This is a genomic window from Streptococcus sp. SCPM-O-B-15304 (M98), assembly GCF_058200215.1.
This window is the reverse complement of the sequence record NZ_JBYQGQ010000010.1, coordinates 1-57,671: the sequence shown is the minus strand read 5'-3', so window position 1 is coordinate 57,671 and position 57,671 is coordinate 1. Positions and strand designations below refer to the sequence as shown.

Genomic DNA, 57,671 nt, shown 5'->3' with positions numbered 1-57,671 from the left:
GTTTAACAGAAATCACTATCTTAGGAAGTAAGGTTCCAAGTGCTACCAGCTCAGAAATTTCTATCCAAGTAGATGGTAAGAAGCTCGAACATTTCAATCCATCTAAGACAGATTATTATATTCCTCAAGCAAGCAAGGAAATCACTGCAACAGCCAGCAACAACGGTTTGGTAACGGTTGTTCCTGCAACAAGTGAAAAAGGTGCGACACGTCTTATCTTGAAAGCTGAGGATGGAACTGTTCTTAAAGAATATCGTATCTTCCGTGATGACGAAAAAGAGTCAACACAACCAGTAGCTGCGGAAAATAGTGCCCAGACCTTGAATGTTGGCGATCAGCTTCAATTGCCTGCCGAAGTAACAGTCTACTATCCATCACAGACTGGCTGGGTTAAAGCTAACCTTGCTGTCCAATGGGATGCAGTTCCAGAACATGCGACTGCCCAAGAAGGTAACTTTGAAGTGCTTGGTCATGTTCTAGGAACAGACTTAACAACCAAGATGCAAGTAACAGTTGTTACAAAAGGTAATCAAGTTATCTCAGAAAATCCAAGCAATAATGCGACAGATTCTAAAGCTTTTGCATCTACTACAAATGATACACAAGCAGCTTCTCGGGATAAAATTTTCTATATCAACGATGGTCACTTTAACGAGGATGGACGTTGGACTAACTGGTCTCGAACTCCGAAAGACCAAGAAACTTCTGTGGGAATTCTCTTTAAGAAGAATGGTCAGATTACACCTCAGTCTGTTGGAAAAGTAGCTATTCAGTTCTTTAAAGACAGTGGAACAGACGCACCAGCGACAATGGTATTAGAAAGATATGTTGGGCCTGCCTATACAGAACCAAGCACTATTTCTCGTTATGAAGAAAATGCGAATCATCCATTTAATAAGGCAGAAAACTGGCAAGAAATTCCTTATAAAGCAACTGGAGAAATCGTGGCTGGTAAACCAATCGAATTTACCTTTGATCCAATTCAGACAACAGCTATTCGAGCACGCATGACTCGTAAATCTACAACTAATGGTCTAGCAATGGTCGAATTTAGTGCATACTCTCCTGCTAAAGCAAAAGATGTGGAAACTCCTTCAGTGACTATTTCGGTTGCTGGAAAAGCATTGGAAAACTTTGATCCTGCGGTTTCAGATTATACAGTGAACTTAAATGGCACTAAACCACAGGTGACTGCTCAAGCAAGTGGTCACGGTGTGACAACGGTTGTTGAGTCTAGTCAGGATAACCTTCCTAGCCTTGTTCGTCTTCTTGCTAAGGATGGTAGTCTTGTCAAGGAATATCGTATTCACTTCAAGCCTAGTCACCGTATAGTTCCTGAAGAAGGTGACCAAAGTCCTGTTCTCGAACGACCAAGTTTAGAAGTTGTCAAGACCGAAATTCCATTTAAGGAAATTATTCGTGAAAACAATGACTTAGCTCAAGATGAACGTCGTGTAATCTCAGCAGGTAAGAAGGGTGAAAGAGTTGATTGTGTTGAGGTTCTAGGTTCTAACCGTACCACTGTTCATACAGATACGACTGAGGCGCAAGATCGAGTTGTTGAAGTTAAGGTCAAACCAGCCATTACTACAAGTAAGGGTGATGAGCCAGCTCCAGTAGTAGAAGTCCCAGAATTCAAGGGCGGAGTCAATGCTGCAGAAGCAGCTAAGCATGAGTTGCCAGAATACACAGATGCAATCGGGACAGCAGGTGATGAGCCAGCACCAGTAGTAGAAGTGCCAGAATTTGAGGGCGGAGTCAATGCAGTAGAAGCCACTAAAAACGAGTTGCCAGAATACACAGAGGCAATCGGCACAGTAGGCGACGAGCCAGCACCAGTAGTAGAAGTCCCAGAATTTAAGGGTGGTGTCAACGCAGTAGAAGCCGCTAAGAATGAATTGCCAGAATACACAGAGGCACTTGGCACAGTAGGCGACGAGCCAGCTCCAGTAGTAGAAGTGCCAGAATTTGAGGGTGGTGTCAATGCAGTAGAAGCGGCTAAGCATGAGTTACCAGAGTACACAAATGCACTTGGCACAGTAGGCGACGAGCCAGCTCCAGTAGTAGAAGTCCCAGAATTCAAGGGTGGTGTCAATGCAGTAGAGGCAGCTAAGAATGAAGTCCCAGAATTTATAGGTGGCGTCAATGCGCTAGAAGCCGCTAAGAATGAATTACCAGAATACACAGGAACAGTGGCTACAGCTGGAAATGAGCCTGCACCAAGTCTTGTTAAACCAGCCGAAGAGGTTCGAATTTTGACTGATAAGGAAACTGGAGTTCTGGTAGCAGGTCTAACTACAGAGTTATCTAAAGACCTCAAGCTTCAAGTTCAAAAGGTTCTACGTCAAGAATTAGCTGGTAAGCACTACGATGCTTATCAAGTGAAATTGCTGGATAAGGACAACCAAGAAGTTGAACTCAAAGGCGCTGTCCTAGTGAGATTACCAGTCAAGGGACAGGTTCAAGGAGTTTATCACATGAGCTTAGATCAAGGCTTACAGGTTCAAAAGGTGACGCTTGTAGGTGACATGGTTGAATTTGTCACCAAAGATCTAGGACTTTATGCGATTGTTTATAAAGAACAAAACCAAGAACAAGTAAAACCAGTAGAACAAGCTCATGAACCAGCAGTTAAGGGAGAAAACTTTGAAAATGCTTCAGAGAAAGTAGATTCAGCAAGACTTCCAGAAACAGGTGAAAGTCGATCTGACACAGCTGCCTTCCTAGCAAGTCTCAGTCTTGTTTTATCAGTGGCTCTACTAACTGTTAAACGTAAAGAAAAATAGAGTTTGGAACTCTACATTGCTGATTGATTGTAGAAATTCTTGGACTATCCCAGTAGATAGGATCGAAAAATGCTACAACCATATGGAGAGGACCTCTTGGTTCTCTCCATTTTTTAAAATAGGGATGAAACCGCTTAGATGAGTGGTTGGAGGAAAGGAATAGAAGAAAGATGGATCATCATTTTTTTGAGAAACGTTGTCATTATAGCATTCGAAAATTTGCAATAGGAGCAGCTTCAGTAATGGTTGGTGCGAGTATCTTTGGAGCCAGCATGGTACAAGCTGCAGAGACAGAGCCCACACTAGAAGCAGAAACAAGTCTTACACAGCTTCCACCAGAGGATAAGTTATCACCAGAATTGGCAGGCGCTATTAAAAGTGCAGAGGCAGACTTTGTTTCAGAGACTAAAGTGGAAAAGGTAGCTACTAAGTCCCAAGCTCCTGAAGAAACTTCTTCAAAACCAGTAGAAACTAAAAATTCTACAGTAGAGGTGACAAGTACAACCGTAGAAAATGCTTCTACTGAAGTAGCTCCTACTGAGACCAATGCAGTAACAGAACCTACGAAACCAGCTGAAGTAAATGGAACGGTGGAGAAAGCTGATTCATTTACAGCAGATAAACCTGCAAGTAAAGGAGAAATTGATGCCGCAAAATCTCAAGTAGCTAAAAAGGAATATACGGTATTTCCAAGACCTCAAAAGGTAACTTATGGCGATGGCGTCACTGCTCTAGAAGGAAAGGTAAATCTTGTCTTTAGCGATGGCTTAGATATTTATACACGTAACCGTGCCAAAGAAGTTCTCCAAGCTAGTAATGTGTCTTACACTACCAGTACAAAAGCTACAGAAGGGGCGACCAACATTTTCCTTGGAGTGCGTGGGAAAGCTCCTCTGGCAGAAAAAGAAGTTCAAGATATTTCGTCTGAATTATACGATAAAATTGATGCCTATGTCTTGCGCGTGAAGGACAATAAGATTTCGATTGTCGGAAAGGATACGGATGCTGTCTTCTTTGGACTAACAACCTTGAAACAAATGCTGAAGGAGAGTCCTGTCCCAGTTCTTCGAGATGTGACAGTAGAAGACTATGCAGAAGTGAAGAATCGTGGCTTTATCGAAGGCTATTATGGAAATCCTTGGACTAAGGAAAACCGTGAGGAGTTGATGCGCTATGGTGGCGACTTGAAATTAACTCAGTACTTCTTTGCGCCAAAAGACGATCCCTATCACAATGCAAAATGGCGTGAGCTCTATCCAGAAGAAAAAATGTCAGAGATTCGTGATCTAGCTCGTGTGGGGAATGAGACAAAGACTCGTTATGTATGGACCATCCATCCATTTATGCATAAGAAGATGCGTTTTGACACGGATGATTTATACAAACAAGATTTAGATGTCATCAAAGCGAAATTCACCCAATTGCTGGATGCAGGTGTGCGTGAATTTGGGGTTCTAGCTGATGATGCGGCCTGGCCTGTTGGTGGCTACAATAGTTATGTTCGGTTAATGACTGATTTGACAAATTGGCTAACTGAACAAGAAACAAAATACAGTGGGCTTCGTAAAGATATGATTTTCGTGCCAGCCTGGTATATGGGACAAGGGACAGAAGATGAACTTCGTACGCTCAATGAACGCCTTCCAGAAACGGTCCATTTAACTCTAACAGGAGGAAAAGTTTGGGGTGCAGTTGACCAAACCTTCCTAACAAATTTGAAGAAGAATTTGACAGAAGGTGGCAAGAAGTATCGTCCGATTCATTTCTGGATTAACTGGCCTTGTAATGATAATACCAAGCAACACTTGATTCTGGGTGGTGGTGAAAAATTCTTACATCCCAATGTTGATTTGTCCTTGGCTCAGGGCATCATGCTAAATCCGATGCAACAATCCGAAGCTTCAAAGGTAGCCCTTTTTGATGTGGCTCAGTATGGTTGGAAACAATGGAGAAGTGCGGAAGAAGCTGAAAAAATCAATGATATGGCCTTTAACTACGTGGTCAATGGAAACTTTGAAGAAAGCGAAGTATCAAAAGCCTTTCGTGAACTTGGTAAGCATATGCGCAACCAAAATCGTCCTCCACATGTCACAAAATTGGAAGAATCTGTTGAACTTGCACCTAAATTGACAGACTTTTATAATAAATTGAAGACTGGTCAAAACGTAGACGCAGAGAGAAAAGAATTAAAGGGTATCTTTGCAAACTTGAAGGCTGACGCCCTCCTCCTGAAAGAAAAAGGGGACAAGAAGCTTATTGACCAAATCCACTACTGGTTAGACAATACAGTGGATCAGATGGATGCTTTAGAAGCCTTGCTGACAGCAACAGAAGGTCTGGCTGAAAAGAATGATGCTAAAGTATGGGAGTATTACTATGCTGGGGTTAAGTATTACGATCAGTCTATTAGTTACTCTTTCTTCTATGTAGACCATTATGAACGGGCAGAGTTTGGAGTGCAACATATTCGTCCATTTATCAATAACTTAAAGGAATACTTGGCAACACATATCCAGACCATGCTGCATCCTGATAAACTTGTGACCACCTTTATTACCAACCGTGCGGGGATTGAAGGAGGTCTTGCAGAAGTAACAGATGGCGACTTGGATACTCATGCGATTGTCAAGACGACCACCGTTATTGAACGAGATGATTATGTAGGACTTCGTTTCAATAAAGCCATTAAGGTCCATACGCTAGGTTTTGCTACAGGTACAAAGACAGCCGATAATTATACCTTTGGAAATGCCCTTGTCGAGTATCAAAACGAACAGGGCGACTGGGTAGCTCTCACAAGTCCAGCCTACACAGGTAGAGAACGTACGCTTGAATTTACTAATCTTGATATTACGGCACAAGCAGTTCGTATGCGTGCCACTGCTAAAAAAGATAATGCTTGGCTTGCCATGCGTGAGATTGCTGTCAATAGACCGCTCGAACTTGGAAGCAAGAAGGTAAAAGGGACCATTACTTTAAGTCCAAATCTGGTTTACAAGTATGGAACCAGTGTGCTTCAAATGCAAGATGGCAAAGATAACACCGAATCTATGATGGCTCATGCCAATCAAACAAATGTGACTCCAGAAAATGCTTGGGTTCAAATGGACTTGGGTGGAGCTAAGAAAGTGAAACATGTTCATCTAGTTCAAGGGGAAGGTGATAAACTAGCAGCTGGTGTCATCGAATATTCTACAGACGGTACAAACTGGAAGGCACTTCAGACCTTAGCTGGGGATCGAATTTCAGATATTAGCCAAAACTTCACAGCCCAATACGTTCGTGTTCGTAATACACAGCTTCTCAGCAAATGGTGGAGAATTGCGGACTTTAGAGTTGACGTCGATACACCAAATACTGATTTGACCGTCACCAATGTCGACAGCCTGAAGGAAACGCCAGTAGTAGACAGTCGTGGTCGTTATGAAATGGCCTTACCTCAAGGGAATCATCTTCCAGCAAATGGCTATCTTGGCTTGAAATTGGATCGCCTCCATGAAGCTAGTTCAATTGCACTTGAAGGTGCAGGAGAAACAGGATTGACGCTGGAATATTCAGCAAATGAAGTAGAATGGATGAGCGCTGACCAACTTTCAGAACACGCCTTAGTGCGCTATGTACGCATCGTGAACAAGACAGATAAGGACCAAGCGCTTCCTACTGGAAAATTAGTCGTCAAGACAAAAGAAGTGGATCCAACTGAACTCTTATCAACCACTATGGGTATCCACCAATATTATGGTGCTAATGATGTTCGTCGCGTACACAACCTTGGTCAACTTTTTGATGGAGACTTTAATAATTTTGTAGAATTTTCTGATTACCAACGTAAAAACGGGGAAATTGTCATGAAACTAGGCACCACTCGTCAAATCAAGAAGATTCGTGCCTATATTCAGGATGCTCAGCGTAATTATTTGCGTGATGGAAAGATTCAAGTCAGTGAAGATGGTAAGAATTGGACGGATGTTGTAACAGTCGGAGATGGTGTGGAAAATGAAATTCGTGATAATTCCTTGACCGACGGCTGGACACATGATTCTGCAAACCCAGGAAATCGTTATATTGAAGGTATTCTGGATCAACCTGTAACTGCTAAGTTTATGCGTGTTCTCTTTACAGCGGACTATAATGCTCGTTTTGTAGGATTTAGCGAAATCGTGATTAATGATGGTGAATTTATCAATCCTGAAAATAATCCTACAGTGACAGGAACTGGTAGTGAAGAAGCGGATAATCTGAAGAAAAATATGACTGACGGAAATGTCTTGACAAGCTATGCAGCTACTGAAGAAAAAGGAGAGCTTGTTTATCATTTATCTGAAGAAACCAAGGTCAATCATGTTCGCTTGATTGCTGACTTGCCTGAAGGTGCAAAAGTAAATGTCCAAGTTCGTACCTTGAATGATGCTGGTGAATCAGTCTGGAAAAATTTGGGTGAAGTAAGATCAAGTTTCCAAACCTTTGCCCTTTCAGGAAAAAATCCACGGATTCTCGATGTAAAAGTTTCTTGGGAAGGTGGAGAACCAGAGTTCTACGAAATGACTACTTTCTATCAAGAAGTGGTAGACGAGCCAGCACCGACAATAAGTAAAGGCGACGAACCAGCTCCGGTAGTAGAAGTGCCAGAATTTGAGGGTGGTGTCAATGCAGTAGAAGCAGCTAAAAACGAGTTGCCAGAATACACAGATGCAATCGGCACAGTAGGCGACGAGCCAGCACCAGTAGTAGAAGTCCCAGAATTTGAGGGCGGCGTCAATGCAGTAGAAGCAGCTAAAAACGAGTTGCCAGAATACACAGATGTAATCGGCACAGCAGGCGACGAGCCAGCTCCAGTAGTAGAAATCCCAGAATTCAAGGGTGGTGTCAATGCAGTAGAGGCAGCTAAGAATGAATTGCCAGAATACACAGAGGCAGTTGGCACAGTAGGCGACGAACCAGCTCCAGTAGTAAAAATCCCAGAATTTACAGGTGGCGTCAATGCGCTAGAAGCGGCTAAGAATGAATTACCAGAATACACAGGAACAGTAGCTACAGTGGGGAACAAGCCAGCACCAAGTCTTGTTAAACCAGCCGAAGAGGTTCAAATCTTAACTGATAAGGAAACTGGAGTTCTGGTAGCAGGGCTAACTAGAGAGTTATCTAAAGACCTCAAGCTTCAAGTTCAAAAGGTCCTTAAACAAGAATTAGCTGGTAAGCAATACGATGCTTATCAAGTGAAATTGCTGGATAAAGACAACCAGATGGTTGCTCCAAAAGGTGCTGTCCTAGTGAGATTACCAGTTAAGGGTCAGGTTCAAGAGGTTTATCACATGAGCTTAGATCAAGGCTTGCAGGTTCAAAAGGTGACGCTAGTAGGTGACACAGTTGAATTTGTCACCAAAGATCTAGGACTTTATGCGATTGTCTATAAAGAACAAAACCAAGAACCAGTAGAACAAACTCATGGGCCAGCAGTTAATGGAGAAGTTCTTGAAAATGCTTCAGAGAAAGCAAATTCAGCAAGACTTCCAGAAACAGGTGAAAGTCGATCTGATACAGCTGCCTTCCTAGCAAGTCTCAGTCTTGTTTTATCAGTAGCTCTACTAACTGTTAAACGTAAAGAAAAATAAGGACTGATAACTCCCAGCTCTAAAAAACTAATCATTATAAATAAAGGAGAAGATAGCATAGTCTTCTCCTTTATTAATTGGGTAGTGAGGTGTATAATGAAAGTAAGAGAATCTGAGGAGAAGGACCATGATTGTAGAAGTTTGTAATGCAGATTTTAGTCTCCAGTGGGATGGGATGTATCAATTTGCTCTTGAAAACTATCCTCAGATTAAAGAATGGGAATTGGAGAAGCTAGCAAAGTTTATTGCTTACGAACAGGACCATCATCGTCAGACCATTGTGGAATGTGAGGATCTCGAATTAAATATACAAATTCATGATTACTTGCAAGAACATAGCTTTTTTCCTCCCTACAGGCCAAGTCATCGCCTTGTAGCTTCTACCTATGATATCCAGAGGAAGTTGGTTACTTCAAATTATTGTAGTCATACTTGTACAGTTGAGGTGGCTCAGGCTATTTTTCAGACTGGAAAACTCATGTCGGCGGTAAAAGTATTTGGTAAAAGTGGGGCTGAGCTAGTTACAGATAGTCGTAATGCAGCTTCTGATCCAGCAGACTATTTTGACTATATCATGTTTGGATGGTCTAATACGACTTCGGGTTACCGACTCGCTATGGAGCGTTTGTTAGGACGGGCACCGTCTGAGGAGGAATTACAAGAAAAGTTCATTCCTGGCGTTAGTTTTCATTTTCTGTATGAAGAATTAATTCAAGCACCAGGCTATATGTTTGATGGCTATCATGTTGCGAAGGTAAGAGATAGTTTAGATTTGGATACCTTTCTTCATTTGTGTGTTATTCCTTCAAAAGATAAGTCTTGTTTTGAAGGTTTGATTCCTTGTCAATTACAAGATAGAGTGATTTACCTAGACTATGAGGGAGAAGGGTTACAGGCTTGGAATACTAAGGTTAATCAAGTACTGCATGGTAAGGATAAGTTGAAGGGGTAGTGTATGAGAGAGATTGATCAAGCTCTACTAAAAAAAGTAATCATCGAGCGTTCTCGTTCTAGTCATAAGGGAGACTATGGTCGTCTTCTCTTGATTGGGGGGACGTATCCCTATGGGGGAGCCATTATTATGGCTGCCTTAGGGGCTGTTAGAAGTGGCGCAGGATTGGTTACAGTAGCTACGGATAAAGAGAATATTCCAGCTCTACATAGCCATCTGCCGGAGGTTATGGCTTTTGGCCTTGATGATCAGCGATTACTTGAGCAACAGTTGCAGAAGGCTAACATTGTCTTGGTTGGACCTGGGTTAGTGGATAATGGGCGCGGAGAACAGCTACTCCAAACAGTTTTTCATCATTCAAATCAAGACCAGACTCTCATACTGGATGGTGGTGCCATATCCATTTTAGCGAAGACGGGAATGAAATTTCCTAAAGCTCAGCTTGTTTTAACGCCTCACCTAAGGGAATGGCAAGTCTTGTCAGGCTTAGATTTGGATTCCCATGGAACCGAGGAAACAAGAGAGGCTTTGCTGAGTTTTCCTTCAGGAACGATTTTAGTCCAAAAAGGTCCTGCGACTCGAATCTGGCAAGCTGATCAAGCTGATTTTTATCAGCTGGGTGTTGGAGGTCCCTATCAGGCGACTGGAGGAATGGGAGATACCTTAGCTGGGATGATTGCCGGTTTTGCAGGTCAATTCCCACAAGCAAGTCTCTATGAAAGAGTGACGGTAGCGACTTATTTACATTCAGCAATTGCCCAAGAACTGGCTGAGGACAATTTTGTAGTTCTGCCAACCACGATTAGTCAACATATCCCAGCATTCATGAAGAAAATACAAAAAGACACCTGAGGTTTTCAGGTGCCTTTTGACTATTAGAAGAGGCCTTTGACCTTATTTACAAGACCGTTAAGTCCTTCTGAGCTTGAAACCAAAACTTGTGCTTGGTTAAGATACTCACCGAGTTGGTCCTTATTTGCTTCGACAAAGGTTTTTGCGGCAGCCAAATCTTTTTTCTCGATTAGCTCTTTTACTTGATTAAACAAATCTAATGGGTTCATGATGTCACTCCTTTTCTACACTTCTATTCAATCATTTTTTGAAAAAACTTGCAAGAAACTTGACCCTTCCAATAAAGTTCATGGATGTCAAATGCTGTAAATTTTGATATAATTTTTAATGATGAATTTTAGAAATGATCGGTACGTTGTCGTGGATTTAGAGGCGACCAGTACCGGAAGCAAGGCAAAAATTATCCAAGTAGGAATCGTGGTCATTGAAAATGGCGAGATTGTTGACCAATATGCCACGGATATCAATCCCCACGAACCCTTGGATTCTCATATCAAAGACTTAACGGGTTTGACCGATCAGCGACTGGCAGAGGCACCAGAGTTTTCTCAGGTGGCTGGAAAAATTTTTGACTTGGTCAAGGACGGTGTTTTTGTTGCGCACAATGTCCAGTTCGATGCCAATTTGTTGGCAGAATTCCTATTTTTTGAAGGTTATGAATTACGCACTCCTCGTATCGATACGGTTGAGTTGGCTCAAGTATTTTATCCTCAACTTGAGAAGTATAATCTTGGAATTCTCTGTCAAGAGTTGGGTATTTCACTAGAACAAGCCCATACGGCCCTATCAGATGCTCAAGCAACAGCAGAACTCTTTCTCTGTATGCGACAAAAAATGTTTCAACTGCCAAAAGGCTTATTGGAGCGCTTGTTAAGTTTGTCAGATGGTTTATTATATGAGTCTTATCTGGTCATTGAGGAAGTTTATCAGAAGCAGTCGATCCTAGTTGAACATGACTTGGTAGAGGTGCAAGGTTTATTTTTAAGAAAAGAAAAGCCAGCCCTTTCTCCACGAAAACTATCAAAAGATTTCCAGACCAATATTGCTTTGTTGGATTTGGAAGACAGAGCCCCGCAAGCTAGCTTTGCTCAAAAGGTTCAAGATTTTCTACAGAATGAGAAAATTGCCTTTGTGCAAGCTCAGACTGGAATTGGAAAAACCTACGGCTATCTCCTGCCAGCCTTATCACTAGAAAACGAAAAAGGAATCCTCCTCAGTGTTCCTACTAAAGTTCTACAAAATCAAGTGATGCAAGAAGAGGCTCGTAGATTGGAAGAGGTCTTTCACCTTTCAATTCATAGTCTGAAAGGACCACAAAATTACTTAAAATTAGATGCCTTTCATGCAGCGCTAGAGGAAGAAGAGTCCAATCGCTTGTACACACGTTTCAAGATGCAACTTCTAGTTTGGTTGACTGAAACAGAAACTGGAGATTTAGATGAGATTGGTCAGCTTTATCGCTACCAGCAGTTTTTACCAAACTTGGTACATGATGGGAACCTTCCCAAAGCCTCTCTCTTTTGGCTAGAGGATTTTTGGAGACGGGGGCAGAAAAAAGCTCGCTCTTGCCAGCTACTTGTGACCAATCATGCTTATCTCGTTACCCGACTTGAGGACGATCCCAGTCTGTTAGAGGGCCTTCTCTTGATCTTGGATGAAGCCCAGAAGATCCTATTAACTTTGGAAAATCTTTCGCAGAAGAGTTTCGTATTAAACGACATAGTAGACCAACTAGATCAAGCCCTAGTTCGAGAAGAAGGGACGCTTCAGAGACGCTTGATGGAGAGTATTCGCTTTGAGCTTTGTCACTTGATGGATCAGTTCCTATCTGGTAAGCGTAGAATGTGCCCTGCGACAACCATGGCACAACTCCAACAGGATTTCTCAGAGTTAGAAGTTCAAGGTTTTCAGGACTATCAGCGATTTTTCTGCACTGATGGAGAATTTTGGCTATCAGCCTCAGACTTGTCTAGCAAGAAGGTTGTCATTTCTTCCAGTCGCAATCAACGTCTGCTCTTTTCGGAGATCTTTCCAGAAAGCTGTCAACTCTTAGCTGTCTCTGCAACCTTGGAAATTAGTAGCAGAGTATCTTTACCAGAACTAATGGGATTCCCACATGCAGCTTTTGATAAATTGGATGAGAATTTTCAAGAAAATCAAGAAATTTTGGTCGTCAAGGATTTTCCATTGGTGACAGAAACCTCTCAAGAAGACTATGCTCAGGCTCTCGTAGAAGTGCTGGAAGATTTGTCCTATCTTGAGGAAGCCATGCTCGTTTTATTTACTTCAAAAGACCTTTTGTTGCAGGTATCAGACTCTCTATCTCTTTCTCATCTAGCCCAGTATAAGAACGGAGATCCTGCTCAACTCAAGAAACGATTTGAAAGAGGAGACTCTCAACTCTTACTAGGGACAGGTAGTTTTTGGGAAGGAGTTGATTTTGCGACTCATCCTCGAGTGATTGAAGTGGTGACACGCCTGCCCTTCCAAAATCCAGAAGATCCCTTTACGAAAAAAATGAATCAGGAACTGCGTCTTGAAGGGAAAAATCCTTTCTATGACTATCAACTGCCGATGGCTATTATTCGCCTCAAACAAGCGATTGGTAGAACCATGCGTCGTCTTGGACAGCGCTCATCTGTCCTTATCTTGGATAGCCGAATGACAAGCAAACGATATGGAAAGCAGATTAGCAAGGCCTTGTCACAGACTAGTCGAGTGAGAGAAGTTGGCAAAGAGCAAGTATTCTCAAAAGTTCAAGAATTTTTACACACAAAATAAAATAAACATCTGAAAGAATGAAGGAGACCTTTATGAAACGTTCTCTCGACTCTCGGGTCGATTACAGTTTGATTTTACCAGTATTCTGTTTGCTGGTGATTGGAGTGGTGGCTATTTACATAGCTGTCAGTCATGACTATCCTCAAAATATTTGGCCTATTCTCGGTCAGCAACTAGCATGGATCGTCTTGGGAATTGTCATCAGCTTTGTAGTCATGTTTTTTAATACAAAATTTTTATGGCAGGCGACCCCATATCTCTACGCTCTAGGTCTAGCCCTTATGGTTTTACCCTTGATTTTTTACAATCCTAATTTAGTGGCGGCAACAGGGGCTAAAAACTGGGTGTCAATTGGAGGAGTGACACTTTTCCAACCTTCCGAATTCATGAAAATTTCCTATATTTTAATCTTGGCTCGGGTCGTTGTCCAATTCACACAAAAACATAAGGAAAAAGAACGTACGATTGCATTTGACTTTCACTTGATATTGTGGTTGATTGTCTTCACACTGCCAGTCTTAGTTTTACTGGCCTTGCAGAGTGACTTAGGAACGGCCTTGGTTTTTGTCGCCATCTTTGCTGGACTCGTCTTGCTCTCTGGTGTTTCTTGGAAAATTATCATTCCAATTTTTGCGACAGTTGTGTCAGGAATTGCAGGATTTTTGGCAATTTTCATCACTAAAGATGGGCGTGCCTTTATGCATCAGATTGGGATGCCAACCTATCAGATCAACCGTATCCTTGCTTGGCTCAATCCCTTTGATTATGCACAAACGACCACCTATCAACAGGCCCAAGGGCAAATCGCCATCGGAAGTGGAGGTTTATTTGGTCAAGGATTTAATGTATCCAATCTCCTCATTCCCGTTCGTGAGAGTGATATGATTTTTACAGTTATTGCAGAAGATTTTGGTTTTATCGGCTCTGTCCTCGTAATTACGCTTTATCTCCTACTTATCTATCGAATGTTAAAAATCACTCTGAAGTCCAATAATCAATTTTATACCTACATTTCAACTGGCTTCATTATGATGCTCTTGTTCCATATCTTTGAAAACATTGGTGCAGTGACAGGCCTCCTCCCTTTGACTGGGATTCCTCTGCCATTCATTTCCCAAGGGGGATCAGCCATTATCAGTAATCTGATTGGTGTTGGATTGCTTTTATCAATGAGTTATCAAACGCATCTAGCCGAAGAAAAGAGCGGTAAGACAAGATTTAAACGGAAGAAAGTTGTTTTGAAAAAAGTTAAATAAGGAGTAAATCATGGCTAAAGTAGCAGTTATCTTAGCAGATGGCTTTGAAGAAATCGAAGCTCTAACAGTTGTGGACGTATTACGTCGTGCCAATATTGCTTGTCATATGGTTGGTTTTGAAGCCCGAGTGACGGGATCACATGACATCCAAGTACAAGCAGATCGTGTGTTTGATGGTGATTTATCTGAGTACGACATGATTGTCTTACCAGGAGGTATGCCAGGTTCAGCTCACTTGCGTGATAATGAGCAATTGATTGCTGAACTTCAAAAATTTGAGCAAGTTGGTAAAAAAGTAGCAGCCATTTGTGCAGCACCAATTGTACTGAATCGAGCTGGTCTCCTCAAGGATAAAGTGTTTACCTGCTATGATGGTGTCCAAGAGCAAATTGCTGATGGTCACTATCGCAAGGAAACAGTAGTTGTCGATGGTCAGTTGACTACCAGTCGCGGTCCAGCAACTGCCCTTGCCTTTGCTTATAATTTAGTAGAACAACTTGGTGGAGATGCAAATGCTTTGAGAGAAGCCATGCTCTATCGTGATGTGTTTGGAATAGATTAACTAAAACGAGAGGAATCTATCAATTAGGGGATTCTTCTCGTTTTTTACTGTTAAAATAGAAGGAAATCGTCGCTTTTTTGATAAAAAAATGCTATAATGAAGGGTATGAAATATCACGATTACATCTGGGATTTAGGTGGAACTTTACTTGATAATTATGAGACTTCGACCGCGGCTTTTGTGGAAACATTAGCTCAATTTGGAATCGAAGAAGAACATGATAAAGTTTACAATGCCTTGAAAGTGTCAACTGCTTTTGCGATTGACCAATTTGCCCCAACAATAGAGCATTTTTTAGAAAAATACAAGGAAAATGAAGCGCGAGAGCTTGAGCATCCTGCCTTGTTTGAGGGAGTACCTGCTTTATTGGAGGAAATCTCAGACCAGGGAGGACGGAACTTTTTAGTTTCGCATCGCAATGACCAAGTTTTGGATATTCTTGAAAAGACAGGTATTGCTGGCTATTTTACAGAAGTAGTAACAGCTAGCTCTGGTTTTAAGAGAAAACCAAATCCAGAGTCTATGATCTATTTGCGAGATAAGTATAAGATTAGTTCTGGTATCGTTATTGGTGACCGTTCTATCGATATTGAAGCTGGACAAGCAGCAGGCTTAGCGACGCATCTCTTTAAAAATATCGTGACATTGAGACAAGTATTAGAAATTTAAGAAAAAGGGAAAAAATGACAGAAGAAATCAAAAACCAACAGGCACAGGATTATGATGCCAGTCAGATTCAAGTTTTGGAAGGTCTGGAAGCCGTTCGTATGCGTCCTGGAATGTATATCGGATCGACTTCAAAAGAAGGTCTTCACCACCTAGTCTGGGAAATTGTTGATAACTCTATCGATGAGGCCTTGGCGGGATTTGCTAGTCATATTCAGGTCTTTATTGAGCCAGATGACTCTATCACGGTTGTTGATGATGGACGTGGTATCCCTGTTGATATTCAAGAAAAGACAGGCCGTCCTGCCGTTGAAACAGTCTTTACCGTTCTTCACGCTGGAGGTAAATTTGGCGGTGGCGGTTACAAGGTTTCAGGTGGACTCCACGGTGTAGGTTCATCGGTTGTAAATGCCCTTTCAACTCAGTTGGATGTTCGTGTTCACAAAAATGGAAAAATCCATTACCAAGAATACCGTCGTGGACATGTTGTTGCTGACCTTGAGGTGATTGGAGATACAGATAAAACAGGTACAACAGTACACTTCACGCCAGACCCAGAGATTTTTACAGAAACAACAACTTTTGATTTTGATAAATTAAACAAGCGAATCCAAGAACTCGCCTTTCTGAATCGTGGCCTTCAAATTTCCATCACTGACAAACGTGAGGGACTTGAACAAACAAGACACTACCACTACGAAGGTGGGATTGCGAGTTACGTTGAGTATATCAATGAAAACAAGGATGTCATTTTTGATACGCCAATCTACACTGATGGAGAAATGGATGACATCACAGTTGAAGTAGCCATGCAGTACACAACTGGCTACCATGAAAATGTCATGAGTTTCGCCAATAACATTCATACACATGAGGGTGGAACACATGAACAAGGTTTCCGTACAGCCCTAACTCGTGTCATCAATGACTACGCTCGTAAAAACAAACTCCTCAAAGACAATGAAGATAATCTGACAGGTGAGGATGTCCGTGAAGGATTGACTGCCGTTATCTCTGTGAAACATCCAAATCCTCAGTTTGAAGGACAAACGAAAACTAAACTTGGAAATAGTGAAGTTGTCAAGATTACTAATCGTCTCTTTAGTGAAGCATTTTCAGACTTTCTAATGGAAAATCCTCAGATTGCTAAGCGGATTGTTGAAAAAGGGATTCTGGCAGCAAAGGCGCGTGTAGCAGCCAAGCGTGCGCGTGAGGTTACTCGGAAGAAATCTGGTCTAGAGATTTCAAATCTTCCAGGGAAATTAGCAGACTGTTCTTCAAACAATCCAGCTGAGACTGAACTTTTCATCGTCGAAGGAGATTCAGCGGGAGGTTCTGCAAAGTCTGGTCGTGACCGTGAATTCCAAGCGATTTTACCAATTCGCGGTAAAATCCTCAACGTTGAAAAGGCCAGCATGGATAAAATCCTTGCCAATGAAGAAATTCGTAGCCTTTTCACAGCTATGGGAACAGGCTTTGGTGCTGAATTTGATGTTAGCAAGGCCCGTTACCAAAAACTCGTTATCATGACGGATGCCGATGTCGATGGAGCTCACATCCGTACCCTCTTGTTAACCTTGATTTATCGTTATATGAAACCCGTTTTAGAAGCAGGTTATGTTTATATCGCTCAACCACCAATTTACGGTGTTAAGGTCGGCAGTGAAATTAAAGAATACATCCAACCTGGAGCAGATCAAGAAATCCGTCTACAGGAAGCCTTAGCTCGCTATAGTGAAGGACGTTCAAAACCAACTATTCAGCGTTATAAAGGTCTTGGAGAGATGGATGACCATCAACTTTGGGAAACAACCATGAACCCAGAACATCGTCTCATGGCGCGTGTATCAGTTGATGATGCTGCAGAAGCAGATAAAATCTTTGATATGCTCATGGGTGACCGCGTAGAACCACGTCGAGAATTTATCGAAGAAAATGCTGTCTACAGTACGCTTGACGTTTAAAAAAATTGGGAAATAGTTCCCATGGTTTGAAAAATATGATATAATCATTACAATTGTTTCATGTATAAAAAGGAGTTTGATATGTCTGATAATCTGTTGATTATTACTATGATTGCAATCGCGGCTCTTCTGATTATTGCATATGTTGTGGCAGTTTTGTTACGCAAACGCAATGAAAAGAGGCTCGCAGTATTAGAAGAAAGAAAGGAAGAGTTGTATAACCTTCCAGTTAACGATGAAGTAGAAGCTGTTAAGAATATGCATCTGATTGGTCAAAGTCAGATTGCATTTAGAGAGTGGAATCAAAAATGGGTAGACCTATCACTCAACTCATTTGCAGATATTGAGAATAATCTGTTTGAAGCAGAAGGGTACAATAATTCATTCCGTTTCTTGAAAGCTCAACACAAAATTGATCAAATCGAAAGCCAGATTACCCTTATCGAAGAAGATATTGCTTCCATTCGAAATGCTTTGGCAGATCTAGAAAAACAAGAATCCAAAAATAGTGGTCGTGTCTTGCATGCTTTAGATTTATTTGAAAGCCTACAGAAATCGGTCGTGGAAGATTCTGAGAAATATGGTCAAGCACTCCTTGAAATTGAAAAACAAATTGAGAACATCCAATCAGAATTTTCTCAATTTGTGACTCTAAACTCTTCAGGAGATCCAGTTGAAGCAGCAGGAATTTTGGATAATGCGGAAAACCATATTCTCGCTTTGACACATATCGTAGAGAGAATTCCGGCAATTGTTACTAAACTAACTACTGAACTCCCTGATCAACTTGAAGATCTAGAGGCTGGCTATCGTAAGTTGCTTGATGCCAACTATCACTTTGTAGAAACTGACATTGAATCACGTTTGCAGTTGTTGTATGAAGCCTTGAAAAATAACCAAGAAAATATTAAAAAATTGGAATTGGACAATGCTGAATATGAAAATAATCAGATTCAAGAAGAAATCAATGCTCTCTATAATATTTTCACACGAGAGATTGCTTCTCAAAAAGTTGTTGAAAACTTGTTGTCAACACTTCCAACCTACCTTGACCACTTAAAAGACAATAATCAAGTCTTGGTGAAAGATATCGAGCGTTTGAGCAAGACCTACTTGATGGCTGAGAGTGATGTAAATCATGTTCGTCGTCTTCAAGTGGATTTGGATTCCCTAGAACTTACAGTTAGCGATTTGACTTCAGAACAAGAGGAATATTCAGAAGCTTACTCTGTTTTGGAAGAACGTTTAGAAAATGTTCAAGCTACATTAAAAGAAATTGAAGATGATCAAGTTTCAGTGAGCGAACGTTTAGTACAGATTGAAAAAGATGATGTTAATGCTCGTCAAAAGGCAAATGTTTACGTCAACCGCCTCCACACGATTAAGCGCTACATGGAGAAGAGAAATCTTCCAGGAATCCCACAGAACTTCTTGAAATTGTTCTTTGCTGCTAGCCATAGTACTGAGGATTTGATGGCAGAGTTGGAACAGTCACAAGTCAACATTGAGTCTGTTAATCGTATCCTAGAAATCGCATCACATGATATGGAAGTTTTGGAAACAGAAACTTACAGCATTGTGCAATATGCAACCTTGACAGAGCAATTGCTTCAATATTCTAACCGCTACAGATCATTTGATGAAGGGATTCAACAAGCCTTCCATGAATCTTTAGAAATCTTTGAAAATGCCTTTGATTATCAAGCATCTTTCGAAAAGATTTCCCAAGCTTTGGAAGTTGCTGAACCAGGGGTAACAAATCGCTTTGTTTCCTCATATGAAAAAACAAGAGAAATCATTCGATTTTAATTAAGAAAAGGCGGTGGGACAGAAATCGATAGACAAAGTCTTGATTTCGTAGGCCCAGCCCCGCGAAGATGATTAGGAGTTTTTGGAGTCTAAAAGATCAACAAAAAGTCCAATCAGCTACCGCGTCAAAGTTTGATTGCTAATAAAAAATGAGGTAGGGATATTGTCCCAACCTCTTTCTTTTACCTATCTTTTTTGAAAAAATGGACATTTTCCTATTTATCATTGAAATTATAGGCCTGATTTGATATGATAAAACTATGACAAAAAAAAGAACAAACCGAAAAGAAAACGACAAGAAGAGAAGAAATTTGTGGATTATTGTGGGGCTTCTATTCTTCACAATCTTAACATTAGGTGCTGGTATTGCTTATAAAGTCTTGACCAAGCAAGCTTTTGAACAAAAAATTGAAGCACTGAAAAAAGAAAAAGATGATTCCTATTCACAAGGAAGTCAGAAAGATCATTTTCGTAAGGGGCAGGCAGAAATCATCACTTACTATCCTATGACGGGGGACAAGGTGATTACCTCTGTTCAGGATATCATTGTAAAAGATATTACGGATAAGGTAGAAGATAAAGAACATTTGATTTTTTACTACCCTGAAAAAGATTCTTCTTCCATCAAAGGTGTGGAGAGCCATCTTGTAAAAAAACAGGCCTATGACCTGAGTGATTCTACTGTTGTGGAATTAGAAAATATCTCATTAGATCAGCTTTATCTTAAGGAAGATGGGACCCTGTTTACTTTAGATCAGCTCTTTACAGATGCTAGCAAAGCTAAAGAGAAGTTTCTTGAGGATATCAAGTCAACGCTCCAAGATAAAAAGATTGAGCAAACACTTGTAGATCAAGTAATAGCCGATTTTTCAGCTAGCGATTTATCATCTTGGAAGTTTGCTTACAAAGATAGTCAATTGGTTCTTTATCCAATCAAAGCAACCAATAATGTAGAAGAAATAGCTTTGCCTATTTCAGACTTCTTTGATGTTATCCAATCGTCCTATCTAACTGAAAAGGATGCAGAACTTTATAAGAAGGCTCAGGCTGAGAAAAATAAAAAAGTAGTAGCTCTTACCTTTGATGATGGACCGGATGGAAATACAACTCCACAAGCTTTAGATATTCTAGCCAAGTACAAGATCAAAGCAACCTTCTTTGTACAAGGAAAAAATATTGCAGGCAATGAGTCGATTCTTAAACGTATGCAGTCTGAAGGTCATGAAGTTGGAAACCATAGTTGGAATCACCCGGTTTTAACAAAACTGTCATTGGAAGACGCTAAGAAACAGCTTACAGATACCGAAGATGCTATTACAAAAGTTCTTGGCAAAAGCTCTAAATTGATGCGTCCACCATACGGTGCAATCTCAGATGATATTCGCAATAGCCTTGATTTAAGCTTTATCATGTGGGATGTGGATAGTTTGGATTGGAAGAGTAAAAATGAAGCAGCGATTTTGACAGAAATTCAGCGTCAGGTAAGCAATGGATCTATCATTTTGATGCATGATATCCATCAAACATCTGTTAATTCACTACCAAAAGTAATTGAGTATCTACAGGAACAAGGATATAGTTTTGTGACTGTATCAGATCTACTCAACACTCGTTTGAAGCCACATGAGATTTACTATTCTCGTAACCAGTAAGTTCACAGTAGGCAAATATTTAAAAAAATTAAAAAAAGATAGTTTTAATCTTGACAAGTAGGGGAAAACTTGATATCATATAAAAGTTGAGAAAAGCAGAAGTGAGAACTTCTCGCCTTGCGACTAACGTTGTCTGGCCCCTACGGATCAAATTTCAGAAATGAAATACAATCATGTAGTGCGGGTTTGCGTTAGCAAGTCCGCTCTTGTTTTTCTCTAAATTAAAAAAAGAGGTGAAAACCATAGCAAAGCAAGACTTATTCATCAATGATGAAATTCGTGTACGCGAAGTTCGCTTAATCGGTCTTGAAGGTGAGCAATTGGGTATCAAACCACTAAGCGAAGCGCAAGCACTTGCGGACGAAGCTAATGTGGACTTGGTTCTCATTCAACCTCAAGCTAAACCTCCTGTTGCGAAAATTATGGACTACGGTAAGTTCAAATTTGAGTACCAGAAGAAACAAAAAGAGCAACGCAAAAAACAAAGCGTTGTGACCGTGAAAGAAGTTCGTTTGAGCCCAGTTATCGACAAGGGTGATTTCGAAACTAAACTTCGCAATGCTCGCAAGTTCCTTGAAAAAGGAAACAAAGTGAAGGTATCCATTCGCTTTAAGGGGCGTATGATCACCCATAAAGAGATTGGTGCAAAAGTTTTAGCCGAGTTCGCTGAAGCAACTCAAGATATTGCTATCATTGAACAACGTGCTAAAATGGATGGACGCCAAATGTTCATGCAATTGGCGCCAGCAACTGACAAAAAATAATTGTCAGAAAGTTAAATAAAGGAGAAAAAATCATGCCAAAACAAAAAACACACCGCGCATCAGCTAAACGTTTCAAACGTACAGGTTCTGGTGGACTTAAACGTTTCCGTGCTTACACATCTCACCGTTTCCACGGAAAAACTAAAAAACAACGTCGTCATCTTCGTAAAGCATCTATGGTGCATTCAGGAGATTTCAAACGTATCAAAGCAATGCTTACTCGCTTGAAATAATCGCGTATTTGTAAGTAAACAATTCTAGGAAATATTTGGAGGAAATAAAACATGGCACGTGTTAAAGGTGGCGTTGTATCACGCAAACGTCGTAAACGTATTCTTAAATTAGCAAAAGGTTACTATGGAGCTAAACACATCTTGTTCCGTACTGCAAAAGAACAAGTAATGAACTCTTACTACTATGCATACCGTGACCGTCGTCAAAAGAAACGTGACTTCCGTAAATTGTGGATCACACGTATCAATGCGGCAGCTCGTTTGAACGGACTTTCATACTCACAATTGATGCATGGTTTGAAATTGGCTGAGATCGAAGTTAACCGTAAAATGCTTGCTGACTTGGCTGTTAACGATGCAGCAGCTTTCACAGCTCTTGCAGATGCAGCTAAAGCAAAACTTGGTAAATAATTATTCATAAGACTGGTGCAAGTTTGTCCCAGTCTTTTTTAAACAAAGGAGAAAAAAATGGCTTCAAAAATGCTACACACATGCTTGCGAGTAGAAAATCTTGAAAAATCAATCGCTTTTTATCAAGATGCTTTTGGTTTTAAGGAATTGCGTCGTAGAGACTTTCCAGACTACGCTTTTACGATTGTTTATCTTGGACTTGAAGGTGATGATTATGAGTTAGAGTTGACTTACAACTATGATCACGGACCTTATGTTGTCGGTGACGGTTTTGCTCACATCGCCTTAAGCACACCTGATCTTGAGGCTCTTCATAAAGAACATAGCGACAAAGGCTATGAAGTGACAGCACCTAATGGACTTCCAGGGACTCAACCAAACTATTACTTTATCAAAGATCCAGATGGATACAAGGTAGAAGTAATTCGTGAGAATTCATTATAGTTCCTATCGAGTAGCTTGTATGCTACTCGTTTTTTTAATTTGTAGCAGAATGAAAGAAAAAGAATGGCGTCAGGCATTCACAAAATTCAAAACCAAAAAATGTGCTCGTTCTTCTATTCAAGGTTTATTAAAGCGTGTGAGTCAAGGAAGAGCTCAAGGGAATGAATCCTTCTTCCACTAGGGTCTGAAAGTGAGGCTTCTGCATTAGCTGATGAAATGATTTATTTTGATGGCCACGGTGCGGTTTGTCGCTGTTTAAACTGGCGTGAAGCCCAAAGAACCATGTTAACGCAAGAAACCAAAGATGCTATTTTAGTCATTGAAGCTATCAATGAAGAGCAGGCATCACGAGCTCGGGAAGCAATGCTAGAACTACATACTAAAATTGGTAAATATTTCGGTGTCAGTGGTAAGATCAGCCACTTAACAACTACAAATCCTATCTTGGAAATAGATTGATAAGTGGGAATCACGGTTAATTCAACTGTGGTTCTTTTTTCTTCAAGGGAAGAAAGAAATTGTTTTTCTATTTTTTAAAATGGTATAATATAAGGAGAAAAAGGGAGGTGATAGCGAGTGATTGCACAACTTGATACAAAAACGGTTTATAGTTTCATGGAGAGTATGATTTCCATTCGGAAGTATGTTGATCAAGGAAAAGCATACGGCTACTCAGCACTTGGAATCATGGATGTTGACAATCTATATGGAGCTTATTATTTTATCAAAGAGTGCCAAAAGCAGGAGATTCAGCCTGTATTAGGTCTTGAGGTGACCGTTCATCATAAGGAGGAACTCGTCAACCTTCGATTTTTAGCCTTGTCAAATCATGGCTATCGAAATCTCATGAAGCTTTCGACTCTAAAAATGACAGGTAAAAAGGAATGGACTGATTTTTCTCCCTATCTAGAAGATGTTTGTGTTATTGTTCCCTATTATTCTGCAATTGATTCCTTGGACTTAGGGCATGACTATTATATCGGAGTGTATCCAGATACACCTCAGTCGAATTTTTCTCACTCCATTCTCCCACTTTATCGTGTTAATTCCTTCGAATCTGAGAATTTAGAAACGCTTCAAATGCTCAAGGCGATTAAGGAAAATGTGATCTTGCGAGAGGTAGATGTTCAATCGCAACAAGGCTTGTTTTTACCTGCTTATCGCTTAGAGCAAGTATTTCAAGAAAAGTTTCCGCAAGCCTTAGAAAATCTTTCTGAACTGATTGGAGCAACTACTTATGAGATTGATAGTAGTCTCAAGCTTCCACGTTTCAATCCAGAGCGTCCTGCTGTTGAAGAGTTGCGCGAAAGAGCTATTAAGGGCTTGGAACAGAAAGGCTTACTCGATTCAGTTTATCAGGCTCGTTTGGAAGAAGAACTATCTGTGATTCATGACATGGGATTCGATGACTATTTCTTGGTTGTCTGGGATCTCTTACGTTTTGGTCGTTCTCAGGGATATTATATGGGAATGGGACGTGGGTCTGCAGTTGGAAGTCTAGTGGCCTATGCCTTAAATATTACTGGTATTGATCCTGTAGCTAAGAATCTTATCTTTGAGCGCTTTTTAAATCGTGAACGCTATACCATGCCTGATATCGATATCGATATTCCCGATATCTATCGTCCTGAATTTATACGCTATGTTCGTGACCGTTATGGTAGTATTCACGCTGCTCAGATAGTCACCTACTCGACTTTTGGTGCCAAACAGGCTATCCGAGATGTTTTTAAACGGTATGGTGTTCCCGAGTACGAGTTGACATCCATAACCAAGAAAATTGGTTTCAAAGATACCTTGACAAGCGCCTATGAAGGCAATCTAGGATTTAGACAACTGATTCAAAGTAAGATTGAGTACCAAAAGGCTTTTGAAATTGCCAAAAAGATAGAAGGCTATCCTCGACAGACTTCCATCCATGCTGCTGGTGTCGTGATTAGTGATAAAAATCTGACGGACTATATTCCTCTTAAGTATGGTGAGGATATGCTCATTACCCAGTATGATGCTCATGGAGTCGAGGGAAATGGCTTGCTCAAGATGGATTTCTTGGGCTTAAGAAACCTAACTTTCGCTCAAAAAATGCAGGAGCTCTTATTTGAAACTCAAGGAATTCAGCTAAGGATTGAGGATATTGACCTTGAGGATAGGGAAACTTTAGCCCTCTTTGCAGCTGGAAAGACCAAGGGGATTTTTCAATTTGAACAACCTGGAGCTATCCGTTTATTGAAACGAGTGAAGCCACAAAACTTTGAAGAAGTAGTAGCAACAACTTCTTTAAACCGACCAGGTGCGAGCGACTATATTGATAACTTTGTGGCTCGAAAACATGGTAAAGAAAAGGTAACAGTTCTGGACCCAGTTTTGGAAGATATTCTGGCTCCAACATATGGCATTATGCTTTACCAAGAACAGGTGATGCAAGTAGCTCAGCGATATGCTGGTTTTAGCCTTGGGAAGGCCGACATTTTACGTCGTGCCATGGGGAAAAAGAACGCAGCTGAGATGCACCGAATGGAGGAAAGTTTCATCCAAGGAGCACTCGAAAAAGGTCATGGAAAAGAACAGGCTCAGCAGGTTTTTGCTGTCATGGAAAAATTTGCTGGTTATGGTTTCAACCGATCGCATGCTTATGCTTATGCGGCTTTAGCCTTCCAGCTTGCTTACTTTAAAACACATTACCCAGAAATCTTTTATCAAGTTATGCTCAACTATGCCAGTGGAGATTATATTCTCGATGCCCTTGAAATGGACTTTGAACTGACACCACTTTCTATCAATACAATTCCGTATCTGGATAAATTGACAGACAAGACTATCTACTTGGGACTTAAGAGTATCAAGGGGATGCCTCGAGATTTTGCCTATTGGATTTTAGAGAATCGTCCTTTTAGTAGTGTCGAAGATTTTGTCACTCGCTTGCCTAAAAATTATCAGAAGTTGAGTCTTTTAACTCCCCTAGTCGAGATTGGTTTATTCGATAGTTTTGAAAAAAATCGTCAAAAAATCTTATCCAACTTACCTACTTTGTTCATTTTTGTGGAAGAATTGGGTAGTTTGTTTGCAGATAATAGCTACAATTGGCTTGAGAGTGAGGATTTTACGCAAGTCGAGAAGTTTCGTAAGGAACAGGAGTGGCTTGGAGTTGGTATCAGTCCGCATCCCTTACTGGTTTTAGCAAAGAATCCCCTCTATCCAATTGTGAGTTTGTCTGAACTATCTGAAAGACAGACAGCTACAGTACTCGTTGAGGTAGAATCCATTCGTGTCATTCGTACTAAAAAAGGTGAAAACATGGCTTTTCTGAAAGTTAGTGATAGCAAATCAAATTTGGAAGTTACTGTTTTTTCTGACCAGTATCGCCAATTTAACAATCTCTTACATGAAGGAAGATTTTACTACCTTAATGGAAAAGTACAGGCAAGAGATGGTCGCCTTCAATTAGTATTAAATAATTTAAAAGAAGCAGTGAGTGAACGATTTTGGATACAGGCAGCTGATCATGAACATGATTCTGAAATTTATCATATTTTAGAACAATACAAGGGACAAATTCCTGTCATCATTCGCTACGAAAATGAACAAAAAAATGTTCTGTTGCCGGGTTATTTTGTTGCAAAAGATGTTAGTTTGCAGGAATCTTTGAGTCAAATAACTATGAAAACGATTTATCGTTAAAAATCAATGAAAATAAAAGAATTTTAACTTTAATTATGGTATAATCAGTTAGAATGTTAAAAGAAAAAGGAGCAAAACCAAATGAAACGTATTGCTGTTTTGACTAGTGGTGGAGACGCCCCTGGTATGAATGCTGCCATCCGTGCAGTAGTTCGTCAAGCAATCTCAGAAGGGATGGAAGTTTTTGGTATCTATGATGGATACGCAGGTATGGTTGCCGGCGAAATTTATCCACTTGATGCTGCTTCAGTGGGAGACATCATTTCACGTGGTGGTACTTTCCTTCACTCTGCTCGTTATCCTGAGTTTGCAAAACTCGAAGGTCAACTTAAAGGGATTGAGCAGTTGAAAAAACACGGTATCGAAGGTGTCGTGGTTATCGGTGGTGACGGTTCTTATCACGGAGCTATGCGCTTGACTGAGCATGGATTCCCTGCTATCGGACTTCCAGGAACAATCGATAACGATATCGTAGGTACTGATTTCACAATCGGATTTGATACTGCAGTTACAACTGCAATGGATGCCATCGATAAGATTCGTGATACCTCATCAAGTCACCGTCGTACTTTCGTAGTTGAGGTTATGGGACGTAATGCTGGAGATATCGCTCTTTGGGCAGGTATCGCAACTGGTGCTGACGAAATCATCATCCCTGAAGAAGGCTTCAAGATGGAAGACATCGTAGCAAGTATCAAAGCTGGATATGAACACGGTAAGAAACACAACATTATCGTTTTGGCAGAAGGTGTTATGTCAGCGGCTGAATTTGGTCAAAAACTAAAAGAAGCTGGAGATACAAGCGACCTTCGTGTAACTGAACTTGGTCATATCCAACGTGGTGGATCTCCAACTGCTCGTGACCGTGTATTGGCGTCACGTATGGGAGCACACGCTGTTAAACTTCTTAAACAAGGAATCGGTGGTGTCGCTGTTGGTATCCGTAACGAGAAAATGGTTGAAAATCCAATTCTTGGAACTGCAGAAGAAGGAGCTTTGTTTAGCCTAACAGCTGATGGTAAGATTGTTGTTAACAATCCTCATAAAGCTGACCTTGAACTTTCTGCTTTGAACAAGAGCTTGTCATAATCAACTTTAACTAAACTGGTAAAATGACCATAAAAGGTCAAATTATATAAAGGAGTCACAAAAATCATGAACAAACGTGTAAAAATCGTTGCAACTTTGGGTCCTGCGGTAGAAATCCGTGGTGGTAAAAAATTCGGTGAAGACGGATATTGGGGTGAAAAACTTGACGTTGAAGCTTCAGCTAAAAACATTGCTCAATTGATTGAAGCAGGAGCTAACACTTTCCGTTTCAACTTCTCACACGGTGACCACCAAGAACAAGGTGACCGTATGGCAACTGTTAAACTTGCAGAAAAACTTGCAGGTAAAAAAGTTGGTTTCCTTCTTGACACTAAAGGACCAGAAATCCGTACTGAATTGTTTGAAGGTGAAGCTAAAGAGTACTCATACAAAACTGGTGAAAAAATCCGTGTTGCAACTAAACAAGGTATCAAATCAACTCGTGAAGTGATTGCTTTGAACGTTGCTGGAGCTCTTGACATCTATGATGACGTTGAAGTTGGTCGCCAAGTATTGGTTGACGATGGTAAACTTGGTCTTCGTGTTGTAGAAAAAGACGATGCAACTCGTGAATTTGTCGTTGAAGTTGAAAACGACGGTGTTATCGCTAAACAAAAAGGTGTAAACATCCCTAACACTAAAATTCCTTTCCCAGCTCTTGCTGAACGTGATAACGCTGATATCCGCTTCGGTCTTGAACAAGGTATCAACTTCATCGCGATCTCATTCGTACGTACTGCAAAAGACGTTAACGAAGTTCGTGCAATCTGTGAAGAAACTGGTAACGGTCACGTTCAATTGTTCGCTAAAATCGAAAACCAACAAGGTATCGATAACTTGGACGAAATCATTGAAGCTGCTGACGGTATCATGATCGCTCGTGGTGACATGGGTATCGAAGTACCATTTGAAATGGTTCCAGTTTACCAAAAAATGATCATCACTAAAGTGAATGCTGCTGGTAAAGTTGTTATCACTGCAACAAACATGCTTGAAACAATGACTGAAAAACCACGTGCAACTCGTTCAGAAGTATCAGACGTATTCAACGCTGTTATCGACGGAACTGATGCTACAATGCTTTCAGGTGAGTCAGCAAATGGTAAATACCCACTTGAGTCTGTTCGTACAATGGCAACTATCGATAAGAACGCTCAAACGCTTCTTAACGAATACGGACGTTTGAATTCAGATTCATTTGAACGTAACTCTAAGACAGAAGTTATGGCTTCAGCAGTTAAAGACGCTACAAACTCAATGGACATCAAATTGGTTGTAACTCTTACTAAGACTGGTCACACAGCACGTTTGATCTCTAAATATCGTCCAAATGCTGATATCTTGGCATTGACATTTGACGAATTGACAGAACGTGGATTGATGTTGAACTGGGGTGTTATCCCAATGTTGACAGAAGCTCCATCATCAACTGATGACATGTTTGAAATTGCTGAACGTAAAGCAGTTGAAGCAGGTCTTGTACAATCTGGTGACGATATCGTTATCGTTGCAGGTGTGCCACTTGGTGAAGCAGTTCGTACTAACACAATGCGTATCCGCACTGTACGTTAATCTAATATTAAAAAGCCTATCATATCAAGCTTTCTAGCTTGTGTGATAGGTCTTTTTTTGTGACGAGGGGCAAAATATATCATTTTCCTTTCAATACTAAGGTATATAAAACAGCTTCCCTTATACCTTTTGCTGTAATTAGAGATTTCATTGCTCATCTTTGTATCTTTATGACTAAACCTAGCTAGGATTTTTTGGATAATAAGTCTATAAGTGTTTGATTGTTGCTTGAGCTTATTGCTATTTGGACAGAAAGGATTGCTAAAAGATAGTATTTAATAGTGTTTAGGAAAATAAAAAAAAGCTCTCTGGAAAAACCAGAAAGCCTGAGAGGCATCTCCATGTGAGAAACCGGTTCACACAATTTCTCAAGGTCCGCTCCTGCGTTATGACCTCCTTTGCTCAATAGTAGCTCTCGCTACATATCGACTCATCGCAAGTTTTATTTTACTATAAGGACAATAAAATGTCAATAAAAAAAGTTCCTATACCAAGGAACTGATGAACAATGCTAATTGCCGGGATCGAACCGGCGACCTCATCCTTACCATGGATGCGCTCTGCCTACTGAGCTAAATCAGCTTACTTAAAAAGTATACTATAGAATCAAATCTTTGTCAATAAAATGTTTTATTTAAAAGTAATCAGCTGTCAGTCAAACTAAAATGGCTTAAGAGAATATCCCTCAGCCATTTTATTCTAACCTAATTGATTTTGTTTTTTTTCTGGATTCCAGATAAAACTTGCAATAAAGCTAAAGATGATGGTAACAATCGCAACTAAGACAGCAAGAATCAGTGCTGGTATGCGAATAAACCACCACAAAGGATTTGGTTTTTTGTTATTGTGCCATTGTTTCGTTTCCTCATCTAGACGTTGGAATTCTAATTGGATACGTTCAGCAACCATCTCAATTCCTTCATCATTCATTTTCTTAATGTCTGAGATATCGATAGGATTTCCGAAGTTCATATCGACACGTTCGCGACTGATGAGTCCTTTTAAGGTCATTGGGCCAGTGTAAGTAACTGGCATGATGCGAACCTTGGCCATTTTAGCAATCAGAGCTACGCCACCTTTGACATCGTTAGAATGACGACTACCACTTGGAAACATGATGAGAGATCGGTCGCTCTTTTTAAGAACATTGATAGGATACTTAATGGCAGAAGCGCTAGGATTTTCCCGGTCAATAGGAAAGGCACCACACATTCGAATCCACCAACCAAAGATTCGATTAGAGAAAAGTTCCTTTTTAGCCATAAAGACAAATTGCTTTGGTTTGGTCGCAAATGCCATGTAGACAGGATCCCACCAAGTACGATGGGGAGCAACTAGGATATAGTTTTCATCTTGACTCGGAATTTTATCAGTATTATGATAGTGAGCATTACCGTTGATAGACCAAAGAATCAACATAACCAGCCCACGAAGATAAGTATAAAACATGGTGTCTCCTTCAATTTTCTTTCTTTTATTATACCTTATCATACTAGGACAAGCAAATGTTTTTTTGTTTAGGCGGAATTGCTCTTCATATGAAATTAGAATTATTTTTAAAAAAATGATATGATAGAATTTATGGATAAAAATAAAATTATAGGCTTAAGCCAATCAGAAGTTAATGAACGTCAGAAACAGGGACAGGTCAATGATTTCAAAGCATCAGCTAGTACCAGTACTTGGCAGATTGTAAAACGAAATGTTTTTACTCTCTTTAATGCTTTAAACTTTGCTATTGCTTTAGCGCTCGCTTTTGTTCAAGCCTGGAGCAACTTGGTTTTCTTTGCAGTTATCTGTTTTAATGCTTTTTCAGGAATTGTAACCGAGCTACGTGCCAAACATATGGTTGATAAACTCAATCTCTTGAATAAAGAAAAGATTACGACTATCCGTGATGGACAAGAGATTGCTTTGGATCCAGAAGAGCTTGTTTTGGATGATGTGATTCGCTTGTCTGCAGGGGATCAAATTCCAAGTGATGCGATTGTATTAGAAGGCTTTGCAGAAGTCAATGAAGCCATGTTAACGGGCGAGAGCGACTTGGTGCAAAAAGAAGTAGAAGACTTAATGTTGTCAGGTAGTTTTCTTGCCAGTGGTTCTGTCTTTGCTCAAGTTCATCATGTAGGGGCAGATAACTATGCAGCCAAACTCATGCTTGAAGCTAAGACAGTTAAACCGATCAACTCACGCATCATGAAATCGCTAGACCAGCTTGCAGGCTTTACTGGGAAAATCATCATTCCATTTGGAATTGCCCTCTTGCTTGAAGCTTTGGTCTTGAAAGGTTTACCACTGAAGTCTTCTGTAGTGAATTCCTCTACAGCTCTTTTGGGAATGTTGCCTAAGGGGATTGCCCTCTTGACCATTACCTCTCTTTTAACCGCTGTTATCAAGCTTGGTTTGAAAAAGGTCTTGGTGCAGGAGATGTACTCTGTTGAAACCCTAGCGCGCGTGGATATGCTCTGCTTGGATAAGACAGGTACCATCACCCAAGGGAAGATGCAGGTTGAGACTGTTCTTCCTCTGACCCAGGCTTATGACAAGGATGCTATTGCCGACATACTAACCAGCTATATGGCAAACAGCGAGGATAAAAATCCTACAGCTCAAGCTATCCGTCAACGTTTTCAAGGTCAAGTAGCTTATCCGATGATTTCTAGTCTTCCATTTTCAAGCGATCGTAAATGGGGAGCAATGGAGTTGGAAGGTCTCGGAACTGTTTTCCTAGGTGCACCTGAGATGTTGTTGAATGCTGAAGTTCCTGAGGCTAGAGAAGCTCTTGAACGAGGATCTCGTGTCTTAGTTCTGGCCCTCAGTCAAGAAAAACTTGATCACCACAAGCCACAAAAGCCATCTGATATTCAAGCCTTGGCTTTTCTTGAAATTCTAGATCCAATCCGAGAAGGGGCGGCTGAAACTCTAGACTATCTTCGTTCTCAGGAAGTGGGCTTGAAAATTATTTCTGGTGATAATCCAGTTACCGTTTCAAGTATTGCTCAAAAAGCTGGTTTTGCAGACTACCACAGCTACGTAGATTGCTCGAAAATTACTGATGAAGAGTTGGTTGCTATGGCTGAGGAGACAGCGATTTTCGGACGTGTCTCTCCTCATCAAAAGAAACTGATCATCCAAACGTTGAAAAAAGCAGGTCATACGACTGCAATGACAGGAGATGGTGTCAATGATATCCTTGCTCTCCGCGAGGCAGACTGTTCCATCGTGATGGCTGAAGGAGATCCAGCGACTCGTCAGATTGCAAATCTGGTCCTCTTGAACTCAGACTTTAATGATGTTCCTGAGATTCTCTTTGAAGGTCGTCGTGTGGTCAATAACATTGCCCACATTGCTCCGATTTTCTTGATTAAGACCATCTATTCCTTCCTGCTTGCAGTCATCTGTATTGCAAGTGCTTTGTTGGGACGTACTGAATGGATTTTAATTTTCCCATTCATTCCGATTCAGATTACCATGATTGACCAGTTTGTGGAAGGATTCCCACCGTTCGTATTGACCTTTGAGCGAAATATTAAACCAGTCGAACAAAACTTCCTCAGAAAATCCATGCTCCGTGCACTACCAAGTGCCTTGATGGTAGTCTTTAGTGTTCTCTTTGTTAAAATTTTTGGAACCAGTCAAGGCTGGTCAGCCATTGAAATTTCGACTCTTCTGTATTATCTACTAGCGTCGATTGGTTTCATGTCTGTAGTTAGAGCTTGCTTGCCATTTAGTCTATGGCGTGTCCTCTTGATTATTTGGTCAGTTGGTGGCTTCCTTGGAACGGCTCTATTCCCAAGAATCCAAAAACTACTTGAAATTTCAACACTGACAGGACAAACATTACCTGTCTATGGCATCATGATGCTCATCTTTACTGTGATTTTCATCCTGACAAGTCGTTATCAAGCTAGAAGATAAAGAAAGGCTGCAATCCATGATTGCGGTCTTTTTTAGGTACAGGATTGCTAGACAAAATATGGTATAATAAAGAGAAATAGACTTTTGGAAAGTGAGAGAAAATGATTTCGAAGAGATTAGAAATGGTAGCTTCTTTTGTACCTCAAGGAGCCGTTTTACTGGACGTCGGGAGTGATCATGCTTATCTACCCATTGAATTGGTTGAAAAAGGTCACATCGATCGTGCCATTGCAGGAGAGGTTGTAGAAGGTCCCTATCAATCTGCAGTTACAAATGTTAAAAGTCATGGTTTAACTGAGAAAATTCAGGTTCGTTTAGCCAATGGTTTAGCAGCATTTGAAGAAAGTGATCTGGTATCTGTCATCACTATTGCTGGAATGGGTGGCCGTTTGATTGCTACGATTTTGGAAGACGGATTAGACAAACTTGCTACTGTTGAGCGTTTGATTCTTCAACCCAATAATCGAGAAGACGAGTTGCGTTCTTGGTTACAAGAACATGGTTTTCAAATCATAGCAGAAAGTATTCTAGAAGAAGCTGGGAAATTCTACGAGATCATAGTTGCAGAAGCTGGTAAAATGAATCTATCAGCAACTGATGTCCGCTTTGGTCCATTCTTGTCCAAAGAAGTCAGTCCAGTCTTCGTCCAAAAATGGCAAAAAGAAGTTGCTAAGCTTGAGTTTGCCCTTAGTCAAATTCCAGAAAAAAATCAAGAAGAACGTCAAGTTCTAGCAGAAAAAATTCAAGCCATTAAGGAGGTGCACCATGAAAGCAAGTGAAGTGATTAAGCGTTATGAAGCCTATTGCCCACAAGAATTTTCTATGGAAGGGGATAGTCGTGGTCTGCAAATTGGCACCCTAGACAAGGAAATTCAAAAGGTCATGGTTGCTCTTGATATCCGTGAAGAGACAGTCGCTGAAGCTATTGACAAGGGTGTTGATCTGATTATCGTTAAGCACGCCCCTATCTTTCGTCCAATCAAGGACTTGGTAGCTAGTCGTCCTCAAAATCAGATTTATATCAATCTCATCAAGCACGATATCGCTGTCTACGTCAGTCATACTAATATTGATATTGTTGAAAATAGTCTCAATGACTGGTTCTGCCAACTGTTAGATATTAAAGATACAACCTATATACAAGAAACAGGTCCTGAACGTGGGATTGGCCGTATTGGAACGATTAGACCTCAAAAATTTAAGGAATTTGCTGACCATGTTAAGGAAGTCTTTGGTCTAGATAGCCTTCGTATGGTGTATTATCAAGAGAAGGATTTGCAAAAGACAATCTCAAGAGTGGCTATCTGTGGTGGCAGTGGGCAATCTTTCTATTCTGATGCTTTAGCAAAAGGAGCAGATCTTTATATCACTGGTGATATTTATTATCATACTGCCCAAGATATGCTGTCAGATGGTTTATTAGCTTTGGATCCAGGACACTATATCGAAGTGCTTTTTGTGGAAAGAATTGCAGCGCTCTTGAACGAATGGAAGGAAGAGAATGCTTGGTCGCTAGAAGTAGTCGCAAGTCAGGCTTCTACCAATCCATTCCATCATATCTAGTTAGAAGGTAAAGACAATGAAAAAAGTTGCCATTGTAGGAGCAGGAATTGTAGGGGCAACAGCTGCCTACTATCTCTCTAAGGAAGCAGATGTCGAAGTAACTGTCTTTGATCATGGGTACGGACAAGCTACCAAGGCAGCGGCAGGAATCATCAGTCCTTGGTTCTCTAAACGACGTAATAAAGCTTGGTACAAGATGGCTCGCCTAGGAGCAGACTTTTATGTAGATTTATTAGCTGATTTAGAAAAAAATGGTCAAAAGATTGATTTCTACCAGCGCTCAGGAGTCTTACTTCTCAAAAAAGATGATTCCAAGCTAGAGGAACTCTATGACTTAGCCTTGCAACGTAGAGATGAATCTCCCTTAATTGGCGAATTAGCCATTTTGGACCAAGCTGCTGCAAGTAGCTTATTCCCTGGATTAGTGGGATTTGAAAGATTACTCTATGCTTCTGGTGGCGCTCGAGTAGACGGACAACTCCTAGTCAGTCGTTTACTGGAAGCCAGTCAAGTGAAGGTCGTAAAGCAAGAGGTCAGTCTAAAACCCTTAGCATCGGGTTATCAAATAGACAATCAAAAGTTTGACCAAGTTATCTTGTCCACAGGAGCTTGGCTTGGACACATTTTGGAGCCTTTAGGCTATGAGGTGGATGTTCGCCCTCAAAAAGGTCAACTTAGAGATTACCAAGTGAAACAAGACATGGCAAGCTATCCTGTAGTTATGCCTGAAGGGGAGTGGGATTTGATTCCATTTCCAGGTGGGAAGTTGTCTCTAGGAGCTACTCATGAAAATGATATGGGATTTGACCTAACAGTTGATGAAAATTTGCTCCAACAAATGGCTGAGGCGGCGAGTCCATTTTATCCAGCCCTGGTTGAGGCAATTTTATCTGGAGAACGTGTGGGGATTCGTGCTTATACAAGTGATTTCTCTCCATTTTTTGGACAGGTTCCAAACTTATCAGGAGTCTATACAGCAAGTGGTCTAGGATCTTCAGGATTAACGACTGGTCCTATTATCGGTTATCATCTAGCTCAAATGCTTCAAGGGAGAAGTGGTGTATTAGATCCAGCAGATTATCCGACTGAAAGATACATTAAAAAGAAACAATAGTAAATCTTTTACTTAGATTTTACGATAGTGTTAGGAAAGTAAATGACTTTCCCTATCAAAAATGGTAGAATGAAAAAAATAATCCAAGAATTGAGGAAATAAAATGCAAGAAAAGATTTTGGTAACAGGTGGAGCAGGTTTTATCGGAACTCACACTGTCATTGAACTAGTTCAAGCTGGACACCAAGTAGTTGTCGTGGATAATTTGGTCAATAGTAGTCGTAAAAGTCTTGAAGTAGTCGAAAGAATCACAGGCGTAGAAATTCCTTTCTACGAAGCAGATATTCGTGATACAGATACACTTCGTGATATTTTCAAACATGAAGAACCAACAGGAGTTATCCATTTTGCTGGTTTGAAGGCTGTAGGGGAATCTACACGTATCCCACTTGCCTACTATGATAACAATATTGCTGGAACTGTCAGTCTATTGAAAGTTATGGAAGAGACTAACTGTAAGAATATCATCTTCAGCTCTTCAGCAACTGTTTATGGAGATCCGCATACAGTTCCAATCCTCGAAGATTTCCCTCTTTCAGCTACTAACCCTTATGGTCGTACTAAGTTGATGCTTGAAGAAATCTTGACAGATATCTATAAAGCTGATTCAGAGTGGAACGTTGTTTTACTTCGTTATTTCAACCCAATTGGGGCGCATGAGAGTGGTGACCTAGGAGAAAATCCAAACGGCATTCCAAATAACCTTTTGCCGTATGTAACACAAGTCGCAGTTGGTAAGTTAGAACAAGTTCAAGTCTTCGGAGATGACTACGATACTGAAGATGGAACAGGTGTACGTGACTATATCCACGTTGTTGACCTAGCAAAAGGACATGTTGCAGCCCTTAAGAAGCTTCAAAAAGGTTCAGGTCTAAACATATACAATCTTGGTACAGGAAAAGGTTACTCTGTGCTTGAAATTATCCAAAATATGGAAAAAGCAGTCGGACGTCCAATTCCTTACCGTATCGTTGAACGTCGTCCGGGTGATATTGCAGCTTGCTACTCAGATCCAGCAAAGGCTAAGGAAGAGCTAGGATGGGAAGCAGAACTTGGTATTACAGAGATGTGTGAAGACGCATGGCGTTGGCAAAGCAAGCATCCAAATGGATTTGAAGACTAAGATGATGATTTCAATCATAGTCCCATGCTTAAACGAAGAGGAAGTACTTCCTCTTTTTTATCAAACTCTTGAAGCACTGATCCCAGATTTGGAAACAGAAATCGAATACATTTTTGTAGATGATGGTTCGACTGATAAGACTTTGGATCTTTTAAAGGTTTATCGAGAGAAAAATCCTGCAGTACATTATATCTCTTTCTCGCGTAATTTTGGGAAGGAAGCAGCCTTATATGCAGGTTTACAACAAGCTAGAGGAGATTTGGTGGTAGTTATGGATGCAGACCTTCAGGATCCACCAAGACTCTTGCTTGAGATGAAAGAACTACTAGATCAGAATCCGGATTTGGACTGCGTTGGAACACGCAGAACCAGTCGAGAAGGAGAACCTTTTTTACGTAGTTTCTGCGCCGATCTTTTTTATCGTTTTATGCAAAAAATTAGCCCAGTAGCTCTTCCATCGGGTGTTCGTGATTTTCGGATGATGAGAAGATCAGTTGTGGATGCAGTGTTAGAATTGACAGAATACAATCGCTTTTCCAAAGGACTCTTTGCCTGGGTTGGTTTCCGTACTCACTATTTAGAATACCCTAATGTTGAAAGGCAGGCAGGTAAGACAAGTTGGAGTTTTAGACAACTCTTTTTCTACTCTATTGAAGGGATTGTGAATTTTTCAGATTTTCCTTTGATATTAGCTTTTGTTGCTGGCCTTTCGTCGTGTTTTCTGGCTTTAGTGATGACATTGTTTGTAGTTGTCCGTACTCTCGTACTGGGCAATCCAACTTCTGGTTGGACTTCTCTGATGGCTGTCATTCTATTTCTTGGTGGTGTCCAATTATTGACGATTGGGATTCTCGGAAAATATATCAGTAAAATTTATATGGAAACGAAAAAAAGACCCCTCTATCTGATAAAAGAACAGAGTGAGTCATGATAAGATTTGCTAAAAATAAGTCCTTCAAAAGACTATAATTTTCTGGAAAAATATGCTAAACTAGAGGAAGTGGGATTTGGAAATTGAATTACCACTGATGACAAATTAATCTTTGATGAGCGCGCGAGTGGGACACTGTTTTACAGCTTCCAGTAGCTCTTCACTAGCTGGGATGTCTCTCTCTAGTAGATTAGGATCATCATAGAAACGCACAATACCATTATCATGGTAATCAAATAAATCAGAATAGGTTTGGCATAGCCCACAGGCAATGCATCGTTCAGGTATAAGTGTGATTTTCATATTTATATTGTAATAAGAAATTAGAAAAAAAACAAGGAGTAAGGTATGGAAAAGGAACCATGGCAAGAAGATATTTACGATATCGAGGAAAGTCGTTCGGAACGCAGAAGCAGAGGAAATAAGGAATCAGGAGTAGGAGCTAATCGTATTTTAACGATTTTGGCTTGTATTTTCTTTGTTATCGTTGTCGGAATGATTGCTATTCTAATCTACCTGTCATCTGGTGGAAGTGATCGTACGGCAGCCTTGAAAGATTTTCATGATTCTTCTGCGCCTAAGGTAGAGGAAGTTTCTTCAACATCATCAAGTAGTTCAGTTGAAGCATCAAGTTCTGAAGCAGAAGCTACTTCTTCAAGTAGTTCAGAGGAACATACAAATGCTGAAGGAACCATTACTGTCCTTGCAGGTGAAGGTGAGGCAGCTATTGCAGCTAGAGCAGGCATTTCTATTGCCCAGCTTGAAGCCTTGAACCCTGGTCATATGTCTTCAGGTACTTGGTTTGCAAATCCTGGTGATGTCCTTAAGACAAGATAGGAGTTAGAATGAAAACAATTCAGATTGCCATTGATGGACCAGCATCCAGTGGGAAGAGTACAGTAGCTAAGATTATCGCTAAGGACTTTGGATATACCTACTTGGATACAGGTGCCATGTATCGTGCTGCGACTTACATCGCTTTGAACAATCAGGTAAGCCCAGAAGAGTCATCTCGACTTCTTGAATTATTGGAACAATATCCAATTAGCTTTGGTCGTGCTGAAACAGGCGAACAGCTTGTTTTTGTTGGGGACGTTGATGTGACAAATCCAATCCGAGAAAATGAAGTAACTAATGCTGTATCTGCTTTTGCAGCCATTCCAGCTATTCGTGAAAAATTGGTAGCCCTTCAGCAAGAAATTGCCCAACAAGGCGGAATCGTCATGGATGGTCGAGATATTGGTACAGTGGTCTTGCCTAAGGCTGAATTGAAGATTTTTCTTGTTGCTTCAGTGGATGAACGTGCAGAACGACGTTATAAGGAAAATATTTCAAAGGGAATCGAAACAGATTTGGAAACTTTGAAAGAAGAGATTGCTGCGCGTGACTATAAAGATAGTCATCGTGAAACTTCGCCTCTTAAACAGGCTGAGGATGCAATCTATTTAGACACGACTGGACTAAGTATTTTAGAAGTTGTCGAAAAAATTAAATCAGAAGCAGTTAAACATTTTTAATTTGAAATGCTAACCGATTTACCACGATAGTGGTGAGTCGGTTTTTTAGCAATTTGTCAAATTTTAAATTTTAAGGTATAATAGATTCTGTTAACGAAAATTTGACAATCAAACCATCATGAAAATAGAAGGAGATAAAATGAACAATCTACCAAATTGCCCAAAATGTAATTCAGAATATGTCTATGAAGACGGAGCCTTGCTAGTCTGTCCAGAGTGTGCTTATGAATGGAATCCTGCTGAGCAAGCAGAGGTTGAAGACGGCCTTGTTGCCATCGATGCTAATGGAAATAAATTGGCTGACGGTGATACAGTAACCTTGATCAAAGACCTTAAGGTAAAAGGCGCTCCAAAAGACCTTAAGCAAGGGACACGTGTTAAAAACATCCGTATTGTTGAAGGTGACCACAACATCGATTGTAAGATTGATGGATTTGGTGCTATGAAATTAAAATCAGAATTTGTTAAAAAGATCTAATCATGACTGCTTGGAATAAAATAATTTTTTTCAGTCGCTCTTTCATGTTTTTAGCAGCATTTACAGGCGTCTATCTGGAAATTACCAAACGTGGTGGTTTAGGGATGTTGCTTTACTATACAGTCCTTTCCAACCTCTTGGTGATGATTTTTACGGGTTATCTTTTATGGAAGATGCGACGTGAGGGTGACCATTGGCAAAGTTCAAGTCTTTTGCGACTCAAGGGTGGTGTCACCATGAGTATTATGATTACTTGTGTCATCTATCATTTCATGCTAGCTCCTTTGACGACAGATTTTTACCGTTTGGAAAATTTCCTTTGCCATTATATTGTCCCTCTCTGGTTTTTAGCAGATACAATTATTTTTGACAAGAGTCGCCAATATAAGTTGGTTGATCCCATGCTTTGGACTAGCCTTCCTTTGCTTTATATGATTTTTGCCCTCTTAAACGGTTTTGTTCTAAAGATGGATGTCCCTAATGCTAAGGATAGTCCCTTCCCTTATTTCTTTTTGAATGCTACCAAACATGGTTGGGGCTTTGTCTTTAAATGGGCAGCTACTATCTTTGTTGCCTATATGGTTTCAGGATATCTGTTTTATCTTGTTAAAAACATTAAAAAATCTAAGAAATAAGAGTACCTTATATGGGTACTTTTTTGATGATTGATATAATTGTACCCGGACAAATCGATTTTTTTTATCTTGTACTTGAGTCATTTCTACCTTAAAATAAAATTGTAGCTACCAATACAACTATTGAGGAAGAGAAAATGACTGAAAATCGTTATGAATTAAATAAAAATTTGGCACAGATGCTTAAAGGTGGCGTCATCATGGATGTTCAAAATCCTGAGCAAGCAAGAATTGCAGAGGCTGCAGGTGCGGCAGCTGTTATGGCCTTGGAGCGAATCCCAGCTGATATTCGTGCAGCTGGTGGTGTCTCTCGTATGAGCGATCCAAAGATGATCAAGGAAATCCAAGACGCAGTCAGCATTCCAGTTATGGCCAAGGTTCGAATTGGGCATTTTGTTGAAGCACAGATTTTAGAAGCCATCGAAATTGACTATATCGATGAGAGTGAGGTGCTATCTCCAGCTGACGATCGTTTCCATGTGGATAAGAAAGAATTCCAAGTTCCTTTTGTTTGTGGTGCTAAAGACCTAGGAGAAGCCTTGCGTCGTATCGCTGAAGGAGCATCGATGATCCGTACAAAAGGGGAACCTGGAACAGGAGACATCGTTCAGGCAGTCCGCCATATGCGTATGATGAATCAAGAAATTCGTCGCATTCAAAATCTCCGTGAAGATGAACTCTATGTCGCGGCAAAAGAACTCCAAGTACCTGTAGAATTAGTTCAATACGTGCACGAACATGGAAAACTACCAGTCGTGAACTTCGCAGCAGGTGGTGTAGCAACACCTGCCGATGCTGCTCTTATGATGCAGCTAGGTGCAGAAGGTGTCTTTGTTGGTTCAGGGATTTTCAAATCAGGTGATCCTGTTAAACGTGCAGCAGCAATTGTCAAGGCAGTTACAAATTATCAGAATCCTCAAATTTTAGCTCAAATCTCAGAAGATTTGGGAGAAGCCATGGTTGGTATCAATGAGAATGAAATCCAAATTCTCATGGCTGAGCGAGGAAAATAGATGAAAATTGGAATATTGGCCTTGCAAGGCGCCTTTGTAGAGCATGAGAAAGTCCTTGCCAAACTAGAAGTTGAAAGTGTTGAACTGCGAAATCTAGAAGACTTTCAGCAACATCGAAGTGAGCTGTCAGGTTTGATTTTACCCGGAGGTGAGTCGACAGCTATGGGAAAACTCCTACGTGACCAGCAGATGCTACTTCCTCTAAGAGAGGCTATTCTCAATGGTTTACCAGTCTTTGGGACTTGTGCAGGTTTGATTTTGCTAGCGAAACAGATTACCTCTCAGGAAGAGACTCATCTGGCTACCATGGACATAGTAGTAGAGCGCAATGCCTATGGACGTCAGCTAGGAAGCTTTTATACAGAAGCAGACTGCAAGGGTGTTGGCAAGATTCCCATGACCTTTATCCGTGGACCTATTATTAGTGAAGTTGGTAAGGGTGTTGATGTTCTGGCAGTAGTGAACAATCAAATCGTTGCTGCTCAAGAAAAGAATATGCTAGTGACCTCCTTTCATCCGGAATTGACAAATGATCTTCGCTTGCATCAATACTTTATCAATATGTGCAAATAAAAATAGGTCGGGATTTTCCCGGCCTATTTTTACATGTAATAAACAATGGCAATATATTGGAGAGCTGAAGCTGCCAGAATGAAGAGATGCCAGATCATGTGGAAGTATGGTTTCTTCTTAGCGTAAAATCCAGCACCAACTGTATAGCAAAGCCCACCTGATACCATAAGAGTCCAAAAGATTGGATTTGTTTGACTGATGATTGCTGGTAGGATAGCCACAACTAACCAACCCATGATTAAGTAGAGAATTAGACTAAATTTTTCATTGACTTTTTTGGCAAATATTTTATAAAGAATACCAAAAATAGTTGTTCCCCACTGAATGGCGATAATCAGATAACCAAACCAGTTATTCATCAAGGTTAAAACGACAGGAGTATAAGAGCCAGCAATCGCAACATAAATCATGGAATGGTCGATGATACGAAGCACGTACTTATGAGTGGAACCATAAGCCATAGAATGATAAATAGTCGATGAAAGGAACATGAGAAAGAGGCTGATGACGAAGATGGACACACCGACAGACGATAAAAATCCATGAGCTTCATAACTATAAGTCGATGAGATAGGGAGCAAAATCAGCATGATAAGTGCCCCTACAGCATGGGTGACACTGTTTGCTATTTCTTCTCCAAAACTAAGGCGCTTGCTAAGTTTAAAACTAGTATTCATTTGTTTCCTCCTCTTCATTTTCTGTATAGACTAGTGCTAGTGTTTGATGATAGAGCTTGACCGTTTGGCAGCTTGCTCGGATAATAGGATTAGCTGGGTCTAGGTCTTCGTTCATGTAGTCTACAAAAGCATTGTAAAGTTCTTGTGAGTTAGTCTCTGTGTGTAGGGTATTAAGGGTTTGAGCAATTTCCTGGATTGAAAAAACAGACTTGAGTGTTGTGATAGCAATCAATCGGGCAATTTGTTTGCGTTGGTATTTTTTCTTTTCAGGTTTACTGATATAGCCGTGCTTCACATAGTTGTTCACCATTGATGCAGTTAAACCTTTCTCTTTAGCAAGAGAAATAGGGGAACAAACTTTATTCACATAAAGTAGGACCTGATCCAAATAGAGATCAATGTTTGGAATTTCGTCCCATTCTGGGTAGGAAAAAGTAGTTTTCATTTCCAACTCCTGTTTATCTAGTTTTTATAACTAGATTATAAAATAATAGAAATAAAAAGTCAAGTTTTAACTGCTTGTAGAAAGCCTTAAATTATGCTATGATGAGAGAAACTAGTCAGAAAAGAGGAAGAAAAATGGAAATTCGTTTAGCCTTTCCAAATGAAGTAGATGCAATTATGCAGGTGATTGAGGATGCTAAAAAATGCTTGGCGGAAGCTGGTAGCACCCAGTGGCAAAATGATTACCCAAATGCCGACACGATTATTGAAGATATCATCTCAGGTCAAGCCTATGTAGCTTTAGAAGAAGGAGAGCTCTTAGCCTATGCAGCAGTGACTAAAAGTCCAGAAAAAGCTTATGAAGCCATTTATAATGGAAGTTGGGAAGGAAGAGAACCAGAATACCTTGTATTTCATCGGATTGCGGTTTCTAGAGATGTCCAAGGCCAAGGTGTTGCTCAGACCTTTTTAGAAGGCTTGATTGAAGGCTTCGATTACCTAGATTTTCGTTCAGATACGCACGCTAAAAACATAGCCATGCAGCATATCTTTGAAAAACTTGGCTTCAAACAGGTTGGTAAAGTTCCAGTAGACGGGGAACGCTTGGCCTATCAAAAATTAAAATCAAATGCCTAAAAAGTATGCAAAAATGCTGTACGGTTCTCCGATTGGGATCTTATCTTTGGTAGCAGATGATCACTATCTGTTTGGGATATGGGTTGAAGCACAGAGTTATTTTGAGAGAGGCTTGTCGCTAGGTAATCTAGTTGAGGTGGAAAGTCATCCCATTTTAAATCAGATTGCTAGCTATTTAGATGCTTATTTTAAAGGACAAAATCAAGATTTGTCTCAGTTACCTTTAGCTCCTGTCGGTAGTGATTTCGAAAAAAGAGTCTGGAACTACTTGCGAGGAATTCCTTTTGGTCAGACAGTTACTTATGGACAAATAGCTAAGGACTTGCAGATAGCTTCGGCTCAGGCAATCGGAGGAGCAGTAGGGCGCAATCCCTGGTCTATTCTTGTCCCCTGTCACCGTGTGCTAGGTGCTGGAGGACGTCTGACAGGCTATGCTTGGGGACTTGATAAGAAGGCTTGGCTCTTGAATCATGAAGGTGCAAGTTATCAAGAAAATAAAAAATAGAAAGAGAAAAAATGTTAGAATTTATCGAATATCCAAAATGTACAACTTGTAAAAAAGCCAAAAAAGAGTTAGATCAACTCGGATTAGAGTATAAAGATGTTCATATTGTAGAAGAAACTCCGAGTGAAGAAGTCATTTTAAATTGGCTTGAAACTTCAAAATTTGAGTTGAAGCAATTTTTCAATACTAGTGGTATTAAATACCGTGAACTGGGTTTAAAAGACAAGGTTGGAACTTTATCCAAAAAAGAAGCGGCCAAACTCTTGGCCAGTGATGGTATGTTATTAAAACGTCCTATATTAGTGGAGAATGGTGCTGTGAAGCAGATTGGTTATCGTAAAACCTACGACAACTTGGATTTGAAATAGTTTTTTTCTATCTCCTTGATAGGTAAAATATATAACCTCACGCTTTTAAAGTATGATAAACTAGTAGGTAAACAAAGTCTCTTCTGCTCGTAGCAAATATTTTAAATCTAGGCAGAAGTATGATAGAATGATTCATTATCAGGAGAGGATGTTTCTATGAATGTTACAACAATTTTAGCATCAGATTGGTATCAAAACTTGATGCAGTATATTCCAGACGGCAAACTGTTTAGTTTTCGTTCTGTCTTTGATGGGATTCCAAGAATTGTACAACAATTGCCAACAACATTGATGTTGACAGTATTTGGTGCTTTTTTTGGTATAATCTTGGCCTTGGTTTTTGCTATTGTAAAAATTAATCGCGTTAGAATTCTTTATCCATTACAAGCATTCTTTGTTAGTTTCTTAAAAGGGACACCAATCCTAGTGCAGTTGATGTTGACTTACTATGGAATTCCTCTAGCATTAAAAGCGTTGAATCAACAATGGGGAACTGCTTTTAATATCAATGCGATTCCGGCTGCAGCTTTTGCCATTGTAGCTTTTGCCTTTAACGAAGCAGCTTACGCTAGTGAAACTATCCGTGCCGCTATTCTTTCGGTTAATCCTGGAGAGATTGAAGCCGCTCGTAGTCTTGGAATGACACGTGCACAAGTTTACCGTCGTGTGATTATTCCAAATGCAGCGGTAGTAGCGACTCCAACCTTGATTAACTCCCTCATTGGATTGACCAAGGGAACTTCCCTAGCCTTTAGTGCGGGTGTTGTAGAAGTCTTTGCCCAAGCTCAGATTTTGGGTGGTGCAGACTACCGTTACTTCGAACGTTTCATCTCAGTTGCTCTTGTATACTGGGTGGTAAATATTGCTATTGAAAATCTTGGTCGCTTCATTGAGAGAAAAATGGCCATCGAAGCACCAGATAATGTGAAAACAGATGTGAAAGGAGACCTTCGCTAATGATTAAGATTTCAAATTTAAGCAAATCCTTTTCTGGTCAAACCGTCTTGGATCATCTGAATTTAGATATTCAAAAAGGGGAAGTAGTAGCTTTGATTGGTTCCTCAGGAGCGGGGAAGTCAACCTTTCTTCGTAGCCTAAATTATCTGGAAACACCTGATAGTGGAAGTATTCAGATTGATGATTTCAAAGTTGACTTTTCTCAAATTACTCAAGATGAAATCTTGACTCTTCGTCGCAAGTTGTCCATGGTGTTCCAACAGTTCAATTTGTTTGAGCGTAGAACGGCCTTAGACAATGTCAAGGAAGGTTTGGTAGTTGTTAAAAAACTTTCCGACGAAGAAGCAACTAAGATTGCCAAAGAAGAGTTGGCTAAGGTTGGTCTTTCAGATCGTCAACAGCACTATCCTCGCCACTTATCAGGTGGACAAAAACAACGGGTAGCTTTGGCGCGTGCTTTAGCCATGAAGCCAGCAATCTTGCTCTTGGATGAACCTACTTCAGCCCTTGACCCAGAATTGGTTGGTGAGGTAGAAAGATCTATCGCTAATGCAGCTAAATCAGGTCAAACCATGATTTTAGTCAGTCACGATATGTCCTTTGTTTCTCAAGTAGCTGATAAGGTTTTGTTCTTGGATAAAGGAAAGATTATTGAGTCTGGAACACCAGATGAGATTATCAATCATCCTAAAGAAGAACGAACAAAAGAATTCTTTGCTAGTTACAAACGAACCTATATTTGATATAATAGAAGATAAGAAAGACTCAGTTGGCTAGGCTAACTGGGTTTGCTCTTTAAAATTAATAGAAATGAGAGAGAGCATGCTAGTTCAGCTATTTGCTTTGTATTTAGAGAGTTTAGTGTTGACAATTCTACTGGTCTTGATTATTTTAGGACTCTGGATTGGACTTAGAGCTCTGTCTGGGGTTGACAAAACTGCTAAAGCACGTCAAGCCCATCTCTACGATATGATTATGATTGGAGTTTTAACAATTCCAGTATTGTCATTTGCAACCATGAGCATTTTGTTGGTTCTCAAGGCTTAATAGTTGTAAAATGGGATTTAATCCGTTAGAATAAAATTAGTTACAACAAGAAAGAAGGAAAGTGAATGTACGATACGATTATTATCGGTGCAGGGCCTGCTGGGATGACTGCAGCCTTGTACGCAGCACGTAGCAATTTGAAAGTTGCTTTGATTGAAGGTGGACTTCCTGGTGGTCAGATGAATAATACTTCTGACATTGAAAACTATCCAGGTTATGCTAATATCAGTGGTCCTGAATTAGCTGAAAAGATGTTTGAACCTCTTGAAAATCTAGGTGTTGAGCATCTCTATGGCTTCGTTGAAAATGTTGAGGATCATGGCGAATTCAAAAAAGTCGTAACAGACGACCAAGTTTATGAAACTCGCACAGTTATCGTAGCGACTGGTTCTAAGCACCGTCTCTTGGGGGTTCCAGGAGAAGAAGAACTCAATAGTCGTGGAGTTTCTTACTGTGCAGTTTGTGATGGAGCCTTTTTCCGCGACCAGGATTTGTTGGTCGTAGGTGGAGGTGACTCCGCAGTTGAAGAGGCTATCTTCTTAACACGGTTTGCAAAATCTGTTACCATTGTTCACCGTCGAGATGAACTACGTGCCCAAAAGGTCTTGCAAGATCGTGCCTTTGCCAATGAAAAAATCAACTTCATTTGGGATTCTGTCGTTAAAGAAATCAAGGGTGAAAACCGTGTGGAATCGGTTGTGATTGAAAATGTTAAAACAGGTCAGGTGACAGAACAAGCCTTTGGTGGTGTCTTCATCTATGTTGGTTTAGACCCTGTTAGTGACTTTGTCCAAGAGTTGCAGATTCGCGACCAGGCAGGTTGGATTGTGACAGATGATCACATGAAGACAAATGTTACAGGTGTCTTTGCGGTTGGGGATGTTCGTCAAAAAGACCTTCGCCAAGTTACAACAGCTGTTGGAGATGGCGCTATTGCAGGTCAAGAGGCCTACAAATATATTACCGAACATTATTAAAAAGGCGGTGGGACAGAAATCGATTGACAAAGTCTAGATTTCTGTCCCAGCCCCGCGAGGATGATTAGGAGTTTTTTGGAGTCTAAAAGACGAACAAAAAGTTCAATCAGTTACCGCGTCAAAGTTTGATTGCTAATAAAAAGTGAGGTTGGGACAAAAGATCCCGACCTCACTTTTTATTAGAGTCGATTTCGGAAGACTTCGTACATGAGGATAGCAGCTGCGACACTGGCATTGAGGCTCTGTACGTGACCATTCATAGGAATGGTGATCATCTCGTCTACTTGTTTCTTGATGTTGCTTGAAATACCTTTGCCTTCATTTCCGATGATGAGAGCAATCTTTCCTTTGGTATTCCATTTGTGGCAAGGAGTTCCATTCATATCAGTACCGAATGTCCAGAAGCCTTCATCCTTGAGTTTGTCCAAGGTTTGGCTGAGATTGGTCACGCGAGCGATAGGAACGTGTTCAATCGCACCTGTTGCTGTTTTTGCTACGACAGGAGTAACACCGACAGCTCGATGTTTGGGAATGATGACACCTGAAACATTGGTTGCATCCGCTGTTCTCAAGATAGAACCGAGATTATGTGGGTCCGTTAAACCATCAAGAATAAGTAGTAGTGGATTTTCTTCTTGACGTGTCTTAGCAAGAATTTGCTCAAGTTCAGTGTAGGCAAATTCAGAAACGCGCAAGACAAAACCTTGGTGAACAGCTTCTTCAGTCATCTCAGAAAGTGATTTTTTGGAAGTCCAAGAAATGGATACTTTCTTTTCAGTAGCCAATTCCTTAACTTTTTCCACATTCTTTCCTCGTAAATCTTCCTGAAGGTAGAGTTTGTTTCCAGTATTTGCTAAAAGAGCTTCTGTGACGGCATGAACGCCATAGACAATATCGTTTGTTTTCATATCTTCATTATAACACAAAATCCCGTCTTGCAACGGGATTTTCTTTATTCAAGAATGAGCAAGCCATCTTTAACTTCAAATGGATCTTTTTCATTGATACGATCGTAGAACATAATACCATTTAAGTGGTCAATTTCATGTTGAACAACGATTGAGTTGTAGCCTTTTAGTTTGATACGGTGCTTTTCTCCATCCTTATCAAAATAGTCGACAGTTACTCGAGCGTGGCGGATAACATAACCTGGAACAGCACGGTCAACAGACAAGCAACCTTCTCCCTCGCCTAGAGCAGCATCTTGGACTGAATGTGAGACGATTTTAGGATTGTACATAACAGCTTGTAAATCATAGGCTTCTTGAGGAGTTTCACCTTCCTCAGTGATATTCGGTACCAGTACAGCTATGATGCGTTTTGAGATATCCAGCTGTGGTGCAGCAAGCCCAACACCTCCACGTAAACCTAATTTTTCAGCCATAACAGGATCTTGCGAGTGTTTCAAAAATTGCATCATTTTTTCTCCAAGAATGATATCTTGGTCGCTCAAGGGGAAAGAGACCTCCTCGGCAACGGCACGAAGAGTAGGGTTCCCTTCGCGGATAATATCTTTCATATCGATTAAGTGAGCAGCTTTGGTAATTCGTTCTATAGCAGACATATTCTTTCCTTTCCTTCTATTACAATTACATGATAACACAAAACAGACGAGAAAGAAAGTCACAGAAGTTGCTAAAAAATAATATAATAAAAGGAAATACCTATTTGTCTGTGGTATAATAGAGTAAGAAAATAGACTTTAAAATCATGGGAGAAAAATGATGGAACAACGTAGTAGAAAAAGAAAAAATGGTCCCGTTTTACAAGCTATTAGACATTCCGTTCGGTTTTTCAGGAACTATAAGCAGTGGAATAATCGCACTTTTATTGTGGTCTTGTTAGCTTCGGTAGCTGTCTCGATGATGCTTACTTTATTAGTGGAAGGAGCTCGAGGGATTTCTTTAAGCAGTAGTGATCCAAGTTCCGCACACCAAGAGTCAAGTTCTCAGGCAAAGAATGCAGAGACGGAACAAGAAACGAGTGCGCGTATCATGGCAAATGGTGATTTGCTCTATCATGACATTATCTACATTTCAGCCAAAAAATCAGACGGCACCTATGATTTCCATGAAAATTTTGAGTATGTAAAACCCTGGCTGAAGCAAGCTGACTTAGTCATTGGTGATTTTGAAGGAACTGTAAATAAAGACCACTATTTTGCAGGATACCCCTTGTTCAATGCACCTGGTGAAGTTATGGATGCTATAAAAGATGCAGGCTATCAAGTGCTAGATTTGGCTCACAATCATATCTTGGATTCTCAGATTGAGGGAGTGATTTCAACTGCAGATGCTATTGAAAAGGCAGGAATGACACCGGTCGGGGTCTATACCCATGAATCACGAGATAAGGCTCCTTTAGTTATCAAGGAAGTTAATGGTATTAAAGTTGCTATTTTAGCTTATTCCTATGGCTTTAACGGCATTGAACAAAGCATTTCACAAGAGGATTATAATCGTTATCTTTCAGACTTAGACGAAGATAAAATGAAGGCTGAAATTGAACGAGCAGAGAAGGAGGCAGATATTACAATTATCATGCCTCAGATGGGAGTTGAGTATCAAATTGAGCCGACTGAGGAGCAAAAGAAACTTTACCATAAAATGATTGATTGGGGAGCTGATATTATCTTTGGGGGGCATCCTCACGTTGTTGAACCGGCTGAAACTGTTGAAAAAGACGGTGATAAAAAGCTTATCATCTACTCTATGGGTAATTTTATCTCAAATCAACGAATTGAAACCATGCAGGATGTTGAAAATGCCAAGTGGACGGAACGTGGCGTACTTATGGATGTGACCATTAAGAAAAAGTCCGGTAAAACAACTATCGAGACGGCCCAAGCTCATCCAAGCTGGGTGAGTCGTACTCCAAAAGGAGGTTATTCTCCAGAAGGCTACCCACTCTATCTTTACCAAACCTATATCTTGGAAGATTTTATAGAGGGCGGGAAATACCGTAGTCAGTTAGACGAGGCCACAAAGCAAAGGATTGATATAGCCTATAAAGAAATGAACGAGCATGTAGGTTTGAAGTGGTAGTGACTTGGACCACAAGGAGACACAATGGAAATTAAGATAATAGCGACAGATATGGACGGTACTTTGTTGGATCCTCAAGGACAACTGGACCTACCTCGACTAGAGAAAATTTTAGATCAGTTAGATCAACGTGGCGTTCGTTTTGTCATTGCAACTGGAAATGAAGTTCATCGAATGCGACAATTACTGGGACATTTAGCAGATAGAGTAGTTCTCGTGGTTGCTAATGGCGCTCGTATATTCGAAAATGATCAATTGATTCAAGCTCAGACTTGGGACGATGCTATGGTTGATAGGGCTTTGGGCCATTTTAAAGGCAGAGAGTGTCAGGATCAGTTTGTCGTAACTGCTATGAATGGCGGTTTTGTCAAGGAAGGAACTGTCTTTACAGAACTTGATAAATTTATGACTTTGGAGATGATAGAGAAATTCTATCAACGAATGCACTTTGTTGATGAATTTGATTCCAGTCTCTTTGGTGGTGTTCTCAAGATGAGTATGGTTGTTGGTGAAGAACGATCAGAATCCGTTTTGCAAGAAATCAATGAATTATTTGATGGTCAGGTTCGAGCTGTTTCTAGTGGCTACGGCTGTATCGATATCTTACAAGATGGGATTCATAAGGCATGGGGCTTAGAGGAGTTGCTCAAACGTTGGGACTTGAAACCTGAACAAATTATGGCCTTTGGTGATAGTGAAAATGACATTGAAATGTTAGAGTTGGCAGGAATTTCATATGCCATGGAAAATGCAGAGGAGACTGTCAAAGAAGTAGCCACCAAAATAGCGCCAGCCAACAGTCAGGCGGGTGTTTACCAAGTTTTAGAAAACTGGCTAGAAGAAGGAGAATAACTTGGCAGTACAACTATTAGAAAATTGGCTCTTAAAAGAGCAAGAGAAAATTCAAACCAAGTATCGTGAACTTAATCAAATCTCGGTGATTGAACCAGATATCATTTTTATCGGGGATTCCATTATTGAATATTATCCCTTGCAAGAATTATTGGGAACGTCAAAAAACATTGTGAACCGAGGGATTCGAGGCTACCAGACTGGACTTTTACGAGAAAATCTTGATGCTCATCTCTATGGCGATGCGGTGGATCAAATTGTACTTTTGATTGGGACAAATGATATCGGCAAAGATGTTCCAATGAATGAAGCGCTAAACAATCTTGAAAGCGTGATTCAAAGTATTTCTCGCGACTATCCACTGTCACAGATAAAGCTAGTTTCCATTTTGCCAGTCAATGAGAGTACGAACTTCAAACAGACAGTTTATATTCGTACCAATGAGAAAATCAAGGCCTGGAACCAAGCCTATCAAGACCTTGCCTCTGCCTATATGCAGGTTGAATACGTATCTGTTTTTGAGAACTTACTCGATCAGGAAGGGCAACTTAAGGCAGACTACACAACAGATGGCCTTCATCTCAGTGTCGCTGGTTATCAAGCTTTATCAAGTACTCTAAAAAAATATATTTTATAGGTTCAGTATAGATGAACTATCTATTTCATAATCAGTAATTTTACTAAAAAAAATTTACTCTAAACATTTAAAATGAATAAAAAAATATTCAATTAAAAAGTTTAGAGTTTTTTATATAGAAAATACTTTTGGATGAAATTAATCTTTAGACATAAAAGTTTTAACAATAAGATTAATAAAAAAAACACACATAAAAGACACTATTTTTAAATGTATTAATTATCGTAAAAATGAATAATAATTATAAAAATAGGGGAAGAATTTAATTTCCTTTTTCTTGATTTAAAAGGTTCGAATATGGTATACTGTTAGCGTTACTTGTAATGTGGGGAAGTACATTTTCTTTTTTGGAAAAAGTCAATAATCTTACATATTATTAGTTAAAATGTTTAAAAAGGAGAACTTATCCCATGATAAGAAGAGAGCAACAACGATTTTCTTTAAGAAAATACAAAGTTGGTGTCGCATCAGTTTTCTTAGGAACGACCCTTAGCTTCATGATGGCTAATGGTGGTGCTGTAAATGCTGCTGAGATTGTAGCAAAGCAAACTGATGAGAATACTGAACTAGTCGACAATAACGACAAGGAAAAGTTGAAAGAGCCATCAACGGATGTGGCAACTTCAGCTAATTCTGAAACTTCAGAAGTTAAGTCAGAAACATCAACACCTGAAGTTAAGTCTGAAGTAGTAAAATCAGAACCAACTGAAGTAAAATCTGAAGAAACAAAAGCTGACAAAACTGAGGAAAAAACATCTGTTAGTCCTGAGGTAAAACCAGAGTCTTCTAAGCCAGTAGCAACAACTGCTTCAAAAGCAGAAGAAGTTGTAGTAGCTAAGTCTAAGGCAGAAGAAAAGACTGAAACTAAACAAGAGGAAAAATCTGAGCCTAAAGCAGAAGTTTCAGCTGTAGCTGAGGCAACTAGCATTGATACAACTGCTAGTGTAGCTAATGTTGCAGCAAAACCACTAGTAGATACAGAAACACTTGCTTTGGCAGCTGAGAACACTGTAAATGCCGGTGCTTTGGCTACAAATGGTGGTCGTCGCCGTAACCGTCGTGCTGCAACTGACCATAATGTAGCACCGATTGATGTTGTAACGACTTTAGCTGATAATGTTGCTGCCAATCCAGACATGACAGATCCTAACGGAGCATCTGTGCATTCTCAAACAATTCCAGCTGGTTACCAAGCTAAAGAAGGTGACTTCTATACTTTTGGTATCTGGAATTTGACAAAATTTAATGCCCGTTATAATACAAACTACTATGCGCGTGCTTATAAAACATTTGGCACTTCAACCGATACTACAGTTGAATTGATTGATAAAAATACGGGTAATGTAGTTGAAACACATACAGTCACTGCAACTAGCGGTGTTCAAAAATTCACTACAACCACTCCAAAATCTAATAATGAGTTGACACTGCAAGTGGATTACCAAGCAGGTGCTGGTCAAGGTCCTGGTAAAACAGACCAACCATTCATTCAAATGGGATTTGAAGTTGGATCAGCTGTTCAAGCTTTGGTAGCTGCTGGTCATACCTTGACTCCAGCTGAACAAGCTTATTATACGGCTGTTTATTCTGCACGTAACTCAAATGATATTTTGAATGCAGTTGAACCTGCTTATAATGGTCGTGAAGTTACAGACACTAACTTTAAGATTCCTGTAACTGTTGATAAGACAACATACTATAAAGTTGTTGATCAGGCAAATCCTACTTATAAGGAAACTGGTAAATCTGTTACAACTCAGGACTATAAAGAAAATGGAAATGAAACCAGTCTAGCAACATATACACTCAAAGCTATGGAGGGTCAAAACTTCACAGCTTCTGGGGAGCGTCAATTTACAAAGACTGAAGAACTTACAGATAAAATTACCAGAGAAACAGTTTATAAACTTTATCAAACAGCTGGTCAAGATACAACTTCTGGTTATGTGAGTCGTCCTTACACAGTTGGTACTAGATTTATGGATGCTGAACGTGCTGGGATTAAACGTATCAAGGAAATCGTTGATGAAGACGGATCTGTAGTGATTCGTGTTTACCTACTAGATCCAAAACAACAAAGTAAACGTTCAGATGGGACTTTGAACACTGACGGTTATATGCTTTTAGCAGAAACCAAACCAATCAAGCCGGGAAGAGTGAATACAGAGGATTTGGTCGTTAAAAAGACCCCTCTTCAAACCATTCCTTTTGCTGGACATCCAAATGGTGAACCTGTTAATTTTGATTTCCAAACAGCTGCAAATTATACACCGAAGAAGACTGTATTTGTTCCGTTCTTGGGAGACAATATTGGACACCTTTCACCAAATAGTCAATTAGATAGTGGTGCTTATAAGGGTATTGGTACCAACGTTGACTTGCTCAACTCCTTGACACCATACAAACAACCTATCTACTACTACGACAAGACAGAAACTATCAAGGTAAAACCAGAAGTTGAAAAACAATTGGAAGGTCGTGCCCTTGTAGATGATGAGTTTAGTTTCACTCTTAAGAAAGAAACAAGTTCAGCTAGCGAAGCATACTCTGAAACTGTAACTAATAAAAACGGTAAAGCAACTTTCACCGAATTGTCATTTGACCGAGTAGGAGTTTATAACTACAAGATCACTGAAACAAAAGGTTCTGATACCAACGTTGACTACGATGCAATGGCTGTCACAATGACAGTTACTGTAACTGAGAATTCTAAAGGTGACTTGGAAGCTACAGTTAAATACAGTTCAGAAGGTGGATTTAGCGCAAGTGCAGATGATAAGGTCTTCAACAACTATGTTGTAGCTCCAGTAAAGACTAAGTTTGACTTTAGCAAGAAATTGGATGGCCGTAAGTTGAAAGATGGCGAATTTACATTTGCCTTGAAAGATTCAACTGGTAAAACAATCCAAACGAAAACAAATAATGCAGCTGGTGTTATCTCATTTGACGATTTGACCTTTGACAACACTCAAGTTGGTACTCACAAGTATACAGTTGAAGAAGTTATCCCAACAAATAAAGTGTCAGGTTTACCAACTAAAGAAGAAGGTATGACTTATGACACAATGAAGGCTGAAGTAACGATCACTGTTACTAAGGAAGGTCATGTTCTTAAAGCAACAAACACACTTCCTGCAGATACAGAGTTCAACAATACCTTCACACCATCTCCTGTTAAAGTAAACCTTGAGTTTGATAAATCACTCTCAAATGGTAACTTGAATGCAGGTGACTTTAGCTTCACTTTGACTGGTGATAACAATGTTAATGAAACTGTAACTAATAAAGCTGACGGTAAGATTAACTTTAGCGAATTGTCATTTGACCAAGTAGGTGTCTACAACTACACAGTAAAAGAAGTTAAAGGCGATAAAGCTGATGTAGACTACGATGCAATGACTATCGCAGTTAAAGTAACAGTTACAAAAGATGAGAATACAGGTCTCTTGGTAGCTAATACTGAAATGACTTCAACAGGTGGTGAAGCAACTGGTACTGACGATAAAGTCTTTAACAACCACGTTGTGGCGCCTGTAACTGCCCAATTTGACTTCAGCAAAGCTCTTGCAGGCCGTAAACTCAAGGCTGGTGAATTTAGCTTTGTATTGAAAGACAAAGATGGCACTGTTATCCAAACAAAACAAAACGATGCCGCTGGTAACGTTAAATTTGACGCCTTGACATTTACGAATGCTCAAGTCGGTGATCATAACTACACTGTAGAAGAAGTTATTCCAGAAACAAAAGAAGCTGGTATGACTTATGACACTATGAAGGCTAATGTGACAGTTACTGTTACTAAATCAGGTCATGCCCTTACTGCTGTAGCAGCACTTCCAGCAGATAAAGAATTTAACAATACCTTCACACCAACTGCAACTCAAGCACAATTCAAATTTACTAAGAAACTAGAAGGTAAAGAACTGACGAAGGATGCCTTTACATTTGAATTGCTTGAAAATGGAAAAGTTCTCCAAACGAAGAAAAACGCGGCTGATGGAACTATCCAATTTGATGCGATTTCTTATGATGCAGAAGGTACTCATACCTATACTGTACGTGAAGTAGCTGGTACAGACACAAACATTGACTATGATTCAATGAATGCAGAAGTAAAAGTAACAGTTACGAAAGATGCTTCAACTGGCCTCTTGAATGCAGCAGTTACAATGCCGGATGATACTGAGTTTAATAACTATCATGTGGCTCCAGTCGTTGCAAGATTTGACTTTACTAAGAAATTAGCAGGTCGTGAACTTAAAGATGGCGAATTTAGCTTTGTTCTGAAAGATTCAACTGGTCAAACTCTTGAAACAGTAACAAATAAAGCTGACGGAACGGTAACATTCACTGAATTATCATTTGATAATACTAAAGTTGGAACTCATACCTATACAGTAGAAGAAGTTATCCCATCTACTAAAGAGCTTGGTATGACTTATGATACTATGAAAGCAACAGTCACAGTTGAAGTTGCTAAGAATGGTCACACCTTGACTACTGTAACAAACGTAACATCAACTGGCGGTGTCAATGCTGATGGAACTTCAACAGAAGGAACTGATGATAAAGAATTCAACAACAAGATCACTCCTCCTGAAACACCTGAATTCCAACCTGAAAAATTTGTTCTTAACAAAGAGAAATTTGACATTACAGGATCAAAACTTGTAGATGATGACGATGAGTTGGCTGATGAGTACACTGCTACAAATGCAAACCCATATGCAGATGGAACTTCAAACAACGAAGCAGAAAACATCAATACTAAGACGGTTGAACGTGGTGAAAAACTAGTTTACCAAGTATGGTTGGATACTAGAAACTTCACTGATAAAAACAACATCCAATCTGTTGGAATCTCTGATACCTATGATTCAGAAAAATTAACTGTAAATGCTGCTGATATTAAAGCATATGACAGTGAAACTGGGGATGACGTAACTGACAAGTTTGACATTAAGGTTGAAAATGGTGTCATTACAGCAACATCTAAGACTTCTGTAAACAAATCATTAGGTGATGCGGATAATACACAAGTTATTGATACAACTAAATTTGCATTTGGTCGCTACTATAAATTTGATATCCCAGCAACTGTTAAAGATGACGTTGCGGGTGGAGTGGATATTGAAAATAAAGCCAACCAAATCGTTCATGTTTATAATCCAGTAAGCAAATCTGTTGAAAAACCAGAAAAACCAACTCAAAAACGTGTGAACAGCGTTCCAGTTCCAGTGGAAATGAACTTCACGAAACGTTTGGAAGGTCGTGAACTTCAAGCGAACGAATTCGAATTCGTATTGAAGAAAGACGGTGTTGAAGTAGAACGCGTGAAGAATGACGTTGCTGGTAAGATTGTCTTCAAGACTCTTAAGTTCGGACGTGATGATCTTGGTAAGACTTACAACTACACTGTAGAAGAAACTCCTGGTACAGATGCAACCGTTACATACGACACAATGGTTGCGACTGTTAAAGTTGTGGTATCACACGATGGTAAAGCTAAAGCAATCGTAGCGAATGTAACAGATGCGGCTGATAAAGAGTTCAACAATACTGTAACTCCTCCAGAAGAA

Annotated in this window: 48 protein-coding genes, 1 tRNA gene, 1 pseudogene and 1 other annotated feature (1 of these 51 running past the window's edge); of the genes and pseudogenes, 42 read left to right on the top strand and 8 right to left on the bottom strand. The window is 40.1% G+C overall.

Translation table 11 applies throughout. From position 1 onward, the window contains the following. The 4 genes from AC3E7H_RS07270 to AC3E7H_RS07255 form a co-directional block, all read left to right on the top strand. Positions 1-2,786, top strand: the 3' end of a protein-coding gene (locus AC3E7H_RS07270; protein WP_490676316.1) for an SIALI-17 repeat-containing surface protein. The gene continues 5,062 nt to the left of window position 1, outside the view; the window shows 2,786 of its 7,848 coding nt (coding positions 5,063-7,848); its start codon lies off the left edge, out of view; the stop codon is at positions 2,784-2,786. Positions 2,787-2,956: 170 nt separating this feature from the next. Next, positions 2,957-8,398, top strand: a complete 5,442-nt coding sequence (locus tag AC3E7H_RS07265) for an SIALI-17 repeat-containing surface protein (protein ID WP_490676315.1) — start codon at positions 2,957-2,959, stop codon at positions 8,396-8,398. A 127-nt stretch (positions 8,399-8,525) separates the two neighbouring features. Further along, the gene (locus AC3E7H_RS07260) at positions 8,526-9,350 is read left to right on the top strand and encodes a phosphate ABC transporter ATPase (RefSeq protein ID WP_490676314.1); all 825 of its coding nucleotides are present in this window, start codon (positions 8,526-8,528) and stop codon (positions 9,348-9,350) included. A gap of 3 nt (positions 9,351-9,353) precedes the next feature. Then, the gene (locus AC3E7H_RS07255; protein ID WP_001206769.1) at positions 9,354-10,202 is read left to right on the top strand and encodes an NAD(P)H-hydrate dehydratase; all 849 of its coding nucleotides are present in this window, start codon (positions 9,354-9,356) and stop codon (positions 10,200-10,202) included. 23 nt (positions 10,203-10,225) lie between these two features. Here the strand turns inward: AC3E7H_RS07255 and AC3E7H_RS07250 are convergent, their stop codons facing one another. Next, positions 10,226-10,411, bottom strand: coding sequence for a hypothetical protein (locus tag AC3E7H_RS07250; protein WP_490676313.1), 186 nt, complete (start codon positions 10,409-10,411; stop codon positions 10,226-10,228). 118 nt (positions 10,412-10,529) lie between these two features. On the opposite strand from AC3E7H_RS07250, the gene AC3E7H_RS07245 reads away from it, so the two are divergent. The 15 genes and pseudogenes from AC3E7H_RS07245 (at position 10,530) to pyk (ending at position 29,083) form a co-directional block, all read left to right on the top strand. Continuing rightward, the gene (locus tag AC3E7H_RS07245; protein ID WP_490676312.1) at positions 10,530-12,983 is read left to right on the top strand and encodes a bifunctional DnaQ family exonuclease/ATP-dependent helicase; all 2,454 of its coding nucleotides are present in this window, start codon (positions 10,530-10,532) and stop codon (positions 12,981-12,983) included. Between the two features lie 32 nt (positions 12,984-13,015). Then, on the top strand, positions 13,016-14,239 hold the full coding sequence (locus AC3E7H_RS07240) for an FtsW/RodA/SpoVE family cell cycle protein (RefSeq protein WP_000830648.1): 1,224 nt from the start codon (positions 13,016-13,018) through the stop codon (positions 14,237-14,239). A 10-nt stretch (positions 14,240-14,249) separates the two neighbouring features. Further along, on the top strand, positions 14,250-14,801 hold the full coding sequence (locus AC3E7H_RS07235) for a DJ-1 family glyoxalase III (RefSeq protein WP_001140916.1): 552 nt from the start codon (positions 14,250-14,252) through the stop codon (positions 14,799-14,801). A 105-nt stretch (positions 14,802-14,906) separates the two neighbouring features. Beyond that, positions 14,907-15,470 carry an HAD family hydrolase gene (locus tag AC3E7H_RS07230; protein ID WP_007555957.1) on the top strand — a complete coding sequence of 188 codons (564 nt, stop codon included), beginning with the start codon at positions 14,907-14,909 and terminating at the stop codon, positions 15,468-15,470. Positions 15,471-15,484: 14 nt separating this feature from the next. Next, the gene (gene gyrB, locus AC3E7H_RS07225) at positions 15,485-17,431 is read left to right on the top strand and encodes a DNA topoisomerase (ATP-hydrolyzing) subunit B (protein ID WP_000134067.1); all 1,947 of its coding nucleotides are present in this window, start codon (positions 15,485-15,487) and stop codon (positions 17,429-17,431) included. Positions 17,432-17,512: 81 nt separating this feature from the next. Continuing rightward, positions 17,513-19,240: a septation ring formation regulator EzrA gene (gene ezrA, locus AC3E7H_RS07220; RefSeq protein ID WP_001282633.1), complete on the top strand. Its 1,728-nt coding sequence runs from the start codon at positions 17,513-17,515 to the stop codon at positions 19,238-19,240. A gap of 260 nt (positions 19,241-19,500) precedes the next feature. Continuing rightward, positions 19,501-20,892 carry a peptidoglycan-N-acetylglucosamine deacetylase PgdA gene (gene pgdA, locus AC3E7H_RS07215; protein ID WP_049502711.1) on the top strand — a complete coding sequence of 464 codons (1,392 nt, stop codon included), beginning with the start codon at positions 19,501-19,503 and terminating at the stop codon, positions 20,890-20,892. Positions 20,893-20,979: 87 nt separating this feature from the next. Further along, positions 20,980-21,110 (top strand) — a sequence feature (ribosomal protein L20 leader region). A gap of 15 nt (positions 21,111-21,125) precedes the next feature. After that, positions 21,126-21,656, top strand: coding sequence for a translation initiation factor IF-3 (infC, locus tag AC3E7H_RS07210; RefSeq protein ID WP_000848177.1), 531 nt, complete (start codon positions 21,126-21,128; stop codon positions 21,654-21,656). 32 nt (positions 21,657-21,688) lie between these two features. Further along, positions 21,689-21,889, top strand: a complete 201-nt coding sequence (gene rpmI / locus AC3E7H_RS07205; protein ID WP_001125942.1) for a 50S ribosomal protein L35 — start codon at positions 21,689-21,691, stop codon at positions 21,887-21,889. 51 nt (positions 21,890-21,940) lie between these two features. After that, positions 21,941-22,300 carry a 50S ribosomal protein L20 gene (gene rplT / locus AC3E7H_RS07200; RefSeq protein ID WP_000124830.1) on the top strand — a complete coding sequence of 120 codons (360 nt, stop codon included), beginning with the start codon at positions 21,941-21,943 and terminating at the stop codon, positions 22,298-22,300. Positions 22,301-22,357: 57 nt separating this feature from the next. Continuing rightward, positions 22,358-22,744, top strand: coding sequence for a lactoylglutathione lyase (gene gloA, locus AC3E7H_RS07195; RefSeq protein WP_000157160.1), 387 nt, complete (start codon positions 22,358-22,360; stop codon positions 22,742-22,744). A gap of 58 nt (positions 22,745-22,802) precedes the next feature. After that, positions 22,803-23,203: pseudogene (locus tag AC3E7H_RS07190) on the top strand (phenylalanine--tRNA ligase beta subunit-related protein); the annotation flags it as partial. A 117-nt stretch (positions 23,204-23,320) separates the two neighbouring features. Then, the gene (locus AC3E7H_RS07185; protein WP_490676311.1) at positions 23,321-26,422 is read left to right on the top strand and encodes a DNA polymerase III subunit alpha; all 3,102 of its coding nucleotides are present in this window, start codon (positions 23,321-23,323) and stop codon (positions 26,420-26,422) included. Between the two features lie 81 nt (positions 26,423-26,503). Then, the gene (gene pfkA, locus AC3E7H_RS07180) at positions 26,504-27,511 is read left to right on the top strand and encodes a 6-phosphofructokinase (protein ID WP_000820873.1); all 1,008 of its coding nucleotides are present in this window, start codon (positions 26,504-26,506) and stop codon (positions 27,509-27,511) included. Between the two features lie 66 nt (positions 27,512-27,577). After that, a complete protein-coding gene (pyk, locus tag AC3E7H_RS07175) occupies positions 27,578-29,083 on the top strand; it encodes a pyruvate kinase (protein WP_001042821.1) in 1,506 nt (501 codons plus the stop codon). 509 nt (positions 29,084-29,592) lie between these two features. Here pyk and AC3E7H_RS07170 read toward each other — a convergent pair. Together AC3E7H_RS07170 and AC3E7H_RS07165 are read right to left on the bottom strand one after the other, a co-directional pair. Beyond that, positions 29,593-29,665: transfer RNA gene (locus AC3E7H_RS07170), tRNA-Thr, on the bottom strand. Positions 29,666-29,782: 117 nt separating this feature from the next. Then, a complete protein-coding gene (locus tag AC3E7H_RS07165; RefSeq protein ID WP_000500175.1) occupies positions 29,783-30,532 on the bottom strand; it encodes a lysophospholipid acyltransferase family protein in 750 nt (249 codons plus the stop codon). Positions 30,533-30,664: 132 nt separating this feature from the next. Between AC3E7H_RS07165 and AC3E7H_RS07160 the strand changes: the two genes are divergently transcribed. The 6 genes from AC3E7H_RS07160 (at position 30,665) to AC3E7H_RS07135 (ending at position 37,732) form a co-directional block, all read left to right on the top strand. Then, positions 30,665-33,001 carry a cation-translocating P-type ATPase gene (locus AC3E7H_RS07160; RefSeq protein WP_490676310.1) on the top strand — a complete coding sequence of 779 codons (2,337 nt, stop codon included), beginning with the start codon at positions 30,665-30,667 and terminating at the stop codon, positions 32,999-33,001. Between the two features lie 101 nt (positions 33,002-33,102). Continuing rightward, on the top strand, positions 33,103-33,780 hold the full coding sequence (locus tag AC3E7H_RS07155; protein ID WP_007555963.1) for a tRNA (adenine(22)-N(1))-methyltransferase: 678 nt from the start codon (positions 33,103-33,105) through the stop codon (positions 33,778-33,780). After that, positions 33,767-34,564 (top strand): Nif3-like dinuclear metal center hexameric protein, encoded by a 798-nt coding sequence (locus AC3E7H_RS07150; protein ID WP_000647628.1) that lies wholly within the window; start codon positions 33,767-33,769, stop codon positions 34,562-34,564. The genes AC3E7H_RS07155 and AC3E7H_RS07150 overlap by 14 nt, the downstream gene beginning before the upstream one ends. Before the next feature lie 16 nt (positions 34,565-34,580). Continuing rightward, the gene (locus AC3E7H_RS07145) at positions 34,581-35,678 is read left to right on the top strand and encodes an NAD(P)/FAD-dependent oxidoreductase (RefSeq protein WP_000754688.1); all 1,098 of its coding nucleotides are present in this window, start codon (positions 34,581-34,583) and stop codon (positions 35,676-35,678) included. A gap of 103 nt (positions 35,679-35,781) precedes the next feature. Then, positions 35,782-36,801 (top strand): UDP-glucose 4-epimerase GalE, encoded by a 1,020-nt coding sequence (gene galE / locus AC3E7H_RS07140; protein ID WP_001156558.1) that lies wholly within the window; start codon positions 35,782-35,784, stop codon positions 36,799-36,801. Next, a complete protein-coding gene (locus AC3E7H_RS07135) occupies positions 36,785-37,732 on the top strand; it encodes a glycosyltransferase family 2 protein (protein WP_000364637.1) in 948 nt (315 codons plus the stop codon). The genes galE and AC3E7H_RS07135 overlap by 17 nt, the downstream gene beginning before the upstream one ends. Before the next feature lie 105 nt (positions 37,733-37,837). Here AC3E7H_RS07135 and AC3E7H_RS07130 read toward each other — a convergent pair whose 3' ends face one another. After that, positions 37,838-38,035 carry a ferredoxin gene (locus tag AC3E7H_RS07130; protein ID WP_075230460.1) on the bottom strand — a complete coding sequence of 66 codons (198 nt, stop codon included), beginning with the start codon at positions 38,033-38,035 and terminating at the stop codon, positions 37,838-37,840. A gap of 45 nt (positions 38,036-38,080) precedes the next feature. Between AC3E7H_RS07130 and AC3E7H_RS07125 the strand changes: the two genes are divergently transcribed. From AC3E7H_RS07125 to pdxT, 6 genes are all read left to right on the top strand, one after another. Then, positions 38,081-38,569, top strand: a complete 489-nt coding sequence (locus AC3E7H_RS07125) for an SAG1386/EF1546 family surface-associated protein (RefSeq protein ID WP_000410177.1) — start codon at positions 38,081-38,083, stop codon at positions 38,567-38,569. An 8-nt stretch (positions 38,570-38,577) separates the two neighbouring features. Then, positions 38,578-39,249: a (d)CMP kinase gene (gene cmk / locus AC3E7H_RS07120; protein WP_000849395.1), complete on the top strand. Its 672-nt coding sequence runs from the start codon at positions 38,578-38,580 to the stop codon at positions 39,247-39,249. Between the two features lie 139 nt (positions 39,250-39,388). Next, the gene (locus AC3E7H_RS07115; protein WP_001061595.1) at positions 39,389-39,727 is read left to right on the top strand and encodes a zinc ribbon domain-containing protein YjdM; all 339 of its coding nucleotides are present in this window, start codon (positions 39,389-39,391) and stop codon (positions 39,725-39,727) included. Positions 39,728-39,729: 2 nt separating this feature from the next. Further along, a complete protein-coding gene (locus tag AC3E7H_RS07110) occupies positions 39,730-40,362 on the top strand; it encodes a Pr6Pr family membrane protein (protein WP_490676309.1) in 633 nt (210 codons plus the stop codon). Positions 40,363-40,499: 137 nt separating this feature from the next. Then, positions 40,500-41,375: a pyridoxal 5'-phosphate synthase lyase subunit PdxS gene (gene pdxS / locus AC3E7H_RS07105; protein ID WP_223339211.1), complete on the top strand. Its 876-nt coding sequence runs from the start codon at positions 40,500-40,502 to the stop codon at positions 41,373-41,375. Next, complete coding sequence (gene pdxT / locus AC3E7H_RS07100) at positions 41,376-41,948, top strand: pyridoxal 5'-phosphate synthase glutaminase subunit PdxT (RefSeq protein ID WP_490676308.1); 573 nt, start codon at positions 41,376-41,378, stop codon at positions 41,946-41,948. 29 nt (positions 41,949-41,977) lie between these two features. Here pdxT and trhA read toward each other — a convergent pair whose 3' ends face one another. Then, positions 41,978-42,625: a PAQR family membrane homeostasis protein TrhA gene (trhA, locus tag AC3E7H_RS07095; RefSeq protein ID WP_061863265.1), complete on the bottom strand. Its 648-nt coding sequence runs from the start codon at positions 42,623-42,625 to the stop codon at positions 41,978-41,980. Further along, positions 42,615-43,070, bottom strand: coding sequence for a DUF1836 domain-containing protein (locus AC3E7H_RS07090; RefSeq protein ID WP_490676307.1), 456 nt, complete (start codon positions 43,068-43,070; stop codon positions 42,615-42,617). The genes trhA and AC3E7H_RS07090 overlap by 11 nt, the downstream gene beginning before the upstream one ends. A gap of 134 nt (positions 43,071-43,204) precedes the next feature. Here AC3E7H_RS07090 and AC3E7H_RS07085 point away from each other — a divergent pair, with 134 nt between their 5' ends. From AC3E7H_RS07085 to trxB, 7 genes are all read left to right on the top strand, one after another. Further along, a complete protein-coding gene (locus tag AC3E7H_RS07085; RefSeq protein ID WP_414260150.1) occupies positions 43,205-43,705 on the top strand; it encodes a GNAT family N-acetyltransferase in 501 nt (166 codons plus the stop codon). Then, positions 43,698-44,210: a methylated-DNA--[protein]-cysteine S-methyltransferase gene (locus AC3E7H_RS07080; RefSeq protein ID WP_414312635.1), complete on the top strand. Its 513-nt coding sequence runs from the start codon at positions 43,698-43,700 to the stop codon at positions 44,208-44,210. Before AC3E7H_RS07085 ends, AC3E7H_RS07080 begins: the two co-directional genes overlap by 8 nt. Positions 44,211-44,221: 11 nt before the next feature. Then, on the top strand, positions 44,222-44,578 hold the full coding sequence (locus tag AC3E7H_RS07075; RefSeq protein ID WP_373094402.1) for a Spx/MgsR family RNA polymerase-binding regulatory protein: 357 nt from the start codon (positions 44,222-44,224) through the stop codon (positions 44,576-44,578). A 156-nt stretch (positions 44,579-44,734) separates the two neighbouring features. Continuing rightward, a complete protein-coding gene (locus tag AC3E7H_RS07070; RefSeq protein WP_001103454.1) occupies positions 44,735-45,535 on the top strand; it encodes an amino acid ABC transporter permease in 801 nt (266 codons plus the stop codon). Beyond that, positions 45,535-46,278: an amino acid ABC transporter ATP-binding protein gene (locus AC3E7H_RS07065; RefSeq protein ID WP_045762917.1), complete on the top strand. Its 744-nt coding sequence runs from the start codon at positions 45,535-45,537 to the stop codon at positions 46,276-46,278. Before AC3E7H_RS07070 ends, AC3E7H_RS07065 begins: the two co-directional genes overlap by 1 nt. Positions 46,279-46,357: 79 nt before the next feature. Next, positions 46,358-46,582, top strand: a complete 225-nt coding sequence (locus AC3E7H_RS07060) for a DUF4059 family protein (RefSeq protein ID WP_000960970.1) — start codon at positions 46,358-46,360, stop codon at positions 46,580-46,582. Between the two features lie 65 nt (positions 46,583-46,647). Further along, positions 46,648-47,559, top strand: coding sequence for a thioredoxin-disulfide reductase (gene trxB / locus AC3E7H_RS07055; RefSeq protein ID WP_490676306.1), 912 nt, complete (start codon positions 46,648-46,650; stop codon positions 47,557-47,559). Between the two features lie 179 nt (positions 47,560-47,738). Here the strand turns inward: trxB and rlmB are convergent, their stop codons facing one another. Together rlmB and def are read right to left on the bottom strand one after the other, a co-directional pair. Continuing rightward, positions 47,739-48,467, bottom strand: coding sequence for a 23S rRNA (guanosine(2251)-2'-O)-methyltransferase RlmB (rlmB, locus tag AC3E7H_RS07050; protein WP_301559167.1), 729 nt, complete (start codon positions 48,465-48,467; stop codon positions 47,739-47,741). 44 nt (positions 48,468-48,511) lie between these two features. Next, positions 48,512-49,123: a peptide deformylase gene (gene def / locus AC3E7H_RS07045; RefSeq protein WP_001272935.1), complete on the bottom strand. Its 612-nt coding sequence runs from the start codon at positions 49,121-49,123 to the stop codon at positions 48,512-48,514. Between the two features lie 160 nt (positions 49,124-49,283). Between def and AC3E7H_RS07040 the strand changes: the two genes are divergently transcribed. From AC3E7H_RS07040 to AC3E7H_RS07025, 4 genes are all read left to right on the top strand, one after another. Beyond that, positions 49,284-50,603, top strand: a complete 1,320-nt coding sequence (locus AC3E7H_RS07040) for a CapA family protein (RefSeq protein ID WP_490676305.1) — start codon at positions 49,284-49,286, stop codon at positions 50,601-50,603. Positions 50,604-50,627: 24 nt separating this feature from the next. After that, a complete protein-coding gene (locus AC3E7H_RS07035) occupies positions 50,628-51,455 on the top strand; it encodes a Cof-type HAD-IIB family hydrolase (RefSeq protein ID WP_000403234.1) in 828 nt (275 codons plus the stop codon). Between the two features lies 1 nt (position 51,456). Beyond that, complete coding sequence (locus AC3E7H_RS07030) at positions 51,457-52,092, top strand: SGNH/GDSL hydrolase family protein (protein WP_000290629.1); 636 nt, start codon at positions 51,457-51,459, stop codon at positions 52,090-52,092. 410 nt (positions 52,093-52,502) lie between these two features. Then, positions 52,503-57,671, top strand: a 5,169-nt coding sequence (locus tag AC3E7H_RS07025; protein ID WP_490676304.1) for a Spy0128 family protein, incomplete at its 3' end; no start/stop codon positions are given.

Excerpts from the sequence above, each read along its gene's own strand:
- AC3E7H_RS07245 (WP_490676312.1), top strand. The coding sequence starts at position 10,530 with ATGATGAATTTTAGAAATGATCGGTACGTTGTCGTGGATTTAGAGGCG.
- AC3E7H_RS07165 (WP_000500175.1), bottom strand. The coding sequence starts at position 30,532 with ATGTTTTATACTTATCTTCGTGGGCTGGTTATGTTGATTCTTTGGTCT.
- rlmB (WP_301559167.1), bottom strand. The coding sequence starts at position 48,467 with ATGAAAACAAACGATATTGTCTATGGCGTTCATGCCGTCACAGAAGCT.
- AC3E7H_RS07115 (WP_001061595.1), top strand. The coding sequence starts at position 39,389 with ATGAACAATCTACCAAATTGCCCAAAATGTAATTCAGAATATGTCTAT.
- cmk (WP_000849395.1), top strand. The coding sequence starts at position 38,578 with ATGAAAACAATTCAGATTGCCATTGATGGACCAGCATCCAGTGGGAAG.
- AC3E7H_RS07110 (WP_490676309.1), top strand. The coding sequence starts at position 39,730 with ATGACTGCTTGGAATAAAATAATTTTTTTCAGTCGCTCTTTCATGTTT.
- pfkA (WP_000820873.1), top strand. The coding sequence starts at position 26,504 with ATGAAACGTATTGCTGTTTTGACTAGTGGTGGAGACGCCCCTGGTATG.
- AC3E7H_RS07265 (WP_490676315.1), top strand. The coding sequence starts at position 2,957 with ATGGATCATCATTTTTTTGAGAAACGTTGTCATTATAGCATTCGAAAA.
- AC3E7H_RS07060 (WP_000960970.1), top strand. The coding sequence starts at position 46,358 with ATGCTAGTTCAGCTATTTGCTTTGTATTTAGAGAGTTTAGTGTTGACA.
- rpmI (WP_001125942.1), top strand. The coding sequence starts at position 21,689 with ATGCCAAAACAAAAAACACACCGCGCATCAGCTAAACGTTTCAAACGT.
- pdxS (WP_223339211.1), top strand. The coding sequence starts at position 40,500 with ATGACTGAAAATCGTTATGAATTAAATAAAAATTTGGCACAGATGCTT.
- galE (WP_001156558.1), top strand. The coding sequence starts at position 35,782 with ATGCAAGAAAAGATTTTGGTAACAGGTGGAGCAGGTTTTATCGGAACT.
- AC3E7H_RS07090 (WP_490676307.1), bottom strand. The coding sequence starts at position 43,070 with ATGAAAACTACTTTTTCCTACCCAGAATGGGACGAAATTCCAAACATT.
- AC3E7H_RS07235 (WP_001140916.1), top strand. The coding sequence starts at position 14,250 with ATGGCTAAAGTAGCAGTTATCTTAGCAGATGGCTTTGAAGAAATCGAA.
- trxB (WP_490676306.1), top strand. The coding sequence starts at position 46,648 with ATGTACGATACGATTATTATCGGTGCAGGGCCTGCTGGGATGACTGCA.
- rplT (WP_000124830.1), top strand. The coding sequence starts at position 21,941 with ATGGCACGTGTTAAAGGTGGCGTTGTATCACGCAAACGTCGTAAACGT.
- AC3E7H_RS07070 (WP_001103454.1), top strand. The coding sequence starts at position 44,735 with ATGAATGTTACAACAATTTTAGCATCAGATTGGTATCAAAACTTGATG.
- AC3E7H_RS07155 (WP_007555963.1), top strand. The coding sequence starts at position 33,103 with ATGATTTCGAAGAGATTAGAAATGGTAGCTTCTTTTGTACCTCAAGGA.
- gloA (WP_000157160.1), top strand. The coding sequence starts at position 22,358 with ATGGCTTCAAAAATGCTACACACATGCTTGCGAGTAGAAAATCTTGAA.
- def (WP_001272935.1), bottom strand. The coding sequence starts at position 49,123 with ATGTCTGCTATAGAACGAATTACCAAAGCTGCTCACTTAATCGATATG.
- AC3E7H_RS07250 (WP_490676313.1), bottom strand. The coding sequence starts at position 10,411 with ATGAACCCATTAGATTTGTTTAATCAAGTAAAAGAGCTAATCGAGAAA.
- pgdA (WP_049502711.1), top strand. The coding sequence starts at position 19,501 with ATGACAAAAAAAAGAACAAACCGAAAAGAAAACGACAAGAAGAGAAGA.
- ezrA (WP_001282633.1), top strand. The coding sequence starts at position 17,513 with ATGTCTGATAATCTGTTGATTATTACTATGATTGCAATCGCGGCTCTT.
- AC3E7H_RS07230 (WP_007555957.1), top strand. The coding sequence starts at position 14,907 with ATGAAATATCACGATTACATCTGGGATTTAGGTGGAACTTTACTTGAT.
- AC3E7H_RS07240 (WP_000830648.1), top strand. The coding sequence starts at position 13,016 with ATGAAACGTTCTCTCGACTCTCGGGTCGATTACAGTTTGATTTTACCA.
- AC3E7H_RS07035 (WP_000403234.1), top strand. The coding sequence starts at position 50,628 with ATGGAAATTAAGATAATAGCGACAGATATGGACGGTACTTTGTTGGAT.
- trhA (WP_061863265.1), bottom strand. The coding sequence starts at position 42,625 with ATGAATACTAGTTTTAAACTTAGCAAGCGCCTTAGTTTTGGAGAAGAA.
- AC3E7H_RS07150 (WP_000647628.1), top strand. The coding sequence starts at position 33,767 with ATGAAAGCAAGTGAAGTGATTAAGCGTTATGAAGCCTATTGCCCACAA.
- AC3E7H_RS07080 (WP_414312635.1), top strand. The coding sequence starts at position 43,698 with ATGCCTAAAAAGTATGCAAAAATGCTGTACGGTTCTCCGATTGGGATC.
- AC3E7H_RS07135 (WP_000364637.1), top strand. The coding sequence starts at position 36,785 with ATGGATTTGAAGACTAAGATGATGATTTCAATCATAGTCCCATGCTTA.
- pdxT (WP_490676308.1), top strand. The coding sequence starts at position 41,376 with ATGAAAATTGGAATATTGGCCTTGCAAGGCGCCTTTGTAGAGCATGAG.
- AC3E7H_RS07085 (WP_414260150.1), top strand. The coding sequence starts at position 43,205 with ATGGAAATTCGTTTAGCCTTTCCAAATGAAGTAGATGCAATTATGCAG.
- AC3E7H_RS07160 (WP_490676310.1), top strand. The coding sequence starts at position 30,665 with ATGGATAAAAATAAAATTATAGGCTTAAGCCAATCAGAAGTTAATGAA.
- AC3E7H_RS07145 (WP_000754688.1), top strand. The coding sequence starts at position 34,581 with ATGAAAAAAGTTGCCATTGTAGGAGCAGGAATTGTAGGGGCAACAGCT.
- AC3E7H_RS07040 (WP_490676305.1), top strand. The coding sequence starts at position 49,284 with ATGGAACAACGTAGTAGAAAAAGAAAAAATGGTCCCGTTTTACAAGCT.
- AC3E7H_RS07130 (WP_075230460.1), bottom strand. The coding sequence starts at position 38,035 with ATGAAAATCACACTTATACCTGAACGATGCATTGCCTGTGGGCTATGC.
- gyrB (WP_000134067.1), top strand. The coding sequence starts at position 15,485 with ATGACAGAAGAAATCAAAAACCAACAGGCACAGGATTATGATGCCAGT.
- AC3E7H_RS07125 (WP_000410177.1), top strand. The coding sequence starts at position 38,081 with ATGGAAAAGGAACCATGGCAAGAAGATATTTACGATATCGAGGAAAGT.
- pyk (WP_001042821.1), top strand. The coding sequence starts at position 27,578 with ATGAACAAACGTGTAAAAATCGTTGCAACTTTGGGTCCTGCGGTAGAA.
- AC3E7H_RS07065 (WP_045762917.1), top strand. The coding sequence starts at position 45,535 with ATGATTAAGATTTCAAATTTAAGCAAATCCTTTTCTGGTCAAACCGTC.
- AC3E7H_RS07075 (WP_373094402.1), top strand. The coding sequence starts at position 44,222 with ATGTTAGAATTTATCGAATATCCAAAATGTACAACTTGTAAAAAAGCC.
- AC3E7H_RS07255 (WP_001206769.1), top strand. The coding sequence starts at position 9,354 with ATGAGAGAGATTGATCAAGCTCTACTAAAAAAAGTAATCATCGAGCGT.
- AC3E7H_RS07260 (WP_490676314.1), top strand. The coding sequence starts at position 8,526 with ATGATTGTAGAAGTTTGTAATGCAGATTTTAGTCTCCAGTGGGATGGG.